We start from the raw sequence: 57,067 nt of genomic DNA, 5'->3' as shown, positions 1-57,067 counted from the left end.
GCAATTCTTCAGTTAACTCTTTTCTCTTTACCTGTTTTCAAGTAAAATGGTAGAGGGAATTCAAATGGATTCACTTTTGGTTATTTATATGTCATTATTATAGTGTAAAGGGGGACAAGATCGTGAAAGGTAGACCGTTATTTCCTTTTGCAGTAATTGCAATAGCAGGGATTCTTCTAATGGTGGCACTATCATTCCAAGGCTTATTAGCTAGTCAAGCGGATGAAGGGGAAGCCGAAGAGGAAATCGTATTCGATGATCCAATTGCAGCTGGTGAAGAGCTAACACAGCGAAGCTGTTTAAGTTGTCATGGACAAGATCTACAAGGATTAGCTAGCAATCCTGCAATTAATGCTTTAGAAGGTAAGTTCACTGAAGAAGAAATTGTACAAATTATTTTTGGGCAATATGAAGGTGTAAATATGCCTGCGATGAACAATCTAAAGCCTGCTGAAGCAGAAGCAATTGCTACATACTTACTACACATTTCTGAGTAATATGTATATGTGAGGAAAGAGGGGATATTGGCCCCTCTTTTTTTATTTGCCTTCCGCTTTTCATAGTCTAACTTTAGGTGCTATCGGCTCGAGGTCGCTTCGATCCATCAACCTTCCGCTTTTCATAGTTGCACATTGCCATTAAATATAGGTATGATTAAAGCAAAGTTTACATAAATGTGGTGAGAAAATGAATGAAACAAAATTGTCAAAGCGGCTGGAAACGGTAGCTAACTTTGTAATTGAAGGATCGAGGATTGCTGATATTGGCTCAGATCATGCATACCTCCCTTCTTATTTATGTGTGAATGGTCGAATTAGCTTTGCGGTTGCAGGTGAGGTGAATGAAGGTCCTTATCAATCTGCATTATCGCAAGTGGAGAAATTAGGGATAGCTGATAAAGTTCATGTTCGGAAAGGAAATGGACTTGAAGTAGTATCTCCTAGTGAAGTCGATCACATCATTATTGCAGGTATGGGAGGGGCTCTCATTACTGATATTTTAGAAGCTGGCCGCGATAAGCTTGTAGGAGTAAAGCGACTAATTCTTCAGCCCAATGTGATGGCAGATCGCATTCGAAAATGGTTACTAACGAATGGGTGGGAATTAATTAAAGAAGTCGTTTTAGAAGAAGACGAAAAAATATATGAAGTCCTAGTAGTCGAAAGAGGAAATGCCGATGAGCCATACAGTGAGAATAGGGAGCTTGAATTACTCCTAGGTCCTTTTTTAATGCAAGAAAAAAATTCAGCTTTTATTAAAAAATGGGAAAGTGAAATACAAAGTTGGAAGCGAATTTTGCTACAATTTGAACAAGCGAAAGAAACAGAAGAAGTGAAAGCCAAAAAAGAAGAATTAATACAACTTATTTCAATAGTGGAGGAGGTTGTTGCAACATGAGTAAACTTGCAAATGGACAAACAGTGATCCAGTTATTTGAAAGTTGGTCCCCTAAATCGCTTGCCGTAGAAGGTGATAAGAATGGCTTAATGGTTGGGACGTTAAATAAACCCATTCAGAAAGTAATGATTGCATTAGATGTCCTTGAAGAAGTCATGGATGAAGCAATAGAAGCGGGTGTAGATTTAATAATTGCCCACCATCCACTTATTTTTAGACCATTAAAAAATATTGATACGAGCCGTCCAGCGGGGCGCATTATAGAAAAAGCCATTAAGCATAATATTACGATTTACGCTGCTCATACCAATTTAGATGTGACTAAGGGTGGGGTAAATGACATGATGGCCGATGCTTTGGGATTAAAGAATACTGAGGTACTCTCACCCACGACTGAAGTGGCCTTAAAAAAAGTTGTCGTGTTCGTTCCAAAAAGTCACGTAGATCAAGTTCGCATAGCTTTAGGTAATGCAGGAGCTGGTCATATCGGTAATTACAGTCACTGTACGTTTAATAGTGAAGGAACAGGTACCTTTACCCCATTAGAAGGGACGAATCCGTTTATTGGTGAACAAGGAAAATTAGAAAAAGTGGAAGAAGTTAAAGTTGAAACGGTTATTCCTGCTCATCTGCAAAATAAGGTCATTGCTGCTTTGATCAAAGCTCATCCGTATGAAGAGCCTGCTTATGATGTTTATCCACTTGACAACAAAGGAGAATTACTTGGATTAGGGCGTATTGGAATTCTTGAAGAAGCAATGACACTAGAACAGTTTGCTCATCATGTTAAGCAAGCTTTTGAAGTGAAGGGTGCTAGAGTTGTAGGAAAATTTGATGCAACAGTGAAAAAGGTTGCTGTTCTCGGCGGTGATGGTAACAAGTACATGTCCCAAGCTTTATTTAAAGGGGCTGATGTATTTGTTACAGGAGATGTCTATTATCATGTTGCTCACGATGCGATGATGGATGGCCTTAATATCGTTGATCCGGGTCATAATGTAGAAAAAATTATGAAACAAGGCGTTCAAAAGTACCTGACAGGGCAATTATCAAATCAAAATTATCAAACCGAGGTCATTGTCAGTAAAATAAATACAGACCCTTTTACATTCATTTAATTTAGTGCTAAAAAGTGACGGACAATCAGATTGAAACATCTGAAGTAAGACTTTCGAATACTAAAAAAAGATGCAGTTGTGATCTCTATTAAGATCCAACTGCATCTTTTATATGCTCTTTTCTCAAAGTTCTAGAAAGTGCTTTATCATTTATTTGGAATCTTTTTTAGCTTTTACTTTTGGTAAGATCTTCTGCAATGTAACTTTACGTTCTTTCCCCCATGTCGCTTCATCTTCAGGGTTATACTTTTCTAGGAATTCAATCACTTCTTTAGTTATAGGAGTTGGAGTTGAAGCACCTGAAGTAACACCTACTATATTAACGCCCTCTAACCACTTTAGCTTTAATTCAGTTAAATCAGAAATACGATATGCTTTTGTCCCTGCAATTTGTTCGGAAACTTGTGCTAGACGATTCGAATTATTACTTTTTGGATCACCGACAACGATAACTAGGTCAGCTTGCTTCGCTTGTTCTGCAACAGCCTCCTGCCTTACTTGAGTCGCTAAACAAATTTCATTATGAACTTCCGCATGAGGATATTTTTTTAGTGCATGGTTCATAATATCTGCAACATCCCATTGGCTCATTGTCGTTTGATTGGTAATAATGATTTTTTCCTTGCTTAACTGAAGTTTTTCTACATCTTGTGTTGATTCAACTAAATGAACGATATCAGGTGCTACACCAATAGCTCCTTCAGGTTCTGGATGACCTTTTTTGCCTACGTAAATCACATCGTACCCTTCTGCTTTCTTCTCTAAAATAAGATCATGGGTTCTAGATACGTCAGGACAAGTTGCATCAACAACGGTTAGCCCTTTTTCTTTTGCGAGCTTACGAACTTCTGGGGATACGCCATGAGCCGTAAAAATGACGGTACCTTTATCGACTTGTTTTATAATATCTAAACGATTCGGTCCGTCTAATGAAATGATTCCTTCCTCTTCAAAGGCATCTGTAACGTGTTTATTATGAACGATCATTCCTAATATATATATTGGGCGAGGTAAATCAAGGTTTTGGGCGGCTTGTCTGGCAAGAACCATTGCATCAACTACACCATAACAATAGCCTCGCGGTGATATTTTTAATACTTTCATGCTTGGCCTCCTATTAGTAACATACTATATTACATTATAAAGGAGGACTGTACCTTATACAATGAATTCACTTCGAGCGCTTAGATATACATTTTAGGGGCAGGTATATTTCCGTGAGTTGACTTTTTAGTGGAGGAAGCCTTCTTTGTAACAGTCGTTTTTTTGTTGGATAAAGAATTTATTTTTTTAGTATCTTTAGTTTTTTTACCAGGCTTCACTTTTTTACTTTCTGTTACCTTCAAATTTGGTTTTACTTTTTTTTCTGAACTTGTATGTTCATCTGTGCTGATCGTCTCTTCTTTATCAGTGGTATTTGTTTCAATTTCTGAATGGTCTGTGGTATCACTATTCGCTGTCTCGGTGTTTTCTTCACCATCTGAATTGCTTTTTAGAATTTGGTATAGTTGTGGCATGCTTTTTAGGAGTGGACCATATTGCTGGATCATAGGTGTTACTTGTTGTACGACACCCATAACACGTTGAGCGTTATTGAGTATACCCATTAAGTTCATGCCTCCACCCATCGCGCCAGTACCAGCAGCACCCATACCACTCGCTAAAGCTCCAGGTCCAGCAGCAGTAGCTCCTAAACCAGGACCTATACTACTGCCCATACCACTGAACAAACCTCCACCAGCACCTGGTGCCATACTTGAACCTAAACCACCAGCACCTGGCATCATGCCTGAACCTAAACCGCCAGCAGCTCCTCTACCAAATAGACGTGCTAACAGACCTCCACCGCCAGTAGGTCGTATTGCTCCAGTGGGCATGCCAAACATACCTGGAGCGGACGTTGGGGGTTGATTTAGAAATGGAACGTTGAAAGGGCCTGGGGATGGTGGCGGTGGCATCATCATTTGTTGTTGGTAAGGAAAAACCATCATTTTCATCCTTTCGTGCAAAATTCATTCTCTATGATTAGGTATATGCACGATAGAACGTTTGGTGCAATTGCGATTATGTTCACAGTAATATAATGACAAATTCGCTTTTACATTCTGTTTTTGGTAGAATAAACAATTGCATAGAATAAAAACCTTTATAAAGTAAAAAGAGGTAGGAGACAGTTATGACAAATTCAAATTTTGCTCGTTTCGATTTACAAGCTTTTTTAATAAACGCAGTAACAGCACAAGGCTTTACATTACCAACGGAAATACAAGAACGATTAATTCCAGCCATACGAAGTGGTAAGGATGTTATTGGTCAATCACAAACAGGTTCAGGTAAGACGTTGGCGTTCTTATTACCGATTGTAGATGTAATTGATTCTGAAAGGGAAGAGGTACAAGCCGTCATCGCTGCACCGACACGTGAGTTGGCGACACAAATATTTAATGAACTGAAAAAGTTATTAGATCATCAAGAGGAACAAACCATTCAGGCAAAACTCCTCGTTGGAGGAACAGACCGCTCTCGAATGATTGACAAGCTTGAAAAAACACAGCCTCACATCGTCATTGGTACACCTGGACGTATTAATGACTTAATTGAAGATCAAGCTCTAAATGTTCAAGAGACACCGATGCTAGTTGTGGATGAAGCTGATCAAATGTTAGATATGGGCTTTTTAGAAGATGTGGATAAAGTAGCTTCGCGAATGAGTGTCGATTTACAGATGCTAGTTTTCTCGGCTACAATTCCCGAAAAATTACAGCCGTTCTTACGTAAATATATGAACAACCCAAGACATGTTCATGTGAAACCTGAACATGCTGCTGCCCCTAAAATTGAGCATCGTTTAATTTCACTAAGACACCGAAATAAAATTGAAGTAACCATTGAAGTGGCTAAAAGCGTTAATCCGTACCTTGCCATTATATTTACGAACACAAAAGAACAAGCAGATGAAGTAGCAAATGCGATGCTTTCACAAGGGTTAAATGTAGGGCGATTGCATGGCGGGTTGCAACCACGTGAAAGAAAGCAAGTGATGAAGCAAGTCAATGATGTAAAAATTCAGTACTTAGTTGCGACGGACCTAGCGGCTAGAGGAATTGATATTAAAGGAATTACTCATATTATCAATTACAATATACCAAAAGACCTTGATTTCTATATTCATCGTGTGGGGAGAACAGCACGTGCAGGAAATGAGGGACTAGCTGTTACGATTTATGAACCACATGAGCAAGAGGCAATCGAGAAGTTAATGAAAAGAGGAATTTCTTTCACTTTCACTGAGGTTAAAAATGGTGAGTTAATTACATTGGATAAGCAGAAATTCGGTGGAAGTAGGCCTAAAGCCAAAAGCCCAGTTAGCAGCGGTAAAGCGATTGCTAGGCCTAAAAAAGTGAAGCCAGGTTATAAAAAGAAAGCACGCTATTTACAAGAAAAGCAAGATAAGCGCGACAGAAGAATAAATCGTAGAAAGAATAAATAAATAAAATAATTATTGGAGTGGAGAAGATGTTATTAGGATCACATGTGTCAATGAGTGGTAAGAAAATGCTATTAGCATCAAGTGAGGAAGCTGTTTCATACGGGGCAAATACCTTTATGATTTATACAGGAGCCCCTCAAAATACACGTCGAAAACCTATTGAAGAGTTGAATATTGAAGCTGGGTTAGCTCATATGAAAGAAAATGGGATCGATGAAATTGTCGTTCACGCACCTTATATTATTAATATTGCCAATACAGAAAAGCCTGCCACCTTTCGTTTAGGTGTTGACTTTTTACGGAGTGAGATTGAACGAACCGAAGCGTTAGGAGCAAAACAAATCGTTCTTCATCCTGGTGCACATGTTGGAGCAGGGGCTGAAGCTGGAATAAAAAAAATAATAGAAGGTTTAAATGAGGTTTTAGAAAAAGAGCAAAAGGTTCAAATTGCTCTTGAGACGATGGCTGGAAAAGGGACTGAATGTGGACGTTCATTTGAAGAGTTAGCGAGCATTATAGATGGGGTTACACACAACGAAAAATTATCTGTCTGTTTTGATACGTGCCATACTCATGATGCAGGATATGATATCGTTAATGATTTTGATGGTGTACTCGAGCAATTTGATAAGTTAATTGGTATTGACCGCATTAAAGTACTTCACATCAATGATAGCAAAAATGAACGCGGGGCAAGAAAAGACCGACACGAAAACATCGGTTTTGGTCATATCGGTTACGATGCACTACGTCACATTGTCCATCACCCACAATTAAAGGATACTCCAAAGATTTTAGAGACTCCTTATATTGGTGAAGATAAAAATAATAAAAAGGCTCCATACAAGCACGAAATTGAAATGCTTAAAAGCTCTAATTTTAATGACCAATTAAAAGAAGTTATTATGGGCTCATAAGCATTGCTGTAACAGTATTATTAAACATGGCTAAATGAAAAAAAGACTGTCTCATACCTTTCCACACCTTTTAAGGTGTAATAGGTCCATGATACAGTCTTTTTTGCGATGAGTTGCAAAATAGTACCTCATTTCTAGATTACAGTTGGTCCAGTAAATGCCCATATTGGTTAAGTAATTGAGTAATTACTTTTGAAACATAGGGGTCTACTTCTGTTTGTAAGCGATTGATTAACCGTTCAACTTGTGTACGATCTCCAACATCAATTGGTTCGGACTGTAGAACTTGAATTACCTCACTTGCTTGTTTTTCTGTGATAGGCATTTGATGTTGGTGAGATAAAGCAACTAATTCTTTTTTTGTTAAAGAATTAATTTTATGATTGATCATTTGTTGAAAAAAAGGATTTAACATCAGTTTTCCTCCTTACCCACTAATACCTACAGTTTATGAACGGCCTAGAAAATTGTGAAAAGAAACCAAACATGATTTTTTAGCTTGTTCGAAAAAAGAATTTATAAAAAACCATTTACAAAGTTTCCCCCTAGCTAATATAATTGGTTATATTATAAAAAGTTTACCTAAGGAAACTTTTAATCACAAAACCTAAATACCTTTCATAAAATAGGTTTAGATAAATTGCGGATACGTTGTTTAACGATAACTTAACATTAGAAAGTTAAGCCTGTTGCTATAAGGTCTAAACTTTAATATAAGACCGATGATCGACTATAACAGAGAGGGGTTTAAAAATGGGAAGAATGTTAGAGGTAAATAATCTCTCCGTTTATTACGATAATCTTCAAGCAATTAATAATGTAAGCTTTTCTGCTGATGAAGGGAAATTAATTGGAATTGTCGGCCCGAATGGAGCTGGGAAGTCAACTTTAATAAAAGCAATATTAGGCTTAGAAAAGTCAACGAACAGCGGAATAAATGCCTTAGATAAGTCTATTAAAAAGGCGAGAAGACAAATAGCATATGTACCGCAGCGAAGTCTGATTGATTGGGATTTTCCTGTGCTTGTAGAAGATGTCGTTATGATGGGACGTTATATTCACTTGCCTTGGTATAAACGACCTTCAAAAGATGATAAAAGAATTGTCACAGAGGCTTTAGAGAAGGTAGGAATGATCGATTTTAGAAAACGACAAATTGGTGAGCTTTCTGGCGGGCAGCAACAACGTGTTTTTATTGCTAGAGCATTAGCCCAACAAGCCACACTGTTTTTCCTTGATGAGCCTTTTGCAGGAATTGATGTAACCTCTGAAGAGATCATCATAAATATTTTAAAGTCACTAAGAGAAGAAAATAAGACGATCCTTGTCGTTCATCATGATTTAAGCAAGGTAGAAGAGTACTTTGATCAAGTTATGTTAGTGAATAAAGAACTAATCGGGTATGGAGAAGTGAGTGAAACGTTTAAACCAGAACTGCTATCACAAACATACAAAGGTAAGATTAAACTATTTAAAGACAATGACCAAATGATGGTGGTGGGTAACTAATGCAAGAAATATTATCTTTTATTGACCAAGTTTCCCGTTATAATTATCTTCAACAAGCGTTAATTGCAGCAGTATTAGTTGGGATTATTTGCGGCGTAATTGGTTGTTTTATAATATTACGTGGTATGGCTCTGATGGGAGATGCGATCTCGCATGCTGTTTTACCAGGGGTTGTCATTGCGTATATGGTCGGTGCTAGTTTCTTTGTGGGTGCCGTAATTGCAGGGGTCTTAACGGCACTTGGGATTGGTTATGTTTCACAGAATAGTCGGATTAAAGACGATTCAGCAATAGGAATATTATTTACGGCTGCATTTGCCCTTGGTGTCGTTTTATTAACTAATTTGCGTGGAACATCATTAGATTTATGGCACATATTGTTTGGGAATGTTTTAGCTGTATCTCGAAGTGATTTATGGGTGACGTTTGGAATTGGCGTCTTTGTTCTGTTAATGATTTTCTTATTTTACCGTCCTTTACTCATGAGTACATTTGATCCAACTATGGCGAAAGCAGCCGGAATACCTGTACAAATGATTCATTACTTATTGATGCTTCTGTTATCCTTAGTAACAGTCGCTTCGTTAAAAACAGTAGGTATTATTTTAGTTGTGGCAATGTTAATTACCCCTGGAGCAACCGCTTATTTATTAACAGATCGATTCCCCGTGATGTTATTTTTATCAGCATTCTTTGGTTCGATATCTGCTGTATTAGGGATTTTCTTTTCTGTTGTATATGATGTAGCGTCAGGGGCTTCGATCGTGCTTGTTGCTTCAGTTATATTTGGGATTGTGTTTTTCTTTTCACCAAAACAAGGTGTTGTCACTAGGTACTTTCGTTCAAAGGTTCAAAGGGCTCAAAGGGCCGCATCATAGAAAAAGAGGCACTCATTTATGGGATGAGTGCCTCTTTACATATAATTTAAAGATGTCTAGTTCCAGTACCTAGCGAGACTTCGCTCACTTCCTTGCGCTTTTCTCAAATATTAACTTTCTTCACTAAAGCGAGTAGCCATTCTATAAAAAGTAAGTTGACTTTGTAATTGCTTTTCACCTTCTTGCTGTGGTAGGTAATGGTAATGACCAAACTTGTCTTGCTCTCTAGCTTTTACATTATCTTTTAAGGTGATATCTAAAACTTCAATAATTCGTCTTTTAATATGGGGGCTATAGATCGGGAATAAGATTTCAATTCGCTTTTCCATATTTCTTGTCATCCAATCTGCAGACGAAAGAAAGATTTTCTCCTCGCCATCGTGATGAAAATAAAAAATACGGCTATGCTCGAGAAAACGATCGACAATACTTCTTACACGAATGTTTTCACTTACCCCCTCAATACCAGGTCTTAAACAACAAATTCCTCGTACAATTAAATCAATTTTGACTCCTGCTTGTGAAGCTTCATAAAGTTTTAGAATAATTGGCTTGTCCGTTAGCGAATTCATCTTAGCAATAATCCGTCCATTTCCTGATTGTAAATGAGCTTCAATTTCCTGATCAATGGCTTCGATAAACGTTTCTCTAATTTGAAAAGGTGCAGTAGAAAGGTGGTTCCAGATTGGTTTAATACTATACCCACTTAAATAGTTAAAGAAATTAGTTGCATCAATGCCGAAACCTTCATCTGAAGTAAGAATGCCCATGTCTGTGTATAGTTTTGCGGTTGAGTCATTGTAATTTCCTGTTCCTAAATGGACATAACGTTGAATCTTATCATTTTCATGGCGAACGACTAGTGTAATTTTACTATGTGTTTTTAAAGCCGTAATTCCATATATAACATGGACACCCGCTTTTTCTAATTTTTTAGCCCATTGAATATTATTTTCTTCATCAAAACGTGCTTTTAATTCGACAAGAACAGTTACTTGCTTTCCGTTTTCTGCTGCTCTTGCTAAGGCGTTAATGATCGGTGAGTCACCGCTGACACGATACAACGTTTGTTTGATAGCGAGTACATTCGGGTCATCTGCAGCCATCCCTAAGAAATCAAGTATCGGTTGAAAGGATTCATATGGATGATGAAGAAAAATGTCCTTTTTATCAATTGCTTGGAAAATATTATCCTCGTTTATTAAATCTTCAGGTTGCTGTGGTATTAAATTTTCATTCGCTAGATGCTCGTAATCTGATATTAGTTTTCCATAAAGCTTAAATAGGAACGATAAATCTAAAGGGCCTTTGAAAGAATAAACATCTCTTCTATGAACTTCTAATACATCAAGTAAAAGGCTTAACACTTTAGGCTCCATCAAACCTTCTTGAATTTCAAGACGAACGGTAGACCCCGATTTTCGCTTCTTTAATTCTTTTTCAATCTCTCTTAAGAGGTCACGAGCTCCTTCTTCATGTATTGTTAAATCAGCGTTACGAGTAATCCTAAATGGAGATACCGATTGCACTTCATACCCTTTAAATAATTGACCAATAAAATGGCTGATTACATTTTCAAGCAAAATAAACTGTTGTTTTTCACATTGGCTAGGTAGTTGGATAAATCGATTTAATACACTTGGAACTTGTACAATGGCTAAGCGTTCTTTTTTTTGTTGTTGGTTAGTGTCATTAAGTAACACAGCTAAGTTTAAACTTTTATTTAATAGCATTGGAAAAGGACGATAGGCATCAATTGCCATAGGCGTTAAAACAGGAAATATATAATGTAAAAAGCGTTCTTCTAAGAACATCATTTGCTCATTGGTTACTTCATCAATGGCTAAGAATTGAACGCCTTCATGGTAGAGCATCGGTAATAATGTCTCACAAAACATATTATCCTGAAGACGAACAAGTTGTTGTGTTTTTTCAGAGATCTTTTTTAATTGCTGTTTTGGTGTTAACCCTGCTTTATTTTCTGGTCTGTTAAATCCCGCTTTTACTTGGTCTTTTAAGCCAGCGACACGGACCATAAAAAATTCGTCTAAGTTCGAGCTAAATATTGCTAAAAATTTTAATCTTTCCAATAGTGGGTTTCTTTCGTCTATGGCTTCCTCTAAGACACGCTCGTTGAAGGCTAACCAACTGAGCTCACGGTTATTGTAGAAGGTTGCATTATTTAGATCAATGGGCATATTTTGTTCGATGTATCTTGTCGACATAATTATCAACCTCTCCAAAGAAAATATCTAATCTCATTCCATAATATCAATTAATTGTAAATCTTATGTAAAGTTTGTGTAAATTAGTTATTATTTTGGAAATGCAACTCAACGTTAAAATTGAGTAATTTCTCAATTTGCTTTTTATACTTTTGGGCTTGTTCTTCTTCAAAGTAAAAATCATCATGACAATAGAGTTGCAGCTGGATCTCTCTTTTTGATGTCTTGTGAACAACACATTTATAAACGACATTTCTTCGAGTTCGATTGAGTGAATAGGCAAGCTTTAAAATGGCACCGAGCAATTCATAACGTTTTAATTGTTGTTTCGTTAAGAGTTCACTATAAGGGCCAGCGAACTGAAGTAGATAAGGTTTTGACTTAAAAGAAGATATTAGAGCAACCCCCAATCGTTGCTCGTGGGTCAATCCATCGATCGTCATATTAGATAGTAAATAAAAGGTGTGTTGACTACTAGCTTCGTTACTAATATATTCACCCATATAAAGGAACCTAGCACTATAACGAAGCAATTTCAAATTATCCTCATCATTGAGTTTTTCAAGAAGATAAGGAGATAACTCTTTATAAATAGCAGAAGCCAGCTTTGAAACTTGCTGAACATGCTCAACATTGATTTGATAATTGTAAGAAAGTTGATAGAAGCTTTCTTCAGCAACGTTTGGAAATTGTTCAATTCCTATTTGCTGTAGCACCTCCTCATAAAATACCCCATCTCTTAATCCTTTGTTACTCATGATAAAAACAGGTGCCCTTGTCACCTCAACTAATGTAGAAATAGCTTGGATAGCCGGAATAATAATATCTGCTCGATCTTTAGACAGGCCTTCTACATTTTGCCTTTCAGTAAAAGGGTGTTCTAGTAAAGACTGTTGAACTTCATGAATGTCATTTGGTTGTAACTCATATTGATGAAGGCCTGGCAAAGGATAGTTAATCTTGCGTTGATGCATTAAACATAAGTTTCTAGCGGTACCACCAATTCCAACGACGGGAAGTTCTGTATTGACAATCCAATTAAATGAAGAAAATTGGTTAATTAAGAATTGTTTTAGATTGTTCATTTCATCTAAGGTTGGAGGATCACTTTCAATGAAACGGTTTTTTAAAGTGATAGCACCAAATGGAAAACTAACATATTTCAGTAATTTTCTATTTTTAAATAAAGTTACTTCAGTACTTCCACCACCAATATCAATGGAAATGCCGTCTTCGATATTTGTAGAATTGGTAACAGCTAAGTAACCATAGTAGGCTTCTTCATAATCACTTAAAACAGTAAAGGAAAGAGCTGTTTTATCTTTTATGATGTTCAGTACTTCTCTTTGGTTTGGAGCAAGACGTAAGGCAGCTGTTGCTACCCCCTTAACATAATCAATTTGATGGTCATTTATGATTTTATTAAAACGACTAAGCGTCTCGACAATGATTTCTATCCCCTCATCTGTAATGCTTCCATCTATTGTCGTATGGCTACTTAATCTAGCAACAACTTTAAAGTTATGGAGTTCATGATAACATCCGTTACTTTGAATGGTATAAATTACGAGCCGAATAGAGTTAGAACCCATATCAATAATTGCTAACTTTCTTTGTGCCATTAAAATTCACATCCCTGTAGTTAAGAATTGGATTTCAGATGTATTTGTTTTATTATATAATTTTCTACATCTCTTTGCATTCATGTGCGAGGAGGCATTTTTGTTTATTGAATAAGAACAATTCTTATTTATGCTATAATGTAGGTATAGTTTTGATTTGGAGGAACAGTATGACTGATCATCAAGCTTATGCGATAGAAGTCAACAGATTATCTTTTCGCTACGATAGCAAAGAAGTTTTGGAAAATGTTAATTTAAAAATAAAAGAAGGTGCATTTTTGGGTCTTGTTGGCCCAAACGGATCTGGAAAATCGACATTAATAAAATGCATACTCGGTTTATTATCTCCGCAAAATGGTGAAGTTTTGTTGTTTGGTCAACCATTAAACAAATTTAAAGCGTGGGATAAAGTAGGATTTGTTTCTCAAAAAGCAAATAGCTTTAACTCGGGTTTTCCAGCTACTGTTTTCGAAGTAGTATCAATGGGGTTATATGCTAAAATTGGATTATTTCGTTTTATGACGAAAAAAGACAAACAAAAAGTTCATGCGGCAATTAAAAGTGTAGGTATGACCGAATTTACGAATCAAAATATTGGTGAACTCTCCGGCGGACAGCAACAACGTGTGTTTATTGCCAGAGCTTTAGTCAGTGACCCAAAGCTCCTAATCTTAGATGAGCCTACTGTTGGTGTTGATGCAAGCTCTGTCCATTCTTTTTATGAAATGTTAATTGAACTCAATAAAAATAAAAACATTACATTGTTATTAGTCACACATGACATCACTAAAATGGTTGAACATGTAACGGATATTGCCTGTATTAATACGACTATACATTTTCATGGCGATCGTGAGGAATTTGAAAAGAACCATAACCTGTCATCATTCTTTGGCCATAATGTTCAACTACTAAGCCACAATCATTGTGACGGGGGCTGTGAACATGATTGAGGCTTTTTTGAAATATGAGTTTTTACAAAATGCTTTTTATACAGGATTGCTTATAGGTCTGATCGCACCAATGTTAGGAGTGTTCCTTGTCGTTCGAAGGTTGTCACTGATTGCTGATGCTCTATCTCATATTACATTAACAGGAATTGCAGCTAGCTTACTGTTGGGAAAATATTTCATCTTTTTTCAAGGGCTTAATCCTCTTTACATGGGAATGGGTGCAGCGGTAGGAGGATCTTTACTTATTGAGAAAATTAGAAATGTCTATAAGTTTTATCAGGAATTAGCGATACCAATTATTTTATCTAGTGGGATTGGGATTGGGGTTGTATTCATCTCCTTAGCCGATGGATTTAACAATGACCTGTTTAATTATTTGTTTGGGAGTGTTATCACCGTAAGTCGTTCTGATTTATATACGGTTTTAATTACATCTATTATTGTCATTATCATTACGATTTTTCTATTTAAAGAGATGTTTTATTTAGCTTTTGATGAAGAACATGCCAAAGTTTCAGGTTTAAATAAATCCTTTGTTCATCTCGTGTTTATCATTATTGTGGCACTTGTTATAGCTGCTTCGATGAGGATTGTTGGAATTCTCCTAGTATCGGCGTTAATGACACTTCCAGTTGCAGCTAGTATGCGTATTGCAAAAGGGTTCAAGCAAATGTTCTTTTACTCGATTTTGTTTGGAGAAATTGCAGTAATTGGAGGATTAATTACGGCTTTTCAATTGGATTTGGCACCAGGTGGAACCATTGTTATCATTTCCGTCTTTATCTTAATCATTTGTTTATCCATTAAAAAGTGGAAGGATAAATTTACGTATAGAAAAAAAACGAGTGTAGGTATATAAACCTAAAGAGTTGATTGTTGTCTTGGGGTCTGTTCTAAAGTAAAATCAAATAACAGATTAGAGTAGGAGTACTTGGATGTTAGATCTATTATCAAATTTAACTTTTATTGAACGAGGAATGGTCGCAGCGTTCTTAATTGGTTTCATTTGCCCGTTGTTAGGTTCATTTTTACTCGTTCGGAGAATTTCAATTATTTCAGAGTCTTTATCTCATATTACATTGACAGGAATAGCTGCAGGTGTATTGCTTACGCAAACATTAGCCTTTTTTTCAAATGTTAATCCGCTATATTTCGGTTTGCTGTTTGCGTTTTTTGGATCATTATTAATTGAAAGATTAAGACAGGTGTACAAGGATTTTCAAGAAATAGCTATTCCAATTATTTTATCAGCTGGAGTCGGGTTAAGTGCAATCATCATTAGTGTTTCTAAAACAGGCTATAATCAGTGGTTTATGTATTTGTTTGGAAGCATAGTTAGTGTGACGTTACAGGACTTATATTTTATGATCGTGACTTCAATAGTAGTGCTTATTATTCTGTTTTTATTTTATAAGGAATTTGTGGCGATATCGTTTGATCAGGAATTTGCCAAAGTTTCAGGGATATCCATTAAACGCTTGAATTTTATCTTTTCCTTTCTAATCGCGTTAGTTATAGCAATATCGATGAAAGTCGTTGGTATATTATTAGTCGGAGCGATGATTGTATTGCCTGCTGCAGCTGCGGTTGTGTTTGCTAAAAGCTTTAAGCAGCTTCTGGTGTTATCCGTCCTCTTCGGTCAATTGTCAATGGCGACTGGATCCTTTTTTTCTTATCACTTAAATGTAGCAACTGGTGGTGGAATTGTATTATTTGCCACCTTATGGCTTGTAATGGCACACGTTTTACACCATCTGATAAAAGGAAAGCGAAGGGAGAGAATTTCTGAATGAACGTTACGCAAGCAATGGATCTCTTAAAAGAAAAAGGATATAAATATACGAAAAAACGTGAAGAAATGCTTCGACTTTTTGCCGATGAAAAGCGATATCTTTCCGCTAAAGATGTTTTAGAGAAGATGTATAAGGATTATCCGGGTTTAAGCTTTGATACGATTTATCGAAACTTAGCGACGTTTGCACAATTGGAAATTTTAGAAGTAACAGAATTAGATGGGGAGAAAAAGTTTCGGTTTTCCTGTTCAACAACGCAACATCACCATCACTTAATTTGTTTGGAGTGCGGAAAAACAAAAGCAGTCCACGACTGTCCAATGGAAAACATCAATATTACATTCCCAGATTTTGAAGTTACTGGACACAAGTTTGAAATATATGGGTATTGCAAAAGTTGTGCACCCGTTAGCACCAATTCATAAAGAAAAGGAAAGGGAAAGACGAGTCTTACCTTTCCTTTTTGATACTTAGCTATCGGCTGCTTGATTTAGTTGTTGCGGTATATAGCCTATAGACAGGCCGTTATTTCTATCAAGAATGGCTTTTTTTCCTATTCCTCATTTTTTAGCCACTGTTCGACCCAATGGGTTGCTTCGTTCCAGTTCTCAACTCGAATTACATTCTTCGGAGAAGAGAGACGATTATAAGGGGTATCGAACAAAACGACAGGAATATTACACTCTTCGGCAATATCACACGCATTATCATGCTTATCTTCAAAAAAGATATCAAGCTGATGATCTTTAACGGCATTTATTTTATCGTGGCTGCCGATTAAATTAATCTTATCGTATGGAAGCTTTTTGGCATGAAACCACTGCTCCGTTAGATCGTACAAATGATCTCCTCTAGCACTAATATAAACCATCTTGTGATTGTTTTTCCAATTATGTAATGCGTTTTGTGCATAGTGAGCTAAGTCTGCTTTTGAATAAATATGGCCTTCATGGTCTTTTAACCATTGCCAGAATTGTTCTGATGTAATACCTAACACTTGAGTTAGATCATATTCAGTAATATCATCTAATGTAATATTTTTGTTAAAGTGTTTATTTAAATATGGAACGAAAGTAGCTGGATCGGTAACTGTACCATCGATATCAAAACCAAAAACTCTAGACTTCTTCATAATTCACCTCGTAATAAAAATAAATCGTTTCCTATGCATGCAATCATTGTCACCTATAATCAGAGCATCGTGAGTCATACTATTAATGCTCCCCCAAAAATAGAAAGCGAGGGATTAGTTTTGGCTGACAATAACAATTTCAACAACAACTTTAACGATCGTGATACACGAACGATTGACTTAAGACCAGAAGAAAGAGACCGCGAAAGAGTAGACACATTTGAAGAAGAAACGGCTGCTGAAGTTACACCAATGACAGGTGCTTTTGGTGGTCGAACAGTAGAGCGGGAAGAAACAGCTGAAGCAAACTATGATGATGCAACTGCATCAGGCCGTGGTGTTGGTACGTTTGCTATCGTGCTTTCTATCCTGTCATTATTCTTTTTACCGATCCTTTTAGGTGCATCAGGGATCATTGTCGGGTTCGTTGCAAGAAGAGCTGGTGCAAATGCACTGGGTAACTGGGCGATCGGTATCGGTGCCCTGTCCATTATCTTAACCGTCTTCTTCTCACCATTCTTCTAACAGGGTCAAAGCAAGAATCCACATCACCTAAACTTTGAAGGGGAGTTATTGAATAAGCACACGCGACTAGCGTGTGCTTATTATTGCATGCTCAAAATATAACTTCCAGTTCAAATCACTACTCTTGTTTTGCTAATTTTTCTTGAGCGATTTTGTCAATTTCTTTCTTTAATTCTTCAACCATTATTTCCTCGGGAACTTTTCTTACTATTTCACCGTGTCTAAACAATAAGCCTTCTCCACGAGCTCCAGCAATGCCAATATCAGCCTCTCGTGCTTCACCTGGTCCATTCACAGCACAACCAAGAACAGCTACTTTAATTGGTGCCTTAATGGTTGAAATATAATCTTCAACTTCATTCGCAATTTTAATTAAATCAATTTCAATACGACCACACGTTGGGCATGAAATCAATGTTGCTGCATTTGCAGCTAAACCGAATGATTTTAACAGTTCACGAGCAACTTTTACTTCTTCAACAGGATCAGCGCTTAGTGAAATACGAACAGTATTTCCAATACCCATGTTTAAAATCGCACCTAATCCTGCAGCGCTTTTGATTGTCCCAGCAAATAGTGTACCCGACTCCGTTATTCCTAGGTGTAGCGGGTAACTAAAAGCTTTAGCTGCTTTCTCATAGGCTTCAATTGCTAAATTAACGTCTGATGCTTTCATTGAAACAATAATATCATGAAAATCAAGATCTTCAAGGATACTAATATGATGTAATGCACTTTCGACCATTCCATCAGCTGTAGGATACCCATATTTATCTAAAATTTTCTTTTCGAGTGAGCCAGCGTTTACTCCAATACGAATGGGAATACCTTTTTCTTTTGCTGCTTTAACAACTGCTTCTACTTTTTCTCTTCTCCCAATATTCCCTGGGTTAATTCTAATTTTATCAGCTCCACCTTCAATGGCTTTCAAGGCAAGCTTATAATCAAAATGTATATCGACAACGAGAGGGATGTTAATCCTTGCTTTAATAGCAGAAATAGCCTCTGCTGCCCGCATATCCGGACAAGCTACTCGAACCACTTGACAACCCGCTTCTTCCAACCTGTGGATTTCTGCCACTGTTGCTTCCACATCATGAGTTTTGGTTGTAGTCATACTTTGAATAACGACTTCATTATTTCCACCAATCGTAATCCCGCCAACTTTCACAGGTCGAGTTTGGGTTCGATGTGTAATTTGGGTCATGAATCATTCGCCCCTTTTATTTTTCAACTAAGTATATTGTACAAATGACATACGTGTTTATTTTATCAGTCCCTCATTTTGTTTGGCAAGGTATTGTTACTCTGATTTTAAATATAGGGGAAATAGATAAGTTTTTCCAACCTTTATATTATCCGCTGCCACACCTGGATTTAATTCTTGAAAATCATAAACAATTTGTTGAATAGATGCAGGTACGGGACCGTCATGTAAATGTTCTACAATTGATAAAACAGTATATCCATTTTGAACAACGACTTCTTGGGCAGGAAACGGTTCTTCTTCAACGACAATATTAGGATAATTCTCTGAACTTGTCTCGCTTGTTGTTGGTTTGTCTGCTTTGGGTAAAGTACCAGTAGATAGATCATAATAAATGCTATAACAAATAATAAAAAGAATGATGATAAAGATCACACTGTGTTTGAAGCTGAATTGGGTACTCAATGGCTTGTCCTCCCTAGTATGAGTAAACATCTTAACAATATATATTCAGCAAGTGTAAGAAATATGACTAGAATTTTTTCTTTTTTTAGGAGGGGAAAACACAAATGAAAGAGGGGGCTTCTACAACAGTAGTTATATACATCATTGGATTACTGCCATTTGTCATGGTTGTCGGGAACTCAATGTTTATTCCGATCATCCCTGATATCCAACATGCACTGCAACTAACTGCGATTGAAGGCGGCTTAGTTCTCACCGTGTTTTCGATACCAGCAGCACTTATGATACCGATAATAGGTTTAATTTCAGATCGGATAGGAAGGAAAAAGGTGATATTAGTTTCGCTTCTTTTTATTATGTTAGGCAGTATTTTTTCAGCGTTAGCCCCAGTTTTCTTTGAGGGTCAAAGCGCTTTTTCGATGCTGCTATTAGGCAGGTTTTTCCAAGGGGTAGGAGCAGGGAGAACAGCACCGATGGCAATGGCTTTAGCTGGTGATCTGTTTGTAGGAACGGATAGAAGTAAAGCCTTAGGAACAGTTGAAGTGTTTAACAGCCTAGGTAAGGTGGTAAGTCCTATAGTCGGGGCTTTTATTGCAGTTTATTTATGGTTTGCGACGTTTTTTGTTTATTTTTTTCTTGCCCTTCTAGCATACTTTGGAATAAAAGTTTGGATTAAAGAACGGATGAAAGAAGCAGAGCCATTACGATTGAAAGACTACCACCGTTCAGTGCAAGAAATCATTCTGCGTGAGTTTAAATGGCTTATTCCTATATTTCTCGCCAGTGGAGTTGGTTTGCTTCTTTTATTTGGACTTATGTTTTTTATGTCCTATTATCTTGAAGAGAGCTATGGAGTTTATGGTACTCTAAAAGGGATTTATTTAGCGCTTCCTCTTGTGTTTTTAACTGTATTTTCATATTGGACAGGTAAGAATATGGGAGATAACAAAAATTATGTAAAGCGGTATTTACTGTTAGGATTAAGCGTATTGTTAACCAGCTTTGCATTGCTTATCTTTTTTCATGGGTTACTAGGCTTATTAGTATTAATTTCATTAGCCTCAATTGGTCTAGGTTTTTTTCTCCCTGCAGCTAATACGGCAGTGACAGCTTCAGTTGGAATAAAAGAAAGGGGCTTAGTTGTGTCATTATACTCGATGGTTCGTTTTCTAGGAGTTGCTCTTGGCCCTATAACGTTTAGTATTTTAATGCATGATCCAATGGAGTTATTTTTCTTTTCATTTTTTTTAGTTGGCATTTCGTTTATCATTCTAATTTCTTCATGGACATGTATACCTATCTTAAGGGATTGTAGCTCTAGAATATGAGAAAAGATGGTTGAGTTTTAAAGTTTTACACACATAAATAGGTCAAAAGTCACTTTAAATTTTCCTCGAAAAATAGTTTTCTTAAGTTTAGGATGTCAACTATTTGATTGAGGTCTTCAAAGGAGATGGATGAGATGAGTTTTATGAAAAAGAAATTAATTCCGTTACTGCTAGTGTTTACAATTCTAATACCAAGTTTAGTTGCAGCGGATGCAGCGCCAGGAGATATGATTGTTACACTAGGAGCCAATTTAACTGATGAACAAAAGCAAAGCATACTTAATGAAATGGGTGCACCAGAAGATGTAGAAATTATCTATGTTACCAACGAAGAAGAACATCACTACTTAGGGAATTATGTGAGTAGGGCTCAAATTGGGACGAGAGCGATTTCTTCTTCGATGATTACGTTAACGACATCTGGATCTGGTCTTAATGTAGAGACAAATAATATTGATTGGGTTTCTGAAGGTATGTATGCAAATGCTCTTGTAACAGCAGGAGTGAAAGATGCCGATATTTATGTAACGGCACCATTTGGAGTTTCAGGGACTGCGGGTTTAACAGGAATTATTAAAGCGTATGAAATAACAGCTGATATTGAAATCCCAGAAGAGCAAAAACAAATTGCCAACGAAGAAATGGTCCGAACAGGTAAGCTTGCTGAGCGAATAGGGATGGAAGAAGCAACTGAGCTAATGAACCGAATTAAAGAGGAGATCGCTCAAAATCCGGTTGATTCTGAGGAAGATCTACGTGCTCTCATTCAAAGAATTGCTCAAGAATTAGGAGTTACTCTGACAGAGGAAGAGTTAAACGGGCTCGTTTCATTATTTATGCGTTTAAAGGATTTAAATATAGATTGGAACCAAGTACAAAATCAAATTGGGAAAATTCGCGACAACTTAGGAGATTTCCTAAATCGTGAAGATACGCAATCATTTATTGCATCATTATTAGATGTACTTTCACGTTTCATTGAGGCGATCAAAGGATTGTTTAGATAAAAAATGGCTGACTCATAAGTGCTATTATTTAACTAATTAACAAAATTGATGGTTACTTTGTAACTGCGTTTAATTAGTTTAATTAATAGTATGGCACATTGAGTCAGCTTTTTTTATGCTAGGCTCTTTTCTAAAGGCTGTTTTTCGTAAAATTTGTTGCTATTGGACCGTTTTTTGAATATAAATCAGCCCTAATGGATAAATTCATTTATCCATCTGGCTGATTTATATTCAAAAGCTTCACGCTAAAGCGTGAAGAACCAAGCTTTCGCTTGGTTACGGTCCAATAGCTAAAAGCAACAATCTCTTAGAAAAGAGCCTTTCTAAAAGATTGTTGCCTTATGCTAAGTTATTGCATAAGGAGGGTGCTAGCTAATACTTTATTATAGTGTCCTTTCGTTTTTCTTAAATCGGCCACCTTAAGTATGTAGTTTTCTTGTAATATTTGATAAAATTTTAAATGAGGAGCGACTTTGTTTTTACCGTAGCAAATGCGTTTGTGGAAGCAGGTTGTTGCCTTGGTAACGTTTGAACTATAGGTTTGGTCTGCTGCTTATCATTACTGGTCGTTTTTTTCATAAATTTCACCTCATTTATAGTTTAACCAAAAATTGAAATGAAACTTATATTATTTTATTTCGTATATTATAAAGGATTGGAGGTTGAAGCAATGGATGTTCTAAATATTGCAAGTATGGGATTTCTCGTTGTTTTTTTAGGAACACTTTTCTTATTTGGAGAGTTACTTGTTAAGGTTAAAGGAGTCTTCGGTGTTCTTGGTATTGCAATTATGGCGGTTTACTTCTCTCACCATATTGCTGGTGATACAGGGATTTGGGTTGTTTTATTGTATATTACTGGATTAGTTCTAATAATCGTTGATGGAAAGGCGATTAGTGACGGAACGATTGCATTTTTAGGTGTTATTTTGATGATCGTAGCTCTGGCTATCCCTGCACCAAATTTTTTATACGGGGCTTTAGTTGCCATGGGTTTAGTGCTGGGTGCAACAACTGCTTTACTGTTTCTAAAGGTATTCCCGTCGAGAAACCTATGGTCAAAAATGACTTTAAGAGATCGATTAACAGGGGAATTAGGCTACAACTCAATTAATGATACGTATAAAGAGTTAATCGGAAAAAGAGGAAGAGCAATAACTCCGTTCCGCCCAATTGGTACTATGGAAGTTGATGGAAAACAGTATAGTGCTACGAGTGAGAATAATTGGTTAACACAAGACACTGTCATCGAAGTTGTATCTGTTGATGGTACGCGTATTGTTGTGAAAAAAGTAGATGAAAGTAACGGTTAAGTAGTTAGTAGTGTGTAGTGGCAAACATCAGACTTTAAAGTAAAAGAGGTTAGGTAATCTAAATTAGAAAAAAACAGGTTGCTGGGAAGTGAACTCAGCAGCCTGTTTTTTGTTTTTTGCTTAGTTGTTTGTTGGGTTACTCGCTTCATCGTTTTGCGGGCTAATTTTTGGCTTTGGAACATATTGCAAAACTTTATATAACATGAAGATTGCAATAGCCCAATAGAAGAAGAGCGAAAATGGAATAATGATTCCAAACGCCTCTGTTAAATTAAATATAGCTGTCGGAAGTGTAACTGTATAAGCAGATAAAATCCATAAATGTCGGTATTTTAAGTTTAATTGTGCTTTGTTCTTTAACATAAGTCCAAATAAGGCTAATACCGTTACCCCGATAAATTTCATTGCTGTAAAGAAAAGGTATAATACTAATAAGAAAACAGTTAAAATGACAGGAAGTACATCGGCTATACCATTTACTAACCCTGTTATTTCTTCTTTTGTTAAGTTTAAATTACCTAGGTCGCGGTATCTAAAAGTCTCTGCTTTCCCATCAGTGATAATAACTGCTTCACGTTCAAGCATGGCTAAACCGTTATCGTATTCGTAAATATCACCGACAGTTAAATGTCCTGTAGGATCAAGGATAAAAACACCATCCTCAGTCACATCAATATAAGGCTCTGTTATATCTGATGTTAGAACGCCATTTTGGAAAGCAAAATCCGGTATCTCTTCCTCTAAAGATGTAGCTAAATAGTTAATACCCTGATAAGCTGTTGTTGATAAATTAATTGCACTGGGAATCGAAACAACCGCCATTAATAAGAATACATAGAAAATGGTTTTTCCAATCCCTTGGAACCGAAATGCGGCGATATCCTTAGGGGAATACAAACTTTTAATCAGCTGTTTAAAAATATTCATTTAATAATGTCTACTCCTTCTTATTTAGCTTGTGTTCATGTGTATTGATTTAAGCTTAGTGAATTCTCGAGTGTAATGATCACACACAACCTAGATCAACACTACACACTCACGCATTCGTACCTATTAAATAACTACCAACATACATTTTACAAGAGAAAAAAAAATGGTACAAGAGAAGAGCTGTTTCAATTAGGTGACGACTTTTTTTCCATAAACAGCTTGTCAAATATATCAGTTTATGATATATTACTTTTCGTCACCACCTTTTGAACTTCAGATTTCAGTGTTGACTAAAGTTGATTTTTTGAGTTATAATATTATTTGTCTTTATTATTCCACAGTAGCTCAGTTGGTAGAGCAATCGGCTGTTAACCGATCGGTCGCAGGTTCGAGTCCTGCCTGTGGAGCCATTTATTTTGGCGGTGTAGCTCAGCTGGCTAGAGCGTACGGTTCATACCCGTGAGGTCGTGGGTTCGACTCCCTCCGCCGCTACCATTTCTAAAAAACTTTATATAATGGCGGTTGTGGCGAAGTGGTTAACGCACCGGATTGTGATTCCGGCATTCGTGGGTTCAATTCCCATCAGCCGCCCCATTGAAGGACCCTTAGCTCAGTTGGTCAGAGCGGTCGGCTCATAACCGATTGGTCGTAGGTTCGAGTCCTACAGGGTCCACCATTAACTATAGAAGTACACGGAGGAATACCCAAGTCCGGCTGAAGGGATCGGTCTTGAAAACCGACAGGCGGGTTAAACCGCGCGGGGGTTCGAATCCCTCTTCCTCCGCCATACCATTACATAATATGAGCTTATGATTGATCTTGAATTCAATCATAAGCTTTTTTATTTTCAAATTTAAAAAGTATCGTCATACACAGGTTTTTATTGTTCAGCTCGACTCTTATACTTGAATGTCTTTTAGGAAAATCCACGTAATCGTTCCGAGGGCGATACAATAGATAGCGAAGTATGTGAGTTTAGCTTGATTTAGCATTTGGATCAACCACTTAATACCGATAATTGCAAAGATAAATGAGGCGATACAGGCGATGGCAAGTTCAATCCCAACTCCTGCGAAAGTTTCTGTCGTTAGTTCTGGTAATTTTAAAATGGTAATCCCTAAGATAACAGGAATGGAAAGTAAGAAAGAATAGCGAACAGCTGTTTTTTTATCCAAACCGCACCAAAGTGAAACAATTAAGGTACTGCCGGCTCGCGATATTCCTGGTATAACAGCCAGAGCTTGGCCGATCCCAATAATAAGACAATCTTTCCAAGTCATTTCTTTTACCGTACGATTTCCTACATTAATCCCGTGTTCAATCAGTATTAAAAACAATCCTGTAACAATTAAAGCGGCTCCAATTGTTGAAGCTTGAGTAATATTATCGCCTATCAAACCTTCAATTCCTTTGCCAACACCCATGGTAATTAGGGTAGCGCCTACAATAAGCCAGGCAAATCGATAGTTTGTTTTCGCTTTTTCGCTCTTGAAAAATAAGTAAGTAAAGAAGTCTTTAATAATTTCAAGTAAATCGCGCCAAAAAAAACAAATGACGGCTAGTAAAGATGCTGCATGTAGAAGGACTTCGAAAGTCAAGTCGCTCGTAGACACTTGAATACCTAGTAGCTTTTCAGCAATAACCAAATGTGCTGAACTAGAGATCGGAAGAAACTCTGAAATTCCTTGGATGATGCCTAGTAGAAGAGCTTCAAACCAGTTCAAATTCACACCTCCCATATTTGTATGTATTTCACAATATGGGGTTTGTCCGTTAAATATGAATGTTTTGATTATAATTTTAAAAATGAGGGAAATGTATGAAGTGGAAAAGTTGAAATAGCAGTTAAATACATTATACATATCAATTGCATGTTATACGTTTTTTTGTTAATGTAAATATTGAGCAACTTAGTAAACATTTCTGTTGCTTAAATTTATTAACTGCATTGGATTACTTTACCATTTATTTGAAGACAATTGCTTAGGGAGGAAATTAAAATGGCAAAACATGAATTACCTGCATTACCTTATGCTGCAAATGCACTAGAGCCTCATATTGATGAGCAAACAATGAATATCCACCACGGGAAGCACCATAACACATATGTGACTAACTTAAACGCTGCTTTAGAAGGTCATGATGAGCTTGCAAGCAAGTCAATTGAAGATCTAATTAGTAACTTAGACGCTGTACCTGAGAATATCCGTACAGCAGTAAGAAACAATGGCGGAGGCCATGCTAACCACTCTTTATTCTGGACGCTTTTAAGCCCGAATGGCGGTGGCGAACCAACTGGTGATTTAGCAACAGCGATTAACAGTAAATTCGGAAGTCTTGACAGCTTTAAAGAAGAGTTTGCAAAAGCTGGAGCTACTCGCTTTGGTTCTGGTTGGGCTTGGTTAGTTGTTAACAACGGCGAGCTTGAAGTAATGAGCACACCAAACCAAGACTCTCCTATCATGGAAGGTAAAACTCCAATCTTAGGTTTAGATGTATGGGAACATGCATATTACTTAAATTATCAAAACCGTCGTCCAGACTACATTAATGCATTCTGGAATGTAGTAAACTGGGACGAAGTAGCTAAGCTATATAGCCAAGCTAAATAATATATCATAATGGAAACACCGCTAACCTATATAGTTAGCGGTGTTTTGTTATATAAGGTGACAGTACATGATAATTGTTGCATAACGTTTATAGAAAATCGCCAAACTACACCTAAGGTGGTGTAGTGACGGCATGAAACTGTTGCAAAAATTAGTTGGTGATGTAGAAGTAAACCGAGATTTAGTCCTGCTATTAACAATTGGAGGGCTGTATGCTCTGAGTATTGCTTTATCTAACACATTTGTAAATGTTTATTTATGGAAGCAATCTGGTGAATTTCTTGACATTGCTCTATATAATTTATCATCTGTTGTAATGCAGCCGATAACCTTTATTCTTGCAGGAAGGTTTGCAAAAAAAATCGACCGGGTTATCGTGTTGCGGCTAGGAGTCAGTTTCCTATCCGTTTTCTTTTTTACAGTGCTATTTTTAGGTGAAAATGCGGCCCAATATTTAATCTTGTTAGGGTCGTTATTAGGAATTGGTTTTGGGTTTTATTGGTTAGCATTTAATGTATTAACATTTGAAATTACAGAGCCGGAAACAAGGGATTTTTTTAATGGATTTTTGGGGTTACTAACTTCATTTGCTGGGATGATTGGTCCAATATTAGCAGGCTTTATTATTACTAGGATGGAGAAACTTTTCGGTTATAAAATAATTTTTGGAATATCTTTAACATTATTTGTCATTGCGGTTATTACAAGTTTATTTTTGAAACGACGACCTGCAACAGGTAGTTTTTCTTTTCTCTCTGTGCTAAAAGAGCGAAAGCGGAATGACAATTGGAGGCATATTCTTCATGCGCATTTCTTCCAAGGTTTAAGAGAAGGAACATTTGTTTTTGTAATCGTCGTGTGGGTTTATATCGCAACAGGCAGTGAACTTGCAATTGGTACGTATGGATTAGTCGCTTCTGCGGTTTCATTTATTTGTTATTTTTTAGCGACTCGTCTTATGAAACCGTCTTTTCGAAAAAAATCAATATTGATAGGTGGGACGATTCTTTACTTAGCTATTTTCATTATCATAACAGATCTAAATTTTACTCGTCTCATTATATATGCAGTCGTCATATCCATTGCTTACCCTATGTTACTTGTTCCTTATGTTTCTTTAACTTATGACGTGATCGGAAAAGGCTGGAAGGCAGCAGAAATGCGAGTTGAATACATCGTTGTTCGAGAATTGTTTTTAAATTCGGGAAGAATTACTTCCGTTCTTGCTTTCATCTTTACGATTACCGTGTTTAATGAAGAGCATGGAATACCTGGACTTTTTCTAATACTAGGTGCAGGTCACCTTGTAATTTATTTCTTTGTTAGAAAGGTAAAGATACCACTTAACAAAGGCGGTGAAACCTATAGTTTCTCTCGTCAGCAAAAAGGAGAGGGCGATAGTGGGGGAACGTCTGTCTAAACTTGTTGAAAAAGTGTGGGAAAGCAAATCTTAACTTTAAAATTGCATATTTATTATGATATAATAACTGTAGAATACAACCTGCCGTGTTAGTTAGCTTCTACTTGTTTCGAACCGTGGATATAAAAAGGGAGTTCTACATTAAAGATTTAACAACATGCCTATTTTTGGAAGTTGGAGAATTTTTTGCGAACACCCACCTACGAGTGTAGGTTCTTGAAACAATAGGGCAACGGCATACGCGGGTTTCTTACTTAAAAAATCATACGAGGCTGACTCAAGAGTGTCTGTGCTTCTCAATAGGAGAGGTTCTTGACACTTTACTATTGGGTCGGCCTTTATTTTGAATTCATATAAAGGATGTTCATCCTTTTTGAACTGCGAATTTAAAGAGAAGTAACTCTATAGAGAGGAAATTGAAATGACAAATCAAAAAAAGAAAAAAAACCATATCCCAGCGCGTTTGAATCTATTATTTTTTGCTGTATTTATATTGTTTTCTGCACTTATTCTTAGATTAGGTATGGTTCAAATTGTACAAGGGGAAGATTTCACCCGAGAACTGGAGCGAACGAGTAATGTTACGACGAGAATCGATGCGCCTAGAGGTATTATGTATGATCGCAACGGTAATATCGTTGTTGATAATGAAAAACAACTCTCACTCACCTATACCCAGCCGCCACGACCTTCTGAACAAGAAAAGTTAGAGGTTGCCGAGAGATTAACAAATTATATTGAGTTAGATACTTCTAGTATTACTGAGCGTGATATGAAAGATTATTGGATCTTAACTCGACGCGAACAGGCACTCGATAAGGTAACTTCCGAGGAGAGAAAAGGTTTAAGTAACAATGAAGAATATCAATTGACGTTAGACCGCATTACGGAAAATGATTTAGCAGAAATTACCGAAGAAGAGAAAAAGGTATTAGCTATAAAGCGTGAAATGGATCGAGGGTATGCACTCTCGCCTCAAAGAATAAAACAGGGTCTTACAAAAGAAGAAGCACACGGAATCATTGAGCATCTGCCAGATTTACCAGGAGTTGAAATATTGCTCGATTCAACACGAAAATATGTTTATGATGATACATTTAAGAGCTTCTTCGGTCGTACCGGTTCAATTCCGAGAGAAAGTTTAGATTTTTATTTATCAAGAGGGTATGAAAGATCTGACATCGTTGGAACAAGTTTTCTTGAGCTTCAATATGAACAGGCTTTACGGGGTGAAAAAGCAGTAGTAGAAAATATTACGAGTCGCGGCTCAGTCATCGGTACTTCATTAGATAAATTAGGGCAACGAGGAAATGATCTCGTTCTGACAATTGATATGGAGCTCCAGAAACAAGTTGAGGAAATACTACAACGAGAAGTTAACAAAAATCGCGGGGCATATTTACGAAATCCAGCTGCTTACGTTGTTATGATGGATCCAAGAACTGGGGAAATCTATGCCATGGCCGGGTATGAAGGTAATGACTTTGACCATTTCGGTGTTGTTAACAAAGCATTTGAGATGGGATCGACTATAAAGGGAGCAACTGTTTTAGCTGGTCTGCATGCAGGTGTAATAAACCCTAATACTATAATTCATGATGCGCCGATCCGAGTTGGTGGTGAAACCAAACAGTCTGTAACACGTATGGGTAATATTAACAGTATAACGGCTTTAGAGAGATCATCTAACGTATACATGTTCCACATTGTAATGAGGATTGCAGGGTTTAATTATAGCTCAAATTGTTGCTGGAATGATGTAGCTGGAGCATATGGAGACTTTCGAAATTACCTTCACCAATTTGGACTAGGTGTTGAAACAGGTATCGATTTGCCTTCTGAAGGAATAGGGGTAAATGGTGGTGTGCAACGGGTAGGTAACTTACTTGACTTTGCCATTGGACAGTTTGATACGTATACGCCGCTTCAACTGGCGCAATACGTTTCAACCATTGCAAATGATGGGTACCGTATGAAGCCGCAACTTGTTAAAGAAATTAGACAACCTAGTTCTTCAAAACAAGAGTTAGGCCAAGTGATAAATCAATTTCCCCCGACTGTAATGAATCGTGTGGAAATGCATGATGATCACATTAAGCATGTGCAAAGAGGCTTCAGACAAGTAATTGCAGGGTCTAGAGGTACAGGTAGGGCTCTTGCAAATAAACCATATCAACTTGCAGGTAAAACGGGTACTGCTCAGGTGTTAAATAAAGAAGGGAATAACCAAACATTTGTTGCTTATGCACCGTTTGATGATCCAAGAGTAGCGGTTGCAGTAGTTGTTCCGAATGTTAATAGAAGAACAAATGCTACCATCTCAAGAGATATATTAGAGGGTGTTACGGACGCATTTTTTGAATTAGAAGAAAATCGACAAAATCCTTCATTCAATCTTCCAACTGAGGGCGATGGTGAAGACGAGGATAACGAAGAAGAATCGAACTAAAAAAGAGGCTGACGGAATAATATGTCAGCCTCTTTCTATGCGTTTTTTTCCATCATTGTGTAATCGTCAAAGCAATCTCTTCAACGGTCATTGTACTATTTAATTCAAATTCACCTGCTTTAATTTGTTGTGTCAGTTCATTGTCACGTAGAAATTGTAAGAATTCTTCTGTGTCTTCTAATACATTTACTTTTTCCAAATAATTTGCCACGTTCATACTACTCATCCCGCTTTGAATTTCGATAATGGTATAATGGATCGTTTGAGGTTGAGGATCGACTTCCTCCTCTAGTGCTATGTCTTCTCGTTCAGCTTCTTCTTTTCCTTTTAACAGGAGGTCGTATTCCTCCTCATCTAGAACGATGAAGCCTTGATCTTTCAGGATATCCATCATTTCTTCACTACTTAATTCGATTTCAGGTATTTCAATATCATCTTGTTCGATTTCGATGTGCGTGGTTTGAAAAAAGTACATATATGCAAATACACTAGTAGCAAGTAAAATTCCTGCTGCAACTCCCTGTACCGTTTTTTTCGCCATTATATCCCTCGTTTCTATCTTCATTCCTTCTGTTGATATGTAGCAATCAATCCAAGGACTTCACTCTCTGATAGGGTTGTTAGTTCCGCAATTTTTTCTATAGCATACCCAGCTTCGTAATAGGCTGCAACTTCATTTAAAAGATCATTGGTTGTGTTTTTTTTCAGCGTCTGAGTAAAGTACGCCTCATCACTTCCTGATAAGATTTCTTCTTCTAAAATTGTAACCTTTTTCTTTAGTTGATATATTTCTTGCATGAAAGTCATCGAAAAACTTTCTAATTGATTTTCGAGGTCTTTTGTACGGTCTTTTATGAAAAAAGAAGCTATTAGTAAGAAAATTGCTAAGACGAAAAGTACTATGATGACGACTTCCATAAAAATCCCCTCTCTCGTCTTTCTTTGCTCAAATTTTTTGTGCCTCTTTTTATTATACATGCCAAGTCAATACTTCATTTCAAGGTTTCCCATAATAACCCAAAATTCTTCATAAAAACAGAGGATTTTCGCGAAAATAGCCGAAAAACTTTTTTGTCATGTGCATCCCTTATGCCTAGTACATGTGACAAGAAAAGACAAAATAGACTGCTTGTCTCAAAAAAAGATGCTCAGTAAGATTAAGGAGGAATAAATTATACCTTTCAATCACTATTAGTTGATTTCTATATAAGAGAGGTCGTTAAGTACTAAAAAAGTTAAGCAGGAGGTTTTTATTGTGCCTAGAGAGCTCGTAGTTGGGAACGGTAAACTACTCGTTAATATTGATAAAGACTTGCAGGTTAGGGATATTTATTTCCCTTTTGTCGGACACCAAAATCATGTTCAAGGTCATCCCAATCGAATTGGAGTATGTGTTGATGATACGTTTTATTGGTTAAATTCTGAAAACTGGACGATTCAAACGAACTATCATGAGGACTCTCTTGTTACTAATAGTCTAGCGGTGTTGCCAGAGCAACAAATCGCTATACGTGTTGAAGAAGGGGTTCATCAACGTGAGATGGTGTTCATGCGGAAGTTTTCTGTAGAAAATCTATCTAAACATCATCGTCATATTAAATTGTTCTTTCATCAAGACCTTGCAATATACGAAAATGAAGTGGGGGATACTGCCTTCTTTTCACCTAAAGATCGTACAATGATTCATTATAAAAGAAATCGCTATTTCTTATTTAACGGATCTCTTGGTGATAGTGGAATTAAGCAATATACAACAGGTGTCAAGCGTTTCCATGAGCAAGAAGGCACCTTTCGTGATGCTGAAGATGGACAACTTCATTTTAATCCAATTGCTCAAGGGTCTGTCGATAGTACATTCTCGCTAGAGGGAGAGCTTGAACCTAACGCCACACAAGAAGCTTACTACTGGATGACTGTTGGTAAGTCGTTAAAAGAGGTACAAGCTCTAAATGATTATGTCATGGAGACAGGACGTCAACAAACTTTAGATAAAATACATACTTACTGGAAAAGTTGGGTTAATAAAGGACAAGTATTGACGGCTAATTTTTCACCAGAAATGATTAATTTATATAAACGCAGCTTACTAGTTGTCAGAACTCAAACGAATGAAAACGGGTATATTATTGCTGCTAATGATTCTGATATCCTTCAATACAACCAAGACCACTATAGCTATATGTGGCCAAGAGATGGCGCCCTTATTGCACAGGCAATGGTTAAAGCTGGTTATCACGGGATGGTTCGTAACTTCTTTAGAAGATGTAGTGAAGTGTTATCAGATGAGGGTTACTTATTTCATAAATATAATCCGGACGGTTCTATTGGCTCGAGTTGGCATCCGCTAGTTGGAGAAAGTGGTGAAGAACAGTTACCCATACAAGAAGATGAAACAGCTCTTGTTTTATGGGCGTTCTGGGAAGACTATGCAGCAACTGGTGATATCGAGTTTGCTCAATCTCTATACCGTCCTCTTGTTCGTCCAAGTGCAGAATTTATATTAAACTTTATTGATGAACAATTAAATCTTCCCTCTCCTTCCTATGATCTATGGGAAGAGAGACGGGGAATTTTTACGTTTACAGCTAGTACTGTCTATGGTGGTTTAGTGGCAGCTTCTCGATTTGCAAATCTATTAGGTGAAAAAGAGAGCGCAGAGCGATATGAACAAGGTGCTAAACGAATAAAAGAAGCTGTAGAGAAGTATCTTTTTGATGAGAATACAGGTACATTTTTTCGAGGTTTATATAAGGATGGAACAACAGGTGAAATTATTGTTGATCAAACCCCTGAAAGCAGTCTTTACGGGCTGTTTGCTTTTGGCATGTATGATGCCAAGGAAGAAAAGGTTAATCAAACAATGAGTGTAATTAGCGAACAACTTAGAGTGAAAACAAATGTAGGGGGTTATGCACGATATAAGAATGATACTTATTTTAAACAAACAGAAGATATTCATGAAGTACCAGGAAACCCTTGGATTATCTGTACATTATGGGTTGCTAAATGGCATATCTTGAAAGCAGTTAGTATAGAAGAACTTCAACCAGCCTATGAGATTTTTCAATGGGTTTGTGAGCATTCTTTAAGCAGTGGTTTACTTCCTGAACAAATTCATCCAAACACAGGTGAACCTTTGTCGGTAGCCCCGCTTACATGGTCACATGCAACATTTATTGATGTCATAAATGACTATAATCAGGCGTTTAGACGACTTTCTTTTAAAGTGTAAAAAAGATACACTTGCTACCTTGGCATATCTTTGCTATCATTTAAAGGTATGAATGAAAACAAGAGGTTTGGAGGGAGAACATAATGCGCGTACAAGTAACTTTAGCTTGCACTGAAACTGGTGATCGTAACTACATCACTACTAAAAATAAACGCACAAACCCTGAGCGTATTGAGCTAAAAAAATATAGCCCAAGACTTAAGAAACACACTTTACATCGTGAAACGAAGTAAGGTAATCAAATGAGACCGCAAAAAACCTATATACTTAGGATTTGCGGTCTTTTTTGTTTGTCTGTATATTTTATATTTAAGCGCAGTAAAATCAACGGATATCAACAGTATAATCTAACGCAGCTTTTATTTAATAATAACTTCGACTTGGTGGTGGTACTTTTGCAAATAAAGAAAGAATTACGTACTGTCGTAAAAAATAAGTTAAAGGAAATGGGTGCAATAGAACATAAAACCAAGAGTGAAAAAATACAAGAACATCTGAGTTCAACTTCTTTATGGAAAGAAGTGAGTACAATTGCAATCACTATTTCTAGAGGAAATGAAGTAGATACATATCAAATTATTAAAAAAGCTTGGACAGAAGGAAAAAAAGTAGTTGTCCCCAAAACGTATCCGAAAAAAAAAGAAATGGTATTTTTTCAAATTTCCAGCTTTGATGAACTTGAAAATACTTATTTTCAATTAAAAGAACCAAAAGAAACGGTTTGTTTCCCTTATCGTCGCGAAGATATTGAATTAATTATAGTACCAGGCGTAGCTTTTGATAGAAAAGGAAATAGACTTGGTTATGGAGGCGGATATTATGACCGTTACTTAGACCATTATAAAGGTAACACATGTGCACTTGCTTTTGAGGAGCAGTTGGTAAGTGAAATACCATTAGAATCTTTTGATGTTCCCGTTCAAATGATTGTAACAGAAAACCAGGTGTATAAGTGTTGATTATTTATCAATAAGGTGTATTGTTATTAGCAGACAAAGATCAAGTAAAGTTAGGTGAAAAAAATGGATGTAAATGAACGTTATTCTAGACAAATGTTATTTTCTCCAATTGGCGAAGAAGGGCAAAGAAAACTCTCTCAAAGTCATGCGTTGATCGTCGGGATGGGTGCACTTGGTACCGTGTTAGCCAATCATCTCGTTCGTGCGGGTGTGGGATTTGTACGAGTAATTGATAGAGATTATGTAGAAAAAAGTAACTTACAAAGGCAAATGCTTTTCACGGAAAAAGATGTGGAAGAAGCACTTCCAAAAGCAGTTGCAGCTGAACAAAAATTGTCACTTATTAATTCTGATGTAAAAGTAGAAGGAATAGTTAGCGATGTTACATTGCATAATATAGATGAGTTCATACAAGGTATGGACATTGTGCTGGATGGTACCGACAACTTCCAAACCCGCTTTCTTCTAAACGACATTTGTTTCAAGAAAGGAATTCCTTTTGTTTATGGAGGAGCAGTGAGCTCAAGAGGAATGTCCGCCTTATTTGTGCCAGGCGAAACTCCTTGTTTACGTTGTTTTATTAAAGAAGGAGAAACTGGCGGGCAAACGTGTGATATGATTGGTGTTATTTCTCCAGTGGTAGATATAGTTGCATCTTATCAAGTAGTTGAAGCGATGAAATATTTAGTTGGAGCAAAAGAACAGCGCCGCAGTCTAATTACTTTTGATGTTTGGCGACATCATACATATGAACTTAAATTTACTTCCCCGGAAAAAGAATGCCCAACGTGCCAACAAAAAAAGTATCCGGCTTTAGAAATGAATAAAGACGAGGTGACATCACTTTGTGGGCGTGAAACGGTTCAGTTTCATATGAGGAAAACATTTGACTTAAACGATTGGGAAACTCGACTAAGTAAAGTAGCTACTGTCCAAAAAACACCATTCTTACTCAGGGCTCAATTAGGTGAAGGTGAAAAAATCGTCTTATTTACAGATGGACGTGCGCTCATACAAGGAACTGAAGATGTTGTTAAGGCAAAAGCTATATATTCCAAGTATATTGGATTATAGCCATAATGTAACAAAATTGCCACGTTGAGACCGTTTTCATCTGCAAAAAATGTTTGTGAAATAATGTACAATTTAATGGGAAGGTTATACTAAACGAAGGGTGGCATACTAGTGGACAACTTAAAAAGTAGTCGTGTAGTTATCATCGGTACAGGGTTTGTAGGTTCAAGTTACGCCTATGCACTTCTTAATCAAGGTGTTACTGATGAAATGGTCTTAATTGATCTAAATAAAGAAAAGGCTGCAGGAGATGCGATGGATTTAAATCATGGCTTACCTTTTTCATCGCCTATGAAGATATGGGCAGGAACATATGCCGATTGTAAAGATGCCGATATCGTAGTGATCACAGCTGGAGCCAATCAAGCACCTGGTGAAACTCGCCTTGACTTAGTTGAAAAAAATACAGCCATTTTTCATAAAATAGTTTCTGAAGTCATGAATTCTGGGTTCAATGGGATTTTTCTTGTCGCAACCAACCCAGTCGATATCTTAACTTATGCAACGTGGAAATTTTCAGGTTTACCAAAAGAACGGGTCATTGGTTCGGGAACTATACTAGATACAGCTAGATTTCGTTTCTTGTTAGGGGAGTATTTCGATGTAGACTCTAGAAATGTTCATGCGTATATTATGGGCGAGCACGGTGATACAGAACTTCCAATTTGGAGTCATGCCGATATTGGAGGAAGGCCTATTTTACGCTATGTTGAAGATGAGCAATCAAAGATAACTAAAGAAGGACTTGATGAAATTTTTATTAATGTCCGTGATGCTGCATATCATATTATTGAACGCAAAGGAGCTACCTACTATGGAATTGCCATGGGGCTCGTTCGATTAACAAGATCTATTTTACGAAACGAGAATTCAATCCTAACGGTCTCGGCGTTACTTGAAGGACAGTATGATCTAGATGACATTTATATTGGTGTACCTGCGATTGTTAACCGAAATGGTGTTCGAGAAGTAGTGGAATTAGATTTAAATGCAGAAGAAAAAGAAAAGCTTCAACATTCTGCATCCGTATTAAAGAAAGCGATGGAGCCTGTATTAAACTTTAATAAATAGATATCGAATAATTGACACTTAAAATAGGCAAATTATGAGCAAAGGAGGAGATCTAGTTGATATCTCGTTTATTTATGCTTATAATTGTCTATTTTGTTTATCGCTTTCGTTATCGTATTTTAAATGCCCTACTTGGCCAAAGATGGATTAGAAAATCGGCTGTAAAATGGACAATGAAAATTCCTGGCTTACGTCAAAAGTTTATGTCAGAAATGATGTTTGGTTCTAGATCGGGTACCGTAAATAACCAATAATTAATTTAATTGTTTGGAGGCACTGTCAGTTTGACAGTGCCTCCGTGCTATTTTGGCTAAAAGATGAAGGATAATCTAAGAATTGATATAATATGGTAAGGAGGAGGTTGGCTATGCGTTGGAGAACAATTTGTTTTGATTTAGATAATACGTTGTTCAGTCATGAAGATGCCTTTGAAAAGGCAATATGCTTTTGCTTTGAAACACTCCAAGAACAGTGGCTTAACGAAAAAAGAATTGAAAGCCCAATCGATGTTCCAATATGGTTTAAGACCTTTAAGAATAATAGCGATTTATACTGGAAGCAATTTGAAACCAATAAAGTGACTGCAAAAACGTATCGGCGCTTACGGTATCATGATACGATGAAAACATTTGATTTGCCATACTCTGACGAGGAAGCAGACCACTTTCATGCCCATTACTATGATATTGTTGACTTATTTAGTGAACCATTTGAAGGTTTACTGGACTTAATGAATGAACTTAAAGAAAGAAACATTAAAGTCGGAATTATAACGAACGGTACAGCGGATACACAGTATCGGAAAATAAAAAAAATTGGGTTAGCTAGTTTTATCGGCAATGAGCAAGTTTTTGTTTCTGAAGAGCTTGGTATAGCAAAGCCAAGTCGTGACATATTTGATTTAGCAATCACAAAATTAGGTGAAACGAATGGGAAGTTATTTATAGGGGATTCTTGGGAACATGATATATGTGGTGCAATCGATGCGGGTTGGGATGCAATCTATTTAAATACGAGAGGAATACCAGCCAATACGAGCCATGAACCATATGCAACGTGCAGTGAATTAATGGAAGTGTTGGACCTTATAAAAAGTGACCAGTCGATGAAAGGGTGAGAAAATGGATGTTTTGCAGCATGATTTATTTTACTGGCAACTAGTCCACCATCTTGTCACCCAAAAAGGTTATCGAGTGATTGAAGTCAATCCAAATATGAATGAGATATGGTTAGAAGAAGAAGTTCGTCAGTCACCTAAAATACTGCGAGTTGTTCGAAAAGATGTGAATTGGAGTAATCGGTTAAAAGAAGAAATGCACAATACGTTAGTAAAGTTCAATGGTCTGCGCAGACAACTCAGCTTTCGCAAAGTAATAGGAGAAAATATATATGTTTCTACTTATAGCCCGGTGGACTCATGGGAGCATTTAATAAACGAGCCTCTAACGATAGCTCAAGAAAAAACTGTGATGCACACATATTTAATAGAAACAGACGATGAGAATAAAGCTAGGGAACTAGACCGGTTAAAACTCGATTTAAACATCCCTCAATTGAATGGTTTGTCTAACGATTTTTATGCTATTGAAGATATAGAAGATCGTATTAAAACTTTAAGAAATGAAGTTCTACAGAAAGCAGAAGAGCGTTTGCAAGCGGAACAGGCGATTTTTAAATTTGGGAAGCCGTTTTTTACTTATCTCTTACTCCTTTCAGTTGCTGTTATGTTTGTTCTACTTGAGTTAAATGGCGGGAGTATGAGAATTTTGACATTAGTTGAATTTGGGGCAAAGTATAATCCACTCATTGAGGGCGGGGAATATTGGCGCCTTTTTACAGCGATGTTTTTACATATTGGTTTTCTTCATTTTTTTATGAATTCATTGGCTCTATTTTATTTAGGTAGTGCAGTTGAGAGGATCTTTGGGAGTTGGCGTTTTTTATTTATCTATATCATTGCTGGCTTGTTTGGATCCATTGCTAGCTTTGCTTTTAATGATCAAGTGGCAGCTGGGGCATCCGGGGCAATTTTTGGTTGCTTTGGAGCTTTATTGCATTTTGGAATTAATCATCGCAAGTTATTTTTTCGAACGATGGGTATGAGTGTCATCGTTATTCTTATCATTAACCTATCGTTAGGATTTCTAGTTCCAATGATAGATAATGGTGCTCATATTGGCGGGTTAGTTGGCGGATTTTTAGCTTCTTTCGTTGTGCAGCTACCAAAGCAACGTTTTAAAATAAGACAATTGTTCCTTCTCGGTGTAGTAGTTGCTGTAGGATACGGGTTATTTTTGTTCGGCATGATGAATGACCAAAAAGCTGGGGCTCCAATCGTACATTTACAACTTTCTCAGGAGTTACTAGAGGAAAACGAGTATGAAAAGGCATACTCACTTTTATTAACTGTACAAGAGAGACAGTTAGACATCCCTGAACTTTACTTTTTGTTAGGATACACTGAGGTTCACCTTAATAAATATGAAGAAGCAGAGAAGAATTTTAAACGTACTGTTGAAATGCGGCCTGAATTTCATGAAGCCCACTATAACTTAGCACTGATTTATGTACATTTCGAAGAAGAAGATAAAGCTCTTCAAGCCGTAGAGCAAGCATTAATTTATTCACCGACTGAAGAGCCTTATGTTCAGTTGAGAGAAAAGCTAGAACGGTAGAATTTTTATATGCTGAATTTTTTCTCCTTTTTCGGTTTGAAAAAGAATGATAAAATGATCGTTATTATTGGAGAGTAAAATGAGTGGTACGGTACTTCCTACAGGTTTAATTTCTGCACCATGATCCTCTTGAATACCTGAAAAGTATTCATGGTATATACTCTCCCAAATTTTATGAGTGACAAAAGTGGTTTGATCTTCATTCAAGTTTGGAAGAGGGGTTTCCTTATATTCACAAAGACTCGTTAGTGGGAATGCTAAATAATTGTTTGGATTGATGTTATATTCTCTTAACATGTCTTTCCAAATATACGCAAGCTGTTGCTCAACAATATAATCGAGAATCCTCTTTCCTTCTATTTCTTTTTCATTAGTAGGAACTTTAAAAGAGTGAATTGGAGCCAATGGTGAGTCGATCACGTATAAATCATCACAACTGATGGTTAACCGACTTTTGATTTCATCATTGGGATAATGAATTTCTGAATGATGAAAAGAGATGGCTTGAAAGTGCCCGCTATCCTCACCGTTAATCGATTTTCGATTATTCATTTCATGTCTATTTTTCTCCCACTTAGACATCACTTGAGTTAATCTGCCATCTTCAAATAAAAAAGATATATCTTTTCTTAAATAGGCTTTTTGATTTAGCTGGGATGAAGTACTCCAGTCAATTGTATACTCATCTTCATCTTCAATTGTTAAAAATTGAAGTGAAGTATCGGCATGAATATATTCTACTTTCTCGTCAATGGGCTCAAATGTAAGAGCTTCTAAATAAGCGGGTTTCTGATTAAAGACAATAAATAAAATAATGGCAGTAATGAAAGTGAATATCCCAATCATAATCATTTTCTTAATCATTTATGCTACCTCCAGTGGACAGCCTTTTATTCTGTAATTTTTATGTGATGAATTGAACGAATATGATAAATAAAGATGAAATGGGGAATTTATTTTGGAAAAACTCAATATTAACAACGTTGTTGATACTCTTGAACTACTTGTAAACATCCCGAGTCCTTCGGGAAATACAGAGAAAGTCATTGCTGCAGTTGAAGAGTGGTTAAGGCCACTAGGTGTAGAAATGAAAAGAAATCGAAAAGGCGGCCTTATTGTCACTCTTCCGGGTCAAAATGATAATGAACACCGGATGTTAACCGCTCATGTTGATACATTGGGAGCAATGGTAAAAGAAATAAAGAGTGATGGCCGGTTAAATTTAACAATGATCGGTGGGTTTCGATGGAATGCAGTTGAAGGAGAGTACTGTAAAATCGAAACGAGTGAAGGCAAGGAATTTACCGGTACAATCCTTATCCATCAATCGTCTGTTCATGTTTATAAAAATGCAGGTGACGTAAAACGAGATGAAAAGAATATAGAAGTACGGATTGATGCACCTGTAACAAATGCAGAAGAAGTCCGCGAATTAGGAATTGAAGTAGGGGATTTTGTTTCATTTGATCCTCGATTTCAAGTGACTGATCATGGGTTTGTGAAATCGCGTCACCTTGATGATAAAGCGAGTGTCGCCATCTTAATGAACACAATTAGAAGCATGATCGAAGAACAACGTCAGTTACCATACACGACGCACTTCTTAATTTCAAATAATGAGGAAATTGGCTATGGTGGCAACTCTAATATTCCTACGGAAACCGTGGAGTATTTAGCAGTGGATATGGGAGCGATAGGAGATGGGCAAACGACAACTGAGCACTGTGTTTCCATTTGTGCAAAAGATTCTAGCGGGCCTTATAACATTGGGTTTAGAAAAAAGTTAGTCAAAATTGCTAAGGAACATCAATTAAACTATGCTGTTGACATTTACCCATTCTATGGTTCAGATGCTTCTGCTGCGATTCGCTCGGGGCACGATATTGTACACGGTCTAGTCGGTCCTGGAATCGATGCCTCTCATGCACATGAACGTACACACGTTGATTCGCTCGAAAACACATATAAATTAATTTATCACTACATCCTGTCACCGATGAATTAACAATTCATATATTCATATCATTGGAGCCACTATCTTTTTATGGTGCCAGGCACCTTTAGTCGACTAAAGGTGCCTGGCACCATTTTTTTATTTTTTGCATAAAATCACCAGCTTTGCAAAAAATGTACTTGAAGTGGAGGCGATTTTATTTGGCAAAGAATGATATATTACATCCAGTATCTAAAAAAATAGATGAAAATATAGATTATTTAAAAGAAGCTCTTGGTGTTGATAAAAGTTTTGATATTATACACCTCGATTTAGAATATGCAGAAGTCCGGATGGCTCTTTTTGTTGTGGATGGCTTTGCAAAAGATTTCTCTTTAACTCAGATTCAGCGTGAACTTATAGTGCTAAAACCAGAAGAGCTATTAGAAAACCCTTTAAAGACGTTAACACAAACGAAAATTCCCTATGTAGAGATTGATACAAATGAAGATTTAGATGCAATAGTCGATGACGTACTAGCTGGACAAGCAGCTCTAGTAGTAGATGGTTTGGATAAAATCATATTAGTTGATACGAGAACCTACCCTGTCAGGGGACCTGAGGAACCTGATACAGAACAAGTCATTCGCGGGGCTAAAGATGGTTATGTTGAAACGTTAGTTGAAAATGCAGCTTTGACTCGTAGAAGAGTTCGTGACCGAACCTTAAGAATTCAATATAAGCGGGTCGGTCGCCGTTCCAAAACCGATTTATGTATAGCATACATAGAAGATATAGCTGATCCTCAAGTTGTAGATAAAATTAGTCAATCATTAGATAAAATTGATACAGATGGATTACCGATGGGTGATAAAACAATAGAGGAATTTATTTTCGGTCGACACTATAATCCTTATCCAATGGTACGGTATTCAGAGCGTCCAGACGTAGTTGCAGCCCATCTATTTGAAGGGCATGTTGTCATAATGGTTGATGGCTCACCAAGTGTTATGATAACGCCTACAACATTCTGGCATCACTTACAACATGCGGAAGAATATCGTCAGAAGCCAATTATTGGCATTGCCTTAAGAGGAGTACGTTTTGCAGCCGTATGGGCTTCCATCTTCTTATTGCCGCTTTGGTATCTATTTGCAACGAACCAGCATATGCTGCCCGAGATGCTTGCTTATATAGGGCCAAATGATGAAGGGCAGGTCCCTATCTATGTTCAGTTTCTATTAGCGGAAATTGGAATAGAGATGTTGAGGATGGCAGCCATTCATACACCGAGTGCCCTTGCTACCGCGCTCGGTTTAGTCGCTGCCATCTTAATTGGTGAAGTTGCCATTGAAGTAGGATGGTTTTCTCCAGAAGTCGTCTTATATTTAGCGGTTGCAGCAGTTGGTTCATTTGCGACACCAAGCTATGAATTAAGTCTCGCTAATCGTTTAATTAGAGTACTCTTGCTAATTAGTACAGCAATATTCGGTCTAGCTGGTTATTTAGTGGGTATCGTCTTGTTTATTCTACTATTAGTCAATATGAAAGGCTTTCAAACGCCTTATCTTTGGCCTTTCCTCCCATTTTCATTAAAAGGCTTTAAAGATGTTCTATTACGTTCTCCAATCCCGCTAAAAAATCGAAGACCACCAGCTATACATCCGCTCGACCCTGATCGTTAAAGGTTTATAGGGTATGTCGAAAAGTATAAACAAAAAGAAGTAAGCTATGTCTAGCTTACTTCTTTTGTATTCTGACGTGTAGCGAATTACCGCTAGTTGAACATCAAATTTAAATTTTTAAATTGAAATCCATTTCATAGAATTCATCTTTAATAAAAATTTCCGGTTTATTAATCGCTTGAAATTCGGTCGCAAGTACAAGTCCAATCGGTGTAGTTTGATTAGCATTCACAACTGTAAATGGGACATGATGTTTGTTTGCTTCTTTTACATAATTGGAATACAGCTGATAAGATAAATTTCCGTTGATATACAGGTGGATGTTTTGTTCATTTTGTAATAGTCTTACTGCTTCGTCATACATGCCTTGATGTATGACTTGTTTCTTTGTTAGAGCAAGGTGAACTCGTTCAATAATAGTTGTAAGAAAGATATTTCGTTCTTCAGGTCTAATTTCTGGATTACCGTAAAGTCCTCGGTTAATAATGTCTTTTAATTTGTCTTCCATGATGTCTTGGACTCCTTTTTTTCTTTAGTGTCTTATTCACCTTATTAATACATATAGATGATAATAGTAGCTTGTTTCACTTTTTTAGAAGGAGGAAAAATTATGATAAGTTCCTTAATCGGGATGTTTTATACGATTGCTATAGGGTTTAGTATTGGTGGATTAATGATATCAAAACGAATGATGCCAACTAGACTGCAGGTTTTTTTAGTTACGCTGTTTTTTGCTTTTGCAGTCTATATCGGTATCGTAGTTGGCCGTTTATTTGAAAAAGTGATTGCTCTTCAATTTATAGAAATCTTAGTCGGACTTGTCGTTTTAGCGACCATTGTACTCGCATTTATTAACTTTCATCCGATGATGGGATATTTTCATCAGCAGTCTCGAGTAATATGGGGTGTTTTGTTTTTACTATTTTTTTTATTTGGTATTGAGTGGAATATTCGCGAAGCAAGTATTTGGCTTCACTTCGTATCAATCGGCTTTTTTTATTTTGCCATTCTTATAGGACAACTTATTCAATATGAAGTATTACAGAAAATCTGGCGTGTTGAATATACTTCCTTTTTACCATTAGTGTACCTCGCGTTGCTTGCGATCTTTAAAATCTTTTAAAAGAATTTTCCACCAATTAACGTTTCTGTAATTATTCCTATCGAATAATAATCGCGTTCTTGATCCTCCATATTAAACAAACCGATAAACCCTAAAATAAATCCAACAGCTAGTAGTATCACAGGAAAAATAAATGATTTCTTTTTAACAATACAAATAACAGAAATAATTGCAGCACTTACTAAGACGAGTAGTCCTAATATAAAAAAAGTAAAGCTATCCATAGGTAAATCCCCCTTATAAATGTTCTCTCTTTATGTTAGAACAAATAAGGGCTTTTTTATGTGACAAATTATTAAACAATTGTATATTGAAATACTTGTTGATTAGAATGGAGTTGTTATAATGAGGTGGGGTAGGTGAATACAAATGAGGACATTTTATGATGTTCAGCAATTATTAAAAAAGTATGGAACTTTTATTTATACAAAAAATCGTCATGTTGACGCTCTTATGATGGAGGAGGAAATCCGCGAGATGTATGAGTTTGGCATGCTTGATAAACAATTATTTCAAGAAGCTTTGCTTATACTGAAAAAAGAACAACGTGAAGAACAGAAAGGTTGATGACATGACTACAAAGTGGTATGTAGGTGTAGATCTTGGAGGAACAACGATTAAACTAGCTTTTATCGATCCGTATGGTGACATTGTGTATCAAGGAGAAGTCCCGACAAATACGGCAAATGGCGGCACCGAAATTACAACGGATATTGCTAAATGGATTGATGGCTCATTAGAACATTTAGGAGAAACGAAAAGCCGGTTAGATTCGATTGGTATGGGTGCACCAGGTTTCATTAATATGGAAACAGGATACATTTATCAAGCTGTTAACATAGGCTGGAAAGATTTCCACTTAAAGGATCGCTTAGAAATGGATACAGGGCTTCCGGTAATTGTTGATAATGATGCCAATATCGCTGCTCTTGGTGAAATGTGGCGCGGTGCTGGTGATGGTGCGAAAAACTTATTGTGCGTAACTTTAGGTACTGGAGTTGGCGGGGGAATAGTGGCTAATGGTAATATCCTTCATGGTGTTAATGGAATGGCTGGAGAAATCGGTCATATCACAGCAGTACCAGAAGGTGGTTATCATTGCAATTGCGGGAAAACAGGCTGTCTGGAAACCGTAAGTTCTGCAACAGGAATTGCACGAATCGCAAAGGAATTTGTAATTGAATATCCAAATAGTCTTTTAGCTAGTGAATATGCGAAAGCCGGCAACATGACGGCGAAATTAGTGTTTGCTTGTGCTGATAAGCAAGATGAATGTGCGATCAAAGTTATAGAAAAGGTTACATATTACTTGGGCTTTGCACTTGCAAATTTAGCGAATGCTTTGAATCCTGAAAAGATTGTGATTGGCGGTGGTGTTTCAAAGGCAGGCCTAACCTTATTACAACCATTAGAAAAAGCCTTTCAGAAGTTTGCATTACCTCGTGTTGTAGAAGGGGTATCGATCGTTACCGCTACTTTAGGAAACGATGCAGGCGTTATCGGTGGAGCATGGTTAGCTAAAACAAAAAATTAGACTAAGTTTGTTTAAACATTATTAACGACAAATGAACGCTAACATATAATAATATTAACCATTAAGAAAAAAGGTGCATTGAAATGTACTGCAGATAGAAAACTAAATTTAATATAGATTATAAAAGGGGAATTTTACATGGAGAAACATCGAGTTGAACGTGATTTAATTGGTGAGAAGGAGGTTCCGGCTGATGCTTATTATGGAATACAAACGATGCGAGCCAAAGAAAACTTTCCAATTACAGGATATCCACCTCATGAAGAGTTAATTAAAGCATTTGGGTTTGTAAAAAAAGCTGCAGCCATTGCAAACCGAGATGTAGGTGCTTTAAATCCACAAATCGCTGATGCTATTGTTGAGGCAGCCGAGGAAGTTATTGCAGGAAAACTGAACGACCATTTTATCGTGGATGCCATTCAAGGAGGAGCCGGAACATCTTTTAATATGAATGCAAATGAAGTTATTGCCAATCGAGCCATTGAGTTTCTAGGTGGGAAAAAAGGGGAGTACTTAAAAGTCAGCCCGAATACTCACGTGAATATGGCACAGTCTACAAATGATGCCTTTCCAACAGCCATTCATATTGCTTGTTTGAATTTGGCAAAAGGCTTAACGCAGCAATTAGAAGATTTAATTCAGGCTCTATCAGAGAAAGAACAGGAGTTTGATGACGTGATAAAAATGGGACGTACCCACCTTCAGGATGCTGTACCCATCAGGCTTGGTCAAGAGTTCGGTGCCTACCGGCGTGTAATTACGAGAGATCTTCGACGTTTGAACGGATCATTAAGTGAATTATATCAAATAAATATGGGAGCGACTGCAGTCGGAACAGGTTTAAATGCATTACCTGAATATATACAAAAAGTGGCCAAGTACTTAGCCGACATTACACAGTTACCATTTGAAACTGCAGACGATTTAGTTGATGCTACTCAAAATACGGATGCCTATACCGAATTATCAAGCGCCTTAAAAATACTAGCGATAAATTTATCGAAAATGGCAAATGACTTACGTTTGATGAGTTCTGGGCCAAGAACAGGCTTAAACGAAATTAACTTACCAGCAAGACAACCTGGTTCATCTATAATGCCAGGGAAAGTAAATCCGGTTATGTGTGAAGTGATTAATCAAATTTCTTTTCAAGTCATTGGAAATGATCATACGATAAGTCTTGCTTCTGAAGCGGGACAGTTAGAATTGAACGTGATGGAACCCGTTCTAGTTTTTAATTTGTTACAATCGCTATCCATCTTGCAAAATGGAATTAAAGTGTTTAGGCAATATACAATCGAAGGAATAACGGCTAATATTGAAAAGTGTAGAGATATGGTGGAGAGAAGTGTAGGAATTATTACAGCAATCAATCCGCATGTAGGGTATGAATCAGCAAGTAGAATTGCTAAAGAAGCCATTCAGACGGATCGCCCTGTGCGTGAAATTTGTATCGAGCGAGGAATTCTTTCTGAAGAAGAACTAAATGAAATTTTAGATCCAAAAGAAATGACTAACCCAGGAATAGCTGGAGCTAAGTTTTTATATAATTAAAATAGGTAAAGGGTGCATTCGCACCCTTTTTATGTCAAAATTATGGACAGATGCTTATTTTATTGAGCATCTTTATGAAACATGTAATAATGTAGATTGCTCTTAGTCGGTAATAACAAGAAATATGAAGTTTTAAACGGAGGTTCAAATGAAAAGTAAATCTCTGTTTTTCGTAATAACCTTCCTTATGATACTTAGTGTTGGATGTACTACGAAAGATGAAGTCGTTTTAGACCACCCTCAAAAAAATCTCAATTTAATTGAAAAGAAATTAGATTTGTTATCGGTAACACAATTAAAAATACCACTTCAAGTAAATCCATACAGCTTTGTTGAAATCAGTGAATGGTATGATAGTGATACGATTCTTTTATTAAAAGACGAAAACGCAATTTCTTACATAAACAAAATGAATCTGAAAACAGGTGAAATTAGTGATTTTTTTCAGATAGAAGAACCCATTTTCTCCGTAGAAGCAAACTATGACCACTCATATTTTGCCATTCAGACTTCGACTTACGATTTAAGCTCTCCGCTTTACTTTATTAATGCAGAAGGACAGATGGTTTACAAATTAAGTGACATTGGTGAAGAATATTCTCTCTTTTGGAGTCCTTACAATTCTGATGAACTCATAATCATTTCATTTCTTCCCGACTGGGAATTTGATGTGTACCAATTAAATCTTAGCGAAGGAAGATTAGCCCAGCTTAACCTTGATAAAACGTATTTTCAGTGGCTAACTAAAGATGAAGTTGCCTTTCTAGAATGGTCTTCGTTTGCTCCAAGCTTTTTTGCTCCAATCTATAAACACAATCTGGTGACAAAAACGACAGAAGAAATTTTAGAGGAAGTCATCGCATTTTTTACATTCGGTGAAAATGTTCTTGTCACAATCTCAGTCGATTCATTGGATGCTGAGCAATCCATTTATCATTTTTATCACGATAAAAATTTGGTAGCACAACTTGAGATACCAACGTTAAATACGTATTCAGAGCAGTGGTGGATACCGTTCCATCAATATGATGATAATAAGCACTCCTTTTATTATTTAAAACCGATGTATAGTGGCGATTTTTTGGATTACGACGAACCATTTGAATTAACTCAATTTAACGTTGAAACAGGTACTGAGGAGAAGATTGTGGATGTGGGTCTACAAGCTCCGATTAATTTGTCTCCAGATGGAAGCTTGATGTTATACGGGAACCAATTTGAGTGGTTAATTGATCTATCTAATAAAACCATTCATTCTCTAATCGAGTAAATGACCTTGTTCTTTTCAGTTGTAATCTATAAAAAATATGTCATAATGAAAAAGAGAAAATTTAATAGTGTGACTAGGGGTGCCTGTAACCAGGCTGAGAAAAAGGACATTCTTTTACCCTCGAACCTGATCTGGTAATCCCAGCGTAGGAAAGTCGAAGAATTGATTAGACATCAATATCTAACCGTAATCCGTCGTTGGATTGCGGTTTTATTTTTAGTGTGTTTTAAAAGCGTTTCTGCGGTATTGATAATTTTGCTTTGTCTTAAGCAAAGTAGATCTGTTAATTTACAAAGACATAATACTTTAAACAGTGAAAGGAGACATCAAGAAATGAAAGATTTTAAACTTTATACGATTACTGGTGAAGAATTTCACCCGGATCGGGATTTAGTAACGGTAATGGAACAAGCTATTATAGGTGGATCAGACATTATACAATTACGCGATAAAACAAATTCAAAAAAGGTTGTTTTTGAAAAAGCAAAGCAATTACGAGAGTTAACCCAAAAATATGGGGTAACATTTATTGTAAACGATCATATTGATGTAGCGCTCGCTGTGGATGCCGATGGAATTCATATTGGGCAAGATGATTTACCGATAGAAGAGGCAAGAAAAATCGTTGGAGAGAACAAGATTATTGGCCTTTCTACCCATGCGATTGAAGAGGCTCGGGAAGCTGAACGAGCGGGTGCTGATTATATTGGGGTAGGACCGATTTTTCATACAAACAGTAAAGTAGATGTAGTGGACCCCGTTACGACGGACTATATTCGTCAAGTAGTAAAGGAAATTACGATACCTTTTGTAGCTATTGGTGGAATTAAGCTTCATAACGTCGATCAAGTGATAGAGGCAGGGGCTGCACGTATTTGTGCGATTAGTGAAATTGTAGGGGCAGAAGATGTTTCATCTGTATGTCAACAGTTTATTGAAAAAATTAACCAAAAGGTGAAATCATAATGGAACTTTATGTGAATGGTGAAACGGTAGAATTAGAAGTAAGTACACTAGCAGAAATTGTTAAACATTATGGGCTTGAACAAAATTTAGTTGTTACTGAAGTGAATGGAGAAATCATTGATCGAAGTAACTGGGAGACTACCGTCGTTGAGTCAGGAATGAAAATTGAGTTAGTCCATTTTGTTGGAGGAGGATGATCATATGAACAACAGCAAAGACAAATTAATCATCGGTGGAAAAGAGTTATCTTCTCGATTTTTTATTGGAACAGGACGTTATCCTAATCCTTTTGTACAAAATGAGGCGATTAAAGCATCCGGTTCAGAAGTACTGACGTTTGCGATTAGGCGAGTTAATTTAGAAGCACCTGATGAAGATGCAATATTACAACATTTAGAAGGACAAACATTTACGTACTTGCCTAATACATCAGGAGCGAAAACAGCTGAAGAGGCGATACGTATTGCGCGTTTAGCAAAAGCAAGTGGTCTAAGTGACTGGATTAAGATTGAGATCAGTGTCAATGAGAAAACATTACTACCTGATCCAATTGAAACTTTAAAGGCAACAGAAGTTCTTGCCAACGAAGGATTTGTTGTCCTTCCTTATACTTCAGATGATCCTGTATTATGTAAAAGATTAGAGGAAGCGGGTGCTGCGGCTGTTATGCCTGGTGGTGCACCAATTGGAACAGGGCTAGGAATTTTAAACCCTTATAATATATCGTTAATCGTTGAAGAGGCTAATGTACCGATTATTGTAGATGCTGGGCTAGGCTCTGCGAAAGATATTGTTCAAGCGATGGAACTTGGTGTTGACGGTGTATTAATGAATACACCTGTTGCAAAAGCAAAGGATCCAGTTAAGATGGCGACTGCAATGCGATATGCTATTGAAGCTGGTCGAATGTCCTATTTAGCTGGTCGAATTCCGCAAAAACGCTATGCAACAGCAAGCAGCGCCTACGAGTCATTGATCTTGAAATAGAAAGAGTGATGCAAATGGGAGAACGGATTGTTGTACTAGGTGGGGGTATTATCGGACTTGCAACTGCTTTTGAATGTCAAAGACGTGGACATGAAGTGGTTGTTTTAGAAAAGGTAGCTTGTGGTGGACAGGCTTCAGGAGCAGCAGCTGGAATGCTTGCTCCATTTTCTGAGATAGGCGAAGACCCTGATGATTTTTTTAGACTTTGTCTTGAGAGCTTAAAACTATATCCGAAATGGCAAAAAGATGTAAAAGAAGTTTCGGGAATGGATTTTGAATACACGAACTCAGGAAGTTTACATTGTGTTTATCATGAAGCAGATCTTTTAGCGCTTGAAACGAGACAGCAGTGGCAAGGACAGTTTGGCGCTAAAGCAGAAATTCTATATGGTGAGGACTTATTTAAATTAGAAAAAGAACTTTCCAAAGATATGATTGCGGCGATGTATTATCCTGAAGAGAGTCATGTATATGCACCAGATTATGTAAAAGCTTTAGAGGAGGGCTGTCGTAAATTAGGTGTAAAGATTTATGATTACCTTGAAGAAGTTACATTGCATAGTTGGCAGTCTGAAATAACGATGGTTGCAAAAGATGGACGAACATTTTTGGGTGACCGCTTAGTAGTTAGTAATGGTGCCTGGGCAAAAGAATTAGAAACCGTATTGGACTTGAACATTCCAGTGTATCCGATTAGAGGTCAGATATGTGCCTACAATATCCCAGTAGGAAAAGTGAACCATATCATTTATACAAGTCAAGGGTATTTAGTTCCTAAAGCTAATGGTACGCTTGTTAATGGGGCGTCGGAAGATATTGCTGGATTTAATACAACGGTGACTGAAAAAGGTATTCGTAGATTAACGAATTGGAATAAGAACGTGTTGCCGTTTCTTGAGGGTGAAGTACCGTTTCATACGTGGGCTGGTTTAAGGCCAGCTACACAAGATGGTTATCCTTTAATCGGTCCGTTATCGAATACACCAGAGATTATTTTTGCGGCTGGACATTACCGGAATGGAATACTATTAAGCCCAGTAACTGCTCATATCGTTGCGGATCTTCTTGATAAAAAACAGGAGATTGTACCGCTGAATTCGTTTTCTCCAGAGCGATTTAGTTAAAAACGGGAGACAACAATCTAGGAAGGTGAAAAGTGATGAACATTGCACTAACAATAGCAGGCTCCGACAGTGGTGGCGGAGCGGGCATACAAGCTGATTTAAAGACATTTCAAGAATTAGGTGCATTTGGTACTAGCGTAATTACAGCGATAACCGCGCAAAATACATTAGGTGTGCATGGGGTGTTTCCACAATCTATAGCCGCTATAGAGGCCCAACTTGATGCTGTACTATCTGATATGGGTACAGATTCAGTTAAAACAGGAATGTTATTTTCGGCTGAAATTATTGAGCTTGTTGCACATAAGCTAGAACATTACCATGTAAACAACATTGTAGTAGATCCTGTAATGATTGCAAAAGGCGGTGCATCCTTATTACAAGATGCCGCAGTCGAAGCTCTTGTTACTAAGCTGCTTCCGCTAGCAACTGTTATTACACCTAATCTACCTGAAGCGGCTAAAATATTAGGTGTTGATGAAATGACAACGTTAGAAGGAATGGAGAGCGCTGCTAAAAAGTTACATGAACTCGGACCGAAGTACGTTGTATTAAAAGGTGGGCATTTACAAGGGGATGAGAAATCTACGGATATCTTGTACGATGGAGAAAATATTACTCTTTTAGAAGCGGAACGGGTGAGTACGAAAAATACTCATGGAACAGGGTGTACATTTGCAGCCGCTATTGCAGCCCAACTTGCCAAAGGCGATGAAATAACAGTTGCTGTGAAAACTGCAAAACAATTTATCAGTGCAGCAATTGCTCATTCTTTATCGATCGGCAAAGGAATTGGCCCAACTAATCATGCTGCGTATCGATTAAATAAATAACTTAAGGCTGATCAGGAGGATATCCGTGGTCAGCCTTTAAAATTCTTAGGAAACAATAGACAAATAATAAAAACTTAGAGACAATAACAGGGTATATATTAATGTTAAGGTGGTTGTTTATGTTTAGAGGGAATGCTGCTGTTATCATATTACCGCTCCTATTAATGGGATTTATTTTTTATGGAGGTTATCATTATTTAAATACGTCTGGTCAACTCACAAATGAAGAATTAGACACTGTCGTTTCTTTTGTTGTAGAGGCTGATTCACACGGTAGTAAGCATACTATCACTGGTTATTGGGATTGGAAAGAAATGCCTGTTGACGGGATGCTTGGTCATGATTATATTGGAGTGAAATTTGTTGAAGAAGAACAAGATTCATTCGACCCTCAATTGATTAGCGGTTCAGCACTACAATTATTACACGGTGAACAAGTCATTTTTGAAACCGAAGGAACTTTAGTTCTTGACGGTATTATTTTTGAGTTTCCAAATGAAGTGCAAGAACACATCGGCTATGGGAATAAAGGTTCATTTGAGATTGAATTAGATAGTAAGTTGTATTCTGGGAACGAGGTTTCGATTAGCTATCTCCATACATGGGAGGAACATGAGGGCTTCTCATTTGATCATGCTCGTTTATCAAAAGAAAATGTTGATATTGAGCATTGGATTATCGAGCGTTTTACGACTATTCCAACACAATGAGAAAGGATTGGACAACATGATTAAAGGTTTGTCCTATCAAAATGGGATCTTCTTTATTGGAAAAGAATATGTAGCTTGTGCTTATAACAACAAAGGTAGGATATCCGATTGGGTAAAACCGCTTAACCTTACGACTATATTTCTAATGTCTAGACAAGTATTTACATCTTTGCCTTGGATATTTAAATGTTTAACCATTGTTTTTATGGCACTAATATTTCTACCTAAAATCTTAATTACCTTTCTGGATGTTATAACTTGGAGAGGTTTACCGTATTATTTTTTATTTTATTATATGTTTGGAACACATTTTATGTTTCCGACAACATTAAAAAAATACCATGGGGCAGAACATAAAGTCTTTAGTGCTCGAGGGATAATAAAGCAGTCACGACTTTATCAAATTCGAAAAGCTGCGATAACTAATCCCTACTGTTCAACAAATACTGTTGTCATTTATTTTAGCTCGGTAGGATTACTTTGGTTATTATTAATTCCTTTTTTTACAGGAGCACAGGCTCTTATGTGGGCTTCATATAGTGCGCTTGTCGTTGTTATTCTTATCAATCGAACATTCAATAAAAGGTTTATGCGAATTGTAAGGAGATATGTTATAGTTGTATCTTATTTTCTACAAAAGCATATTACAACGACTGAGCCTGAACGAGTTCACTTACTGACAGCAATCCGTTCGTATCGAAAATTGGCAATGCAAGAATTTCCTGATCTTATTAAGGAAAAAAGGATTGTAAAGAAGGAGGAGAAAAAAGTGGCTATAGTAGATGTAACTATTATTCCAATTGGTACAGACTCACCAAGTGTAAGTCATTACGTGGCTGATATACACCGTGTTCTTGAAAAGTATGGGAATAAAATTAAATATCAACTAACACCAATGAGTACTCTTATTGAAGGAGAATTACCTGTACTTTTTGAAGTAATTCAAGCGATTCATGAAGTTCCTTTTGAAGCGGGTGTTCAAAGGGTGGCTACCAATATCCGGATTGATGATCGTCGCGATAAAGCATCATCACTTGAAGGGAAATTAGCGTCGGTTAATAAGAGGTTAGATGAGAAAAGCGTTACTGAAAATGAGAAATAAGCATGAAAAACACCTCCAAATCTTTTGATTTAAGAGGTGTTTTCTTATGTATGGCTGGGCTAGCAGGATTCGAACCTGCGCATGACGAAGTCAAAGTCCGTTGCCTTACCACTTGGCTATAGCCCACCGCGACCGGTTGACAGTAATTATTATGTACGGAACGAAATGAAATATACAATTTTTTTATAAAAAATTAACTTTCAATACTGTAAATTCAATAGTATTGTAAAAATTAAAGGATCAAAGGAGGTGAAGAAATATGGAGGAAATCGAACATAAAAGTACCTATATATTAAATGAAGCTGCAAGAAGAAAGGCAAGTGATATTCATATAGTGCCAAACAGAGTGGATGCTTATATTTATTTAAGAATTCACCAAAACTTACAGTTTTTCGAAAAAATATCAGTGAAAGTTTGTGAAAAACTCATAAGTCATTTTAAGTTTTCTGCTGCTATGGATATAGGAGAGAAAAGAAAACCCCAAAATGGTTCCCTAGAATTTATATTTCAATCTAGACGTATCAGCCTCCGCCTTTCCACAATTCCCACGCCATTTCAAGAAAGCTTAGTAATAAGACTTCTTCCCCAAGATGAAACTTTAGCCCTTGAACAACTCCCTTTATTTCCTAAAGATTCATTGTTTTTAAAACAACTGACTAAAAAAAGAAGTGGCCTTATTATCATTACGGGGCCAACAGGATCAGGAAAAACAACTACGTTATATTCGATGATGTTAGCAGCAAAACAAGCTAACCCAATAAATATAGTTACGTTGGAGGACCCTGTCGAAAAACGAACAGAAGGTTTAATACAATTGGAAATAAATGATAAGGCAGGAATAACGTATGAGGAAGGTTTGAAAGCAATACTTAGGCACGACCCTGATATTATCATGGTTGGGGAGATTAGAGACCAAGTGACGGCACAGTTAGCTGTTCGTTCAGCTATGACAGGACATCTTGTTCTTACAACGATGCATACCACTGATACGATTAGTGCCATCAATCGATTATTAGAATTAGACATACCGAAACATGATATTGAACAAACGTTGGTAGGTGTAGTCACACAAAGGTTAGTTGTACGAAAGTGCCCATTATGTGGAGATAATTGTTCAAGTTATTGTGACAAAATAAAAAACCACAAAATTACAGCAGTTTACGAAATGTTGCTTGGGTCCAATTTGATTAATGCTAAATATAAGATTTTTCACAATCAACCTTTTTCAATATCTATTAGAACGTTACAAAATCAATTAATTAAAGCTTATGCGCTTGGATTTATAACACAACGTTCTTTAGAGAGGTATGGTGAAATGAGTGAGATGGGGCAAGTATTTAAATGGAATAAAGAAAGCAGAAATTCTTCAACGATTAGGTTATTTGTTAGAGCAAGGATATAGCCTGTCAGAAGGACTAGAACTTCTTCAGTTATCTCAAAAAGAACCCGTAAAATTAAAAATTTTTGAAGTGCTGAAGCTCTTAAAGGAAGGACAAGCCTTATATAAGGCACTTGAAGGCTTAAAGTTACCGAATGATATTAGTTCTTTTATCTACTTTTCAGAGCAGATAGGAAGTCTATCAACGGGTCTAATCGAAGCCGGAAAGCTCTATTTAAAACAAGAACAAATAAAAGAGAAGTTAGGAAAATTACTAATGTATCCTTTATTCCTAATTTGGTTACTGTTAATTGTTATGACAGTCATGGTGACTTTTTTATTTCCTCACTTTAAAAACTTATTTGATACAATGTCTGTAGATTTACCAATTGTAACGGTTTTATTTCTTCATATGATCAATAGCATTCCCTTTGTGTTATTAGGGGGACTAGTTGCTTCCTTATTTGGATTTACTTATTATATAACGAAGTTCCGCCACTTTACTCCTCATAAAAAGATGGCTTTAATCCTTAAAGTTCCGTTTGTCTCCTCGTTTGTGTCTTCATTGCTTACTTACTATTTCTGTATTCAGTTAAGTAGTTTACTTAAAGGTGGCTTATCCATTTCTCAAGCGTTAAATATTTTTAAAGACCAAAGCATTATACTATTTCTCCAAGACGAGGCAACATGGTTAATTCAAGGCTTAAAGGAAGGAGAAGGATTAGCAGACCTTTTAAGTCAAAGACCTTTTTTTAATGATGAATTACCATTGGTTATTGAACATGGACAAAAACGAGCAGCGTTAGATCTTGAATTACTTCATTATAGTGAACATTTATTTGTTTCAATTGAAGAAAAGACAAAGAAAATGGTAATGGTCTTGCAACCGAGTATGTTTTTCATAATTGGTGTTATTGTACTACTCATGTTTTTATCCATACTCGTTCCAATGTTTCAATTAATTAACTCATTAAGTTAAACTTTAGTTAGTCAGTTAAAGTAGATTGTTCATTACAATGTACTTTAACTGTTTACTAAAAAGGTAAGACACTTAACGGCTTATAGATGATTAACGTATTTCAAGGGACGTTTAAAAACCTTTTTATATTTTTTTGTAAAATCACTTGAATATTGTTTTTTAAAGTGATATATTATTATTCGTCGCTGCTAACGCGATGACAAACAATAAAAAAGTCCTTGACGATTATTTGATAGTTTGTTATGATAATAAAGTTGCTGTTGAGGCAATAATAAAAAAGTTCTTTGAAAACTGAACAAAAAGCCAAGCGAAATAAATGAGATACATGATATCTCGTCAATGTTTTAAAACGTCACAGTGATGAATGATCTTCGATTAAGAACGCAACGTCCTGTTGCAACATCGAAGCCACCACATCCTGTGGAAGTGAGCTATATCAAACACTTTTATGGAGAGTTTGATCCTGGCTCAGGACGAACGCTGGCGGCGTGCCTAATACATGCAAGTCGAGCGGACTTCATAAGAGCTTGCTCTTATGAAGTTAGCGGCGGACGGGTGAGTAACACGTGGGCAACCTGCCCTGTAACG

The 57,067-nt window shown here is 36.8% G+C and carries 58 protein-coding genes, 6 tRNA genes, 1 rRNA gene, 1 other RNA gene, 1 pseudogene and 1 riboswitch; of the genes and pseudogenes, 50 read left to right on the top strand and 17 right to left on the bottom strand.

Features of this window, described 5'->3' with window-relative positions; translation table 11 throughout:
• Positions 1–122: 122 nt before the first annotated feature.
• From ACNSTQ_RS02635 to ACNSTQ_RS02625, 3 genes are all read left to right on the top strand, one after another.
• Positions 123–497 (top strand): c-type cytochrome, encoded by a 375-nt coding sequence (locus ACNSTQ_RS02635; protein WP_418198300.1) that lies wholly within the window; start codon positions 123–125, stop codon positions 495–497.
• 190 nt (positions 498–687) lie between these two features.
• A complete protein-coding gene (locus ACNSTQ_RS02630) occupies positions 688–1,398 on the top strand; it encodes a tRNA (adenine(22)-N(1))-methyltransferase (protein WP_418198299.1) in 711 nt (236 codons plus the stop codon).
• Positions 1,395–2,516 carry a Nif3-like dinuclear metal center hexameric protein gene (locus ACNSTQ_RS02625; RefSeq protein WP_418198298.1) on the top strand — a complete coding sequence of 374 codons (1,122 nt, stop codon included), beginning with the start codon at positions 1,395–1,397 and terminating at the stop codon, positions 2,514–2,516. The genes ACNSTQ_RS02630 and ACNSTQ_RS02625 overlap by 4 nt, the downstream gene beginning before the upstream one ends.
• 150 nt (positions 2,517–2,666) lie before the next feature.
• Here ACNSTQ_RS02625 and ACNSTQ_RS02620 read toward each other — a convergent pair whose 3' ends face one another.
• Together ACNSTQ_RS02620 and vrrA are read right to left on the bottom strand one after the other, a co-directional pair.
• Positions 2,667–3,620 (bottom strand): 4-hydroxy-3-methylbut-2-enyl diphosphate reductase, encoded by a 954-nt coding sequence (locus ACNSTQ_RS02620; RefSeq protein WP_418198297.1) that lies wholly within the window; start codon positions 3,618–3,620, stop codon positions 2,667–2,669.
• A gap of 80 nt (positions 3,621–3,700) precedes the next feature.
• Entirely contained in the window at positions 3,701–4,504 is an 804-nt protein-coding gene (gene vrrA / locus ACNSTQ_RS02615) for a VrrA/YqfQ family protein (protein ID WP_418198296.1), read from the bottom strand.
• A gap of 188 nt (positions 4,505–4,692) precedes the next feature.
• Here vrrA and ACNSTQ_RS02610 point away from each other — a divergent pair, with 188 nt between their 5' ends.
• Together ACNSTQ_RS02610 and ACNSTQ_RS02605 are read left to right on the top strand one after the other, a co-directional pair.
• Positions 4,693–6,006, top strand: coding sequence for a DEAD/DEAH box helicase (locus ACNSTQ_RS02610; protein WP_418198295.1), 1,314 nt, complete (start codon positions 4,693–4,695; stop codon positions 6,004–6,006).
• Positions 6,007–6,032: 26 nt separating this feature from the next.
• Entirely contained in the window at positions 6,033–6,923 is an 891-nt protein-coding gene (locus ACNSTQ_RS02605) for a deoxyribonuclease IV (RefSeq protein WP_418198294.1), read from the top strand.
• Positions 6,924–7,062: 139 nt separating this feature from the next.
• Here the strand turns inward: ACNSTQ_RS02605 and ACNSTQ_RS02600 are convergent, their stop codons facing one another.
• The gene (locus ACNSTQ_RS02600) at positions 7,063–7,338 is read right to left on the bottom strand and encodes a DUF2624 domain-containing protein (protein ID WP_418198293.1); all 276 of its coding nucleotides are present in this window, start codon (positions 7,336–7,338) and stop codon (positions 7,063–7,065) included.
• 338 nt (positions 7,339–7,676) lie between these two features.
• Here ACNSTQ_RS02600 and ACNSTQ_RS02595 point away from each other — a divergent pair, with 338 nt between their 5' ends.
• On the top strand, positions 7,677–8,432 hold the full coding sequence (locus ACNSTQ_RS02595; RefSeq protein WP_418198292.1) for a metal ABC transporter ATP-binding protein: 756 nt from the start codon (positions 7,677–7,679) through the stop codon (positions 8,430–8,432).
• On the top strand, positions 8,432–9,310 hold the full coding sequence (locus ACNSTQ_RS02590) for an iron chelate uptake ABC transporter family permease subunit (RefSeq protein WP_418198291.1): 879 nt from the start codon (positions 8,432–8,434) through the stop codon (positions 9,308–9,310). Before ACNSTQ_RS02595 ends, ACNSTQ_RS02590 begins: the two co-directional genes overlap by 1 nt.
• 110 nt (positions 9,311–9,420) lie before the next feature.
• On the opposite strand, the gene ACNSTQ_RS02585 is transcribed toward ACNSTQ_RS02590, so the two are convergent.
• Complete coding sequence (locus tag ACNSTQ_RS02585; RefSeq protein ID WP_418198290.1) at positions 9,421–11,535, bottom strand: RNA degradosome polyphosphate kinase; 2,115 nt, start codon at positions 11,533–11,535, stop codon at positions 9,421–9,423.
• 83 nt (positions 11,536–11,618) lie between these two features.
• Entirely contained in the window at positions 11,619–13,157 is a 1,539-nt protein-coding gene (locus ACNSTQ_RS02580) for an exopolyphosphatase (RefSeq protein WP_418198289.1), read from the bottom strand.
• Between the two features lie 170 nt (positions 13,158–13,327).
• On the opposite strand from ACNSTQ_RS02580, the gene ACNSTQ_RS02575 reads away from it, so the two are divergent.
• The 4 genes from ACNSTQ_RS02575 to ACNSTQ_RS02560 all read left to right on the top strand — a co-directional run bounded on the left by ACNSTQ_RS02575 (position 13,328) and on the right by ACNSTQ_RS02560 (position 16,328).
• Complete coding sequence (locus ACNSTQ_RS02575; protein ID WP_418198288.1) at positions 13,328–14,110, top strand: metal ABC transporter ATP-binding protein; 783 nt, start codon at positions 13,328–13,330, stop codon at positions 14,108–14,110.
• Positions 14,103–14,969, top strand: coding sequence for a metal ABC transporter permease (locus ACNSTQ_RS02570; protein ID WP_418198287.1), 867 nt, complete (start codon positions 14,103–14,105; stop codon positions 14,967–14,969). The genes ACNSTQ_RS02575 and ACNSTQ_RS02570 overlap by 8 nt, the downstream gene beginning before the upstream one ends.
• Before the next feature lie 76 nt (positions 14,970–15,045).
• A complete protein-coding gene (locus tag ACNSTQ_RS02565) occupies positions 15,046–15,903 on the top strand; it encodes a metal ABC transporter permease (RefSeq protein WP_418198286.1) in 858 nt (285 codons plus the stop codon).
• Entirely contained in the window at positions 15,900–16,328 is a 429-nt protein-coding gene (locus tag ACNSTQ_RS02560) for a Fur family transcriptional regulator (protein WP_418198285.1), read from the top strand. The genes ACNSTQ_RS02565 and ACNSTQ_RS02560 overlap by 4 nt, the downstream gene beginning before the upstream one ends.
• Before the next feature lie 128 nt (positions 16,329–16,456).
• Here the strand turns inward: ACNSTQ_RS02560 and ACNSTQ_RS02555 are convergent, their stop codons facing one another.
• Positions 16,457–17,035, bottom strand: a complete 579-nt coding sequence (locus ACNSTQ_RS02555; RefSeq protein WP_418198284.1) for a hypothetical protein — start codon at positions 17,033–17,035, stop codon at positions 16,457–16,459.
• 120 nt (positions 17,036–17,155) lie between these two features.
• On the opposite strand from ACNSTQ_RS02555, the gene ACNSTQ_RS02550 reads away from it, so the two are divergent.
• Positions 17,156–17,560, top strand: coding sequence for a DUF4190 domain-containing protein (locus tag ACNSTQ_RS02550; protein WP_418198283.1), 405 nt, complete (start codon positions 17,156–17,158; stop codon positions 17,558–17,560).
• Positions 17,561–17,678: 118 nt separating this feature from the next.
• Here the strand turns inward: ACNSTQ_RS02550 and ispG are convergent, their stop codons facing one another.
• Positions 17,679–18,767 carry a flavodoxin-dependent (E)-4-hydroxy-3-methylbut-2-enyl-diphosphate synthase gene (gene ispG, locus ACNSTQ_RS02545; RefSeq protein ID WP_418198282.1) on the bottom strand — a complete coding sequence of 363 codons (1,089 nt, stop codon included), beginning with the start codon at positions 18,765–18,767 and terminating at the stop codon, positions 17,679–17,681.
• Positions 18,768–18,863: 96 nt separating this feature from the next.
• A complete protein-coding gene (locus ACNSTQ_RS02540; protein WP_418198281.1) occupies positions 18,864–19,232 on the bottom strand; it encodes a hypothetical protein in 369 nt (122 codons plus the stop codon).
• A 104-nt stretch (positions 19,233–19,336) separates the two neighbouring features.
• Between ACNSTQ_RS02540 and ACNSTQ_RS02535 the strand changes: the two genes are divergently transcribed.
• Entirely contained in the window at positions 19,337–20,560 is a 1,224-nt protein-coding gene (locus tag ACNSTQ_RS02535; RefSeq protein WP_418198280.1) for an MFS transporter, read from the top strand.
• 134 nt (positions 20,561–20,694) lie between these two features.
• On the top strand, positions 20,695–21,567 hold the full coding sequence (locus ACNSTQ_RS02530) for a DUF1002 domain-containing protein (protein ID WP_418198279.1): 873 nt from the start codon (positions 20,695–20,697) through the stop codon (positions 21,565–21,567).
• 456 nt (positions 21,568–22,023) lie between these two features.
• Here ACNSTQ_RS02530 and ACNSTQ_RS02525 read toward each other — a convergent pair whose 3' ends face one another.
• Positions 22,024–22,146: a hypothetical protein gene (locus ACNSTQ_RS02525; RefSeq protein ID WP_418198278.1), complete on the bottom strand. Its 123-nt coding sequence runs from the start codon at positions 22,144–22,146 to the stop codon at positions 22,024–22,026.
• Positions 22,147–22,237: 91 nt separating this feature from the next.
• Here ACNSTQ_RS02525 and ACNSTQ_RS02520 point away from each other — a divergent pair, with 91 nt between their 5' ends.
• Positions 22,238–22,879 (top strand): NfeD family protein, encoded by a 642-nt coding sequence (locus ACNSTQ_RS02520; protein WP_418198277.1) that lies wholly within the window; start codon positions 22,238–22,240, stop codon positions 22,877–22,879.
• Positions 22,880–22,999: 120 nt separating this feature from the next.
• Here the strand turns inward: ACNSTQ_RS02520 and ACNSTQ_RS02515 are convergent, their stop codons facing one another.
• Positions 23,000–23,806: a DUF1189 domain-containing protein gene (locus ACNSTQ_RS02515; RefSeq protein WP_418198276.1), complete on the bottom strand. Its 807-nt coding sequence runs from the start codon at positions 23,804–23,806 to the stop codon at positions 23,000–23,002.
• A gap of 337 nt (positions 23,807–24,143) precedes the next feature.
• Between ACNSTQ_RS02515 and ACNSTQ_RS02510 the strand changes: the two genes are divergently transcribed.
• The 5 genes from ACNSTQ_RS02510 to ACNSTQ_RS02490 all read left to right on the top strand — a co-directional run bounded on the left by ACNSTQ_RS02510 (position 24,144) and on the right by ACNSTQ_RS02490 (position 24,596).
• A tRNA-Asn gene (locus ACNSTQ_RS02510) sits at positions 24,144–24,219 on the top strand.
• Between the two features lie 8 nt (positions 24,220–24,227).
• Positions 24,228–24,304: transfer RNA gene (locus ACNSTQ_RS02505), tRNA-Met, on the top strand.
• Between the two features lie 23 nt (positions 24,305–24,327).
• Positions 24,328–24,403 (top strand) — tRNA-His (locus tag ACNSTQ_RS02500).
• A gap of 5 nt (positions 24,404–24,408) precedes the next feature.
• Positions 24,409–24,485: transfer RNA gene (locus ACNSTQ_RS02495), tRNA-Ile, on the top strand.
• Positions 24,486–24,503: 18 nt separating this feature from the next.
• Positions 24,504–24,596: transfer RNA gene (locus ACNSTQ_RS02490), tRNA-Ser, on the top strand.
• A 112-nt stretch (positions 24,597–24,708) separates the two neighbouring features.
• Here ACNSTQ_RS02490 and ACNSTQ_RS02485 read toward each other — a convergent pair.
• On the bottom strand, positions 24,709–25,533 hold the full coding sequence (locus tag ACNSTQ_RS02485) for an undecaprenyl-diphosphate phosphatase (RefSeq protein ID WP_418198275.1): 825 nt from the start codon (positions 25,531–25,533) through the stop codon (positions 24,709–24,711).
• Between the two features lie 276 nt (positions 25,534–25,809).
• On the opposite strand from ACNSTQ_RS02485, the gene sodA reads away from it, so the two are divergent.
• The 4 genes from sodA (at position 25,810) to ACNSTQ_RS02465 (ending at position 30,290) form a co-directional block, all read left to right on the top strand.
• Positions 25,810–26,421 carry a superoxide dismutase SodA gene (sodA, locus tag ACNSTQ_RS02480; RefSeq protein ID WP_418198274.1) on the top strand — a complete coding sequence of 204 codons (612 nt, stop codon included), beginning with the start codon at positions 25,810–25,812 and terminating at the stop codon, positions 26,419–26,421.
• Positions 26,422–26,554: 133 nt separating this feature from the next.
• Positions 26,555–27,841, top strand: a complete 1,287-nt coding sequence (locus ACNSTQ_RS02475) for an MFS transporter (protein ID WP_418198273.1) — start codon at positions 26,555–26,557, stop codon at positions 27,839–27,841.
• A gap of 75 nt (positions 27,842–27,916) precedes the next feature.
• Positions 27,917–28,093, top strand: a non-coding RNA gene (ssrS, locus tag ACNSTQ_RS02470) — 6S RNA.
• 169 nt (positions 28,094–28,262) lie between these two features.
• Positions 28,263–30,290, top strand: coding sequence for a peptidoglycan D,D-transpeptidase FtsI family protein (locus ACNSTQ_RS02465; RefSeq protein ID WP_418198272.1), 2,028 nt, complete (start codon positions 28,263–28,265; stop codon positions 30,288–30,290).
• A 52-nt stretch (positions 30,291–30,342) separates the two neighbouring features.
• Here the strand turns inward: ACNSTQ_RS02465 and ACNSTQ_RS02460 are convergent, their stop codons facing one another.
• Together ACNSTQ_RS02460 and ACNSTQ_RS02455 are read right to left on the bottom strand one after the other, a co-directional pair.
• Positions 30,343–30,831 carry a hypothetical protein gene (locus ACNSTQ_RS02460; RefSeq protein ID WP_418198271.1) on the bottom strand — a complete coding sequence of 163 codons (489 nt, stop codon included), beginning with the start codon at positions 30,829–30,831 and terminating at the stop codon, positions 30,343–30,345.
• Between the two features lie 20 nt (positions 30,832–30,851).
• Positions 30,852–31,208, bottom strand: coding sequence for a hypothetical protein (locus tag ACNSTQ_RS02455; protein WP_418198270.1), 357 nt, complete (start codon positions 31,206–31,208; stop codon positions 30,852–30,854).
• Between the two features lie 337 nt (positions 31,209–31,545).
• On the opposite strand from ACNSTQ_RS02455, the gene ACNSTQ_RS02450 reads away from it, so the two are divergent.
• The 8 genes from ACNSTQ_RS02450 (at position 31,546) to ACNSTQ_RS02415 (ending at position 39,301) form a co-directional block, all read left to right on the top strand.
• Positions 31,546–33,522 (top strand): glycoside hydrolase family 15 protein, encoded by a 1,977-nt coding sequence (locus ACNSTQ_RS02450; RefSeq protein ID WP_418198269.1) that lies wholly within the window; start codon positions 31,546–31,548, stop codon positions 33,520–33,522.
• An 83-nt stretch (positions 33,523–33,605) separates the two neighbouring features.
• Positions 33,606–33,755: a 50S ribosomal protein L33 gene (rpmG, locus tag ACNSTQ_RS02445; RefSeq protein WP_045485842.1), complete on the top strand. Its 150-nt coding sequence runs from the start codon at positions 33,606–33,608 to the stop codon at positions 33,753–33,755.
• Between the two features lie 9 nt (positions 33,756–33,764).
• Positions 33,765–34,481, top strand: a complete 717-nt coding sequence (locus ACNSTQ_RS02440) for a 5-formyltetrahydrofolate cyclo-ligase (RefSeq protein WP_418198268.1) — start codon at positions 33,765–33,767, stop codon at positions 34,479–34,481.
• A gap of 63 nt (positions 34,482–34,544) precedes the next feature.
• Positions 34,545–35,555 carry a ThiF family adenylyltransferase gene (locus ACNSTQ_RS02435; RefSeq protein ID WP_418198267.1) on the top strand — a complete coding sequence of 337 codons (1,011 nt, stop codon included), beginning with the start codon at positions 34,545–34,547 and terminating at the stop codon, positions 35,553–35,555.
• Positions 35,556–35,666: 111 nt separating this feature from the next.
• A complete protein-coding gene (locus ACNSTQ_RS02430) occupies positions 35,667–36,626 on the top strand; it encodes an L-lactate dehydrogenase (protein WP_418198266.1) in 960 nt (319 codons plus the stop codon).
• A gap of 56 nt (positions 36,627–36,682) precedes the next feature.
• Positions 36,683–36,880: a sodium:proton antiporter gene (locus ACNSTQ_RS02425; RefSeq protein WP_418198265.1), complete on the top strand. Its 198-nt coding sequence runs from the start codon at positions 36,683–36,685 to the stop codon at positions 36,878–36,880.
• 113 nt (positions 36,881–36,993) lie between these two features.
• The gene (locus ACNSTQ_RS02420) at positions 36,994–37,743 is read left to right on the top strand and encodes an HAD family hydrolase (protein ID WP_418198264.1); all 750 of its coding nucleotides are present in this window, start codon (positions 36,994–36,996) and stop codon (positions 37,741–37,743) included.
• A gap of 4 nt (positions 37,744–37,747) precedes the next feature.
• Positions 37,748–39,301, top strand: coding sequence for a rhomboid family intramembrane serine protease (locus ACNSTQ_RS02415; RefSeq protein WP_418198263.1), 1,554 nt, complete (start codon positions 37,748–37,750; stop codon positions 39,299–39,301).
• Here the strand turns inward: ACNSTQ_RS02415 and ACNSTQ_RS02410 are convergent.
• Positions 39,290–40,165, bottom strand: coding sequence for a hypothetical protein (locus tag ACNSTQ_RS02410; protein WP_418198262.1), 876 nt, complete (start codon positions 40,163–40,165; stop codon positions 39,290–39,292). The two genes, ACNSTQ_RS02415 and ACNSTQ_RS02410, sit on opposite strands and share 12 nt — an antisense overlap.
• A 91-nt stretch (positions 40,166–40,256) precedes the next feature.
• On the opposite strand from ACNSTQ_RS02410, the gene ACNSTQ_RS02405 reads away from it, so the two are divergent.
• Both ACNSTQ_RS02405 and ACNSTQ_RS02400 read left to right on the top strand, forming a co-directional pair.
• Entirely contained in the window at positions 40,257–41,306 is a 1,050-nt protein-coding gene (locus tag ACNSTQ_RS02405; RefSeq protein WP_418198557.1) for a M42 family metallopeptidase, read from the top strand.
• 149 nt (positions 41,307–41,455) lie between these two features.
• Positions 41,456–42,919: a spore germination protein gene (locus ACNSTQ_RS02400; protein WP_418198261.1), complete on the top strand. Its 1,464-nt coding sequence runs from the start codon at positions 41,456–41,458 to the stop codon at positions 42,917–42,919.
• Between the two features lie 109 nt (positions 42,920–43,028).
• Here ACNSTQ_RS02400 and ACNSTQ_RS02395 read toward each other — a convergent pair whose 3' ends face one another.
• Positions 43,029–43,427, bottom strand: a complete 399-nt coding sequence (locus ACNSTQ_RS02395) for a YueI family protein (protein WP_418198260.1) — start codon at positions 43,425–43,427, stop codon at positions 43,029–43,031.
• 102 nt (positions 43,428–43,529) lie between these two features.
• Between ACNSTQ_RS02395 and ACNSTQ_RS02390 the strand changes: the two genes are divergently transcribed.
• Positions 43,530–44,042: a hypothetical protein gene (locus ACNSTQ_RS02390; RefSeq protein ID WP_418198259.1), complete on the top strand. Its 513-nt coding sequence runs from the start codon at positions 43,530–43,532 to the stop codon at positions 44,040–44,042.
• On the opposite strand, the gene ACNSTQ_RS02385 is transcribed toward ACNSTQ_RS02390, so the two are convergent.
• Positions 44,039–44,266, bottom strand: a complete 228-nt coding sequence (locus ACNSTQ_RS02385) for a hypothetical protein (RefSeq protein WP_418198258.1) — start codon at positions 44,264–44,266, stop codon at positions 44,039–44,041. The genes ACNSTQ_RS02390 and ACNSTQ_RS02385 overlap by 4 nt on opposite strands.
• Before the next feature lie 145 nt (positions 44,267–44,411).
• On the opposite strand from ACNSTQ_RS02385, the gene ACNSTQ_RS02380 reads away from it, so the two are divergent.
• From ACNSTQ_RS02380 to ACNSTQ_RS02325, 12 genes and pseudogenes are all read left to right on the top strand, one after another.
• Positions 44,412–44,609, top strand: coding sequence for a YqgQ family protein (locus ACNSTQ_RS02380; protein WP_418198257.1), 198 nt, complete (start codon positions 44,412–44,414; stop codon positions 44,607–44,609).
• A 4-nt stretch (positions 44,610–44,613) separates the two neighbouring features.
• Positions 44,614–45,576, top strand: a complete 963-nt coding sequence (locus ACNSTQ_RS02375) for an ROK family glucokinase (RefSeq protein WP_418198256.1) — start codon at positions 44,614–44,616, stop codon at positions 45,574–45,576.
• Positions 45,577–45,714: 138 nt separating this feature from the next.
• Positions 45,715–47,130, top strand: a complete 1,416-nt coding sequence (gene aspA, locus ACNSTQ_RS02370; RefSeq protein ID WP_418198255.1) for an aspartate ammonia-lyase — start codon at positions 45,715–45,717, stop codon at positions 47,128–47,130.
• Positions 47,131–47,278: 148 nt separating this feature from the next.
• Positions 47,279–48,400: a hypothetical protein gene (locus ACNSTQ_RS02365; RefSeq protein WP_418198254.1), complete on the top strand. Its 1,122-nt coding sequence runs from the start codon at positions 47,279–47,281 to the stop codon at positions 48,398–48,400.
• 65 nt (positions 48,401–48,465) lie between these two features.
• Positions 48,466–48,569, top strand: a riboswitch (TPP riboswitch).
• A 164-nt stretch (positions 48,570–48,733) separates the two neighbouring features.
• Positions 48,734–49,366, top strand: coding sequence for a thiamine phosphate synthase (thiE, locus tag ACNSTQ_RS02360; RefSeq protein WP_418198253.1), 633 nt, complete (start codon positions 48,734–48,736; stop codon positions 49,364–49,366).
• The gene (thiS, locus tag ACNSTQ_RS02355; protein ID WP_418198252.1) at positions 49,366–49,563 is read left to right on the top strand and encodes a sulfur carrier protein ThiS; all 198 of its coding nucleotides are present in this window, start codon (positions 49,366–49,368) and stop codon (positions 49,561–49,563) included. The genes thiE and thiS overlap by 1 nt, the downstream gene beginning before the upstream one ends.
• Positions 49,564–49,567: 4 nt before the next feature.
• Positions 49,568–50,353: a thiazole synthase gene (locus ACNSTQ_RS02350; RefSeq protein ID WP_418198251.1), complete on the top strand. Its 786-nt coding sequence runs from the start codon at positions 49,568–49,570 to the stop codon at positions 50,351–50,353.
• Positions 50,354–50,367: 14 nt separating this feature from the next.
• Entirely contained in the window at positions 50,368–51,477 is a 1,110-nt protein-coding gene (gene thiO, locus ACNSTQ_RS02345; RefSeq protein WP_418198250.1) for a glycine oxidase ThiO, read from the top strand.
• Between the two features lie 35 nt (positions 51,478–51,512).
• Entirely contained in the window at positions 51,513–52,310 is a 798-nt protein-coding gene (gene thiD / locus ACNSTQ_RS02340) for a bifunctional hydroxymethylpyrimidine kinase/phosphomethylpyrimidine kinase (RefSeq protein WP_418198556.1), read from the top strand.
• A gap of 119 nt (positions 52,311–52,429) precedes the next feature.
• Positions 52,430–53,020 carry a hypothetical protein gene (locus ACNSTQ_RS02335; protein ID WP_418198249.1) on the top strand — a complete coding sequence of 197 codons (591 nt, stop codon included), beginning with the start codon at positions 52,430–52,432 and terminating at the stop codon, positions 53,018–53,020.
• Positions 52,923–53,714 (top strand): annotated as a pseudogene (locus tag ACNSTQ_RS02330) (DUF1385 domain-containing protein); the annotation flags it as partial. The gene ACNSTQ_RS02335 and the pseudogene ACNSTQ_RS02330, both read left to right, overlap by 98 nt.
• Positions 53,715–53,789: 75 nt before the next feature.
• Complete coding sequence (locus ACNSTQ_RS02325; RefSeq protein ID WP_418198555.1) at positions 53,790–54,122, top strand: MTH1187 family thiamine-binding protein; 333 nt, start codon at positions 53,790–53,792, stop codon at positions 54,120–54,122.
• A gap of 51 nt (positions 54,123–54,173) precedes the next feature.
• On the opposite strand, the gene ACNSTQ_RS02320 is transcribed toward ACNSTQ_RS02325, so the two are convergent.
• A tRNA-Gln gene (locus ACNSTQ_RS02320) sits at positions 54,174–54,248 on the bottom strand.
• Between the two features lie 133 nt (positions 54,249–54,381).
• On the opposite strand from ACNSTQ_RS02320, the gene comGA reads away from it, so the two are divergent.
• From comGA to ACNSTQ_RS02305, 3 genes are all read left to right on the top strand, one after another.
• Entirely contained in the window at positions 54,382–55,524 is a 1,143-nt protein-coding gene (comGA, locus tag ACNSTQ_RS02315; RefSeq protein WP_418198248.1) for a competence type IV pilus ATPase ComGA, read from the top strand.
• Entirely contained in the window at positions 55,442–56,479 is a 1,038-nt protein-coding gene (comGB, locus tag ACNSTQ_RS02310) for a competence type IV pilus assembly protein ComGB (protein WP_418198247.1), read from the top strand. The genes comGA and comGB overlap by 83 nt, the downstream gene beginning before the upstream one ends.
• A gap of 445 nt (positions 56,480–56,924) precedes the next feature.
• Positions 56,925–57,067: ribosomal RNA gene (locus ACNSTQ_RS02305) — 16S ribosomal RNA — on the top strand; the annotation flags it as partial.

This window comes from Alkalihalobacterium sp. APHAB7 (genome assembly GCF_048323755.1).
Taxonomy (GTDB): domain Bacteria; phylum Bacillota; class Bacilli; order Bacillales; family Bacillaceae_F; genus Alkalihalobacterium.
Note: the sequence above shows the minus strand (reverse complement) of the source record. Positions and strands in the feature narration are given on the sequence as shown.

Bases quoted from the DNA above. Each gene is read 5' to 3' on its own strand.
- ACNSTQ_RS02410 (WP_418198262.1), bottom strand. From the start codon at position 40,165: ATGATTAAGAAAATGATTATGATTGGGATATTCACTTTCATTACTGCC.
- sodA (WP_418198274.1), top strand. From the start codon at position 25,810: ATGGCAAAACATGAATTACCTGCATTACCTTATGCTGCAAATGCACTA.
- ACNSTQ_RS02535 (WP_418198280.1), top strand. From the start codon at position 19,337: ATGAAAGAGGGGGCTTCTACAACAGTAGTTATATACATCATTGGATTA.
- ACNSTQ_RS02520 (WP_418198277.1), top strand. From the start codon at position 22,238: ATGGATGTTCTAAATATTGCAAGTATGGGATTTCTCGTTGTTTTTTTA.
- ACNSTQ_RS02365 (WP_418198254.1), top strand. From the start codon at position 47,279: ATGAAAAGTAAATCTCTGTTTTTCGTAATAACCTTCCTTATGATACTT.
- ACNSTQ_RS02600 (WP_418198293.1), bottom strand. From the start codon at position 7,338: ATGTTAAATCCTTTTTTTCAACAAATGATCAATCATAAAATTAATTCT.
- ACNSTQ_RS02395 (WP_418198260.1), bottom strand. From the start codon at position 43,427: ATGGAAGACAAATTAAAAGACATTATTAACCGAGGACTTTACGGTAAT.
- ACNSTQ_RS02585 (WP_418198290.1), bottom strand. From the start codon at position 11,535: ATGTCGACAAGATACATCGAACAAAATATGCCCATTGATCTAAATAAT.
- ACNSTQ_RS02605 (WP_418198294.1), top strand. From the start codon at position 6,033: ATGTTATTAGGATCACATGTGTCAATGAGTGGTAAGAAAATGCTATTA.
- ACNSTQ_RS02580 (WP_418198289.1), bottom strand. From the start codon at position 13,157: ATGGCACAAAGAAAGTTAGCAATTATTGATATGGGTTCTAACTCTATT.
- ACNSTQ_RS02630 (WP_418198299.1), top strand. From the start codon at position 688: ATGAATGAAACAAAATTGTCAAAGCGGCTGGAAACGGTAGCTAACTTT.
- ACNSTQ_RS02525 (WP_418198278.1), bottom strand. From the start codon at position 22,146: ATGAAAAAAACGACCAGTAATGATAAGCAGCAGACCAAACCTATAGTT.
- ACNSTQ_RS02465 (WP_418198272.1), top strand. From the start codon at position 28,263: ATGACAAATCAAAAAAAGAAAAAAAACCATATCCCAGCGCGTTTGAAT.
- ACNSTQ_RS02515 (WP_418198276.1), bottom strand. From the start codon at position 23,806: ATGAATATTTTTAAACAGCTGATTAAAAGTTTGTATTCCCCTAAGGAT.
- thiS (WP_418198252.1), top strand. From the start codon at position 49,366: ATGGAACTTTATGTGAATGGTGAAACGGTAGAATTAGAAGTAAGTACA.
- vrrA (WP_418198296.1), bottom strand. From the start codon at position 4,504: ATGGTTTTTCCTTACCAACAACAAATGATGATGCCACCGCCACCATCC.
- ispG (WP_418198282.1), bottom strand. From the start codon at position 18,767: ATGACCCAAATTACACATCGAACCCAAACTCGACCTGTGAAAGTTGGC.
- ACNSTQ_RS02475 (WP_418198273.1), top strand. From the start codon at position 26,555: ATGAAACTGTTGCAAAAATTAGTTGGTGATGTAGAAGTAAACCGAGAT.
- comGA (WP_418198248.1), top strand. From the start codon at position 54,382: ATGGAGGAAATCGAACATAAAAGTACCTATATATTAAATGAAGCTGCA.
- aspA (WP_418198255.1), top strand. From the start codon at position 45,715: ATGGAGAAACATCGAGTTGAACGTGATTTAATTGGTGAGAAGGAGGTT.
- ACNSTQ_RS02455 (WP_418198270.1), bottom strand. From the start codon at position 31,208: ATGGAAGTCGTCATCATAGTACTTTTCGTCTTAGCAATTTTCTTACTA.
- ACNSTQ_RS02460 (WP_418198271.1), bottom strand. From the start codon at position 30,831: ATGGCGAAAAAAACGGTACAGGGAGTTGCAGCAGGAATTTTACTTGCT.
- ACNSTQ_RS02625 (WP_418198298.1), top strand. From the start codon at position 1,395: ATGAGTAAACTTGCAAATGGACAAACAGTGATCCAGTTATTTGAAAGT.
- ACNSTQ_RS02350 (WP_418198251.1), top strand. From the start codon at position 49,568: ATGAACAACAGCAAAGACAAATTAATCATCGGTGGAAAAGAGTTATCT.
- ACNSTQ_RS02415 (WP_418198263.1), top strand. From the start codon at position 37,748: ATGGATGTTTTGCAGCATGATTTATTTTACTGGCAACTAGTCCACCAT.
- thiD (WP_418198556.1), top strand. From the start codon at position 51,513: ATGAACATTGCACTAACAATAGCAGGCTCCGACAGTGGTGGCGGAGCG.
- ACNSTQ_RS02575 (WP_418198288.1), top strand. From the start codon at position 13,328: ATGACTGATCATCAAGCTTATGCGATAGAAGTCAACAGATTATCTTTT.
- ACNSTQ_RS02420 (WP_418198264.1), top strand. From the start codon at position 36,994: ATGCGTTGGAGAACAATTTGTTTTGATTTAGATAATACGTTGTTCAGT.
- ACNSTQ_RS02380 (WP_418198257.1), top strand. From the start codon at position 44,412: ATGAGGACATTTTATGATGTTCAGCAATTATTAAAAAAGTATGGAACT.
- ACNSTQ_RS02440 (WP_418198268.1), top strand. From the start codon at position 33,765: ATGAGACCGCAAAAAACCTATATACTTAGGATTTGCGGTCTTTTTTGT.
- ACNSTQ_RS02530 (WP_418198279.1), top strand. From the start codon at position 20,695: ATGAGTTTTATGAAAAAGAAATTAATTCCGTTACTGCTAGTGTTTACA.
- ACNSTQ_RS02335 (WP_418198249.1), top strand. From the start codon at position 52,430: ATGTTTAGAGGGAATGCTGCTGTTATCATATTACCGCTCCTATTAATG.
- ACNSTQ_RS02390 (WP_418198259.1), top strand. From the start codon at position 43,530: ATGATAAGTTCCTTAATCGGGATGTTTTATACGATTGCTATAGGGTTT.
- ACNSTQ_RS02560 (WP_418198285.1), top strand. From the start codon at position 15,900: ATGAACGTTACGCAAGCAATGGATCTCTTAAAAGAAAAAGGATATAAA.
- thiE (WP_418198253.1), top strand. From the start codon at position 48,734: ATGAAAGATTTTAAACTTTATACGATTACTGGTGAAGAATTTCACCCG.
- ACNSTQ_RS02590 (WP_418198291.1), top strand. From the start codon at position 8,432: ATGCAAGAAATATTATCTTTTATTGACCAAGTTTCCCGTTATAATTAT.
- ACNSTQ_RS02565 (WP_418198286.1), top strand. From the start codon at position 15,046: ATGTTAGATCTATTATCAAATTTAACTTTTATTGAACGAGGAATGGTC.
- ACNSTQ_RS02595 (WP_418198292.1), top strand. From the start codon at position 7,677: ATGGGAAGAATGTTAGAGGTAAATAATCTCTCCGTTTATTACGATAAT.
- ACNSTQ_RS02620 (WP_418198297.1), bottom strand. From the start codon at position 3,620: ATGAAAGTATTAAAAATATCACCGCGAGGCTATTGTTATGGTGTAGTT.
- ACNSTQ_RS02385 (WP_418198258.1), bottom strand. From the start codon at position 44,266: ATGGATAGCTTTACTTTTTTTATATTAGGACTACTCGTCTTAGTAAGT.
- ACNSTQ_RS02570 (WP_418198287.1), top strand. From the start codon at position 14,103: ATGATTGAGGCTTTTTTGAAATATGAGTTTTTACAAAATGCTTTTTAT.
- ACNSTQ_RS02375 (WP_418198256.1), top strand. From the start codon at position 44,614: ATGACTACAAAGTGGTATGTAGGTGTAGATCTTGGAGGAACAACGATT.
- ACNSTQ_RS02435 (WP_418198267.1), top strand. From the start codon at position 34,545: ATGGATGTAAATGAACGTTATTCTAGACAAATGTTATTTTCTCCAATT.
- ACNSTQ_RS02555 (WP_418198284.1), bottom strand. From the start codon at position 17,035: ATGAAGAAGTCTAGAGTTTTTGGTTTTGATATCGATGGTACAGTTACC.
- thiO (WP_418198250.1), top strand. From the start codon at position 50,368: ATGGGAGAACGGATTGTTGTACTAGGTGGGGGTATTATCGGACTTGCA.
- rpmG (WP_045485842.1), top strand. From the start codon at position 33,606: ATGCGCGTACAAGTAACTTTAGCTTGCACTGAAACTGGTGATCGTAAC.
- ACNSTQ_RS02610 (WP_418198295.1), top strand. From the start codon at position 4,693: ATGACAAATTCAAATTTTGCTCGTTTCGATTTACAAGCTTTTTTAATA.